This window comes from Rhodococcus sp. SORGH_AS_0301, assembly GCF_030818285.1.
GTDB lineage: Bacteria > Actinomycetota > Actinomycetes > Mycobacteriales > Mycobacteriaceae > Rhodococcoides.
In genome coordinates this window covers 4,234,524-4,290,881 of the sequence record NZ_JAUTAC010000002.1, presented here as the reverse complement: position 1 = coordinate 4,290,881, position 56,358 = coordinate 4,234,524, and the positions used below count along the sequence as shown (strand labels likewise).

Here is a 56,358-nt window from a genome sequence, read left to right as displayed (position 1 = left end):
TGCAACAAGTGTATTCACGGTCTTCACCTCGATCCGTCGAACGCGGGACGTGCTCTCGATAGGCATGACGATGCCAGCGCTACCACGCGGTAGCGCATCGCGAGTGTCGCGATCGGGTCACTGGTTGATAACGGAACGGTCACGGCGGCTGAGGTCGAGTCCGGTGCCCGATGATCGGTGATTCCGGTGCGGTCTAGGGTTTTTGCCATGAGCAGCACCCCCGCAGACGCCACCACCTCCACCAGCGCCGACACGGCCGACGTCAAGCCCCGCAGCCGCGACGTCACCGACGGTCTCGAGAAGACCGCAGCGCGCGGCATGCTGCGCGCGGTCGGCATGGGCGACGCGGACTGGGGCAAGTCCCAGATCGGCGTCGCGTCGTCGTGGAACGAGATCACCCCGTGCAACCTCTCGCTCGATCGCCTGGCGAAGGCGGTCAAGGAGGGTGTGCACACGGGCGGCGGCTATCCCCTCGAGTTCGGCACCATCTCCGTGTCCGACGGCATCTCCATGGGCCACGAGGGCATGCACTTCTCGCTGGTCTCCCGTGAGGTCATCGCCGACTCGGTCGAGACCGTGATCAGCGCCGAGCGCCTCGACGGCTCCGTGCTGCTGGCCGGCTGCGACAAGTCGCTGCCCGGAATGCTCATGGCGGCCGCGCGCCTCGACCTCGCGAGCGTCTTCCTCTACGCGGGCTCCACTCTTCCCGGTTTCGCGACGCTCTCGGACGGCAGCGAGCACCAGGTCACCATCATCGACGCGTTCGAGGCCGTCGGCGCCTGCTCGCGCGGCCTGATGTCGCGTGAGGACGTCGACACCATCGAACGCGCGATCTGCCCCGGCGAGGGCGCCTGTGGCGGTATGTACACCGCCAACACGATGGCCAGCGCGGCCGAGGCCATGGGCATGTCGCTCCCCGGCAGCGCCGCCCCGCCCGCTCCCGACAAGCGTCGCGACGGATTCGCTCGTGCCAGCGGCGAGGCCGTCGTCGAACTGCTGCGTCGCGGCATCACCACGCGCGACATCATGACGAAGGAAGCGTTCGAGAACGCCATCGCCGTCGTCATGGCCTTCGGCGGTTCCACGAACGCCGTGCTGCATCTGCTCGCGATCGCGTACGAGGCAGGTGTCGAACTCACCCTCGACGATTTCGTCCGCGTCGGCGCCAAGGTGCCGCACCTCGCCGACGTGAAGCCGTTCGGCCGCCACGTCATGACCGACGTCGATCGCATCGGCGGCGTTCCCGTCGTCATGAAGGCCTTGCTCGACGCCGGCCTGCTGCACGGCGACTGCCTCACGGTCACCGGCAAGACGGTGGCGGAGAACCTCGCCGACATCGCCCCGCCGGATCCCGACGGTCTGGTGCTGCGCGCGATGAGCGAGCCGATCCACCCGACCGGCGGCATCACGATTCTGAAGGGCTCGCTGGCTCCCGGCGGCGCCGTCGTGAAGTCGGCAGGCTTCGACTCCGACGTCTTCGAGGGCACCGCCCGCGTCTTCGAGCGTGAGCGCGCCGCGATGGACGCTCTCGAGGACGGCACCATCACGTCCGGCGACGTCGTCGTCATCCGGTACGAGGGCCCCAAGGGCGGCCCGGGCATGCGCGAGATGCTGGCGATCACCGGAGCCATCAAGGGCGCGGGCCTCGGCAAGGACGTCCTGCTGATGACCGACGGTCGGTTCTCGGGTGGCACGACGGGCCTGTGTGTCGGGCACATCGCTCCCGAGGCCGTCGACGGCGGACCGATCGCGTTCGTCCGCGACGGCGACCGCATCCGCCTGGACGTCGCGAACGGCACGCTCGACCTGCTGGTCGAGGACGCCGAGCTCGAGTCACGCAAGGCGGAGTGGGCACCGCTTCCGCCTCGCTACACCCGTGGCGTGCTGGCCAAGTACTCCAAGCTCGTGGGGTCCGCGTCGCAGGGCGCCGTCTGCAGCTGAGACCGCGCGGTGACAAGACCGTGACCTGACCGTGACCGTCGGCAGAGTTGGCTGATACCCGGCGGGGGCATTCTTCGAGGATAAGACGCGGCAACGATCGTTGCCGTCGATCGTTTTCGGGAGAGGGCAACCCACGTCATGTCAGTCGTCAAGAGAACCATCGCCGGAGCGTTCACCGTCGCACTCGGTGTCGCCGCATTCCTGCCCGCCACCGCCTCGGCCGCACCGGTCACGGCATGCCAGGCACCGTTCGGTGCGGACGCCGTGCCCGCCGGTGGCCTGTGCTCGGCGACCAGTGACGCCTCCAGCGCCGCTGCCGCCTACGGTGACGCGTCCGCCGACGCCAGCCGCAACGCCCTCGCCCTGGCGCTCGGCCTCAACGGCGGCATCGCCAGCAGCTCGGCCGTCGGTTACGCGGCACCGGCCGCCATCGCGTTCGGACCGGGTTCCGTCGCCGAGGCACTCGGCCTGAACCCGGGTCTGTCCATCGCCATCGCGGCACCGGGCTCGACCGTCACGGTCGACTCCCTCGGTGGCGTCACCTGCGACGGCCCCGGATTCGCCGGCGACCTCACCACGCTGAAGGCGTGCCTGCGCGTCAACTGATCCACAGCTCCACCCAGCCGACACGACGAAGGCCGTGACCCCCTCTCGGGAGTCACGGCCTTCGTCGTGTGGCTGGGGTCCGGCGATCAGCCCGTGACGGTGAACCCGGTACCGACGCCGCCGCCGCGGTTGATGTCGTCGAGCACCGTCTGGATGTTGGTGCCCACCTCGGGACCGATGCACGGGATGCCCAGGTACGCGTTGACCATGCCCACCAACGTGGTGCCGGCGACGACCGGGCCGCCCGAGTCACCCTGCTGGACGCAGATCTGCGTGTAGGTGCGGTCGTTCTGGAAGAGCTCCCCGTAGGTGATGCCGCACGTGTTACCGGTGGTGCGGCCCTCCTTGCACATGATGCCGGGGAAGGTCGCGGGCGCCCCCACGCCCGTGATGGTCACGTTGCCGACGCGGTTGGTCGGTGCGACGCGGCCCCGATCGAACTCGATGACGGCGTAGTCGAGGCCGGGGACCGAGCTCACGATGCGGCCGACGGCGCCCGCGTCGGGCAGGTACTCGGCGCCGATCAGATCACCGGGAACGCCGCAGTGACCTGCGGTGATGCCGACGAGTCGACCGGCGGCGTCGTTGCCGATGGTGGTCAGTGTGCAGTCGAACTTGCCCTTGCCGGTGCTGTCTGCGACGAGCACTCCAGATCCGCCACCGAGCACGGCGACGGGTGCGGCCGACGCGGTTCCGGCGCCGATCCCGCCGGCGAGCGCCAGCGCTGTGGTGGCAATGAGCACGAGTTTCTTGAGCATGTATCCCCTCCGAGGTCACGCACACCGTAGCAATACGCGGGACCCGGAACGCGACGCTTCTACTCGTTCTTCAGTCGATCGAGCGCGCGGCGTGCCTCGTCGAGTTCCCGACTCAGGGCCTCGACCCGCTCGAGCGCGGCAGCCCGAGCCGCCTCGATCTTGTCCTCGACGGCAGCGGAAGCCACATCGTCGCCCAGTTCGCGGATCGCGCGGAGGACCCGGTCTGCCGTCACGTCCGACGGCTTGGCCAGCTTCTTCGCACCGTGCGACACGGTGACGGTCCACTGATCGTCGGGCCCCGACGTCACGGTCACCGACACCGGCGCGGGCTGCGCCTTCGTGCGCCGAGCCGGCCGAACCGCGGGCTTCACCGACGTCTCCGGCGCGAGAGCCGGCGTGGCCACCGACTTCTCGGGTGCTGCTTTCTCGGGCACGGGAGTCTCCGATCGGGGCGTCGCTGCATGTGGGACGACGGGGGGTGGGACCACGGCGGGGCGGGTTGTCGGGCGCGCCGCCGTCGTGCGCGGAGCGACCTTCGTGGCCTTGCGCGCCGGCGCCGGCGCGTCCTTGCTCAGACGCAACTCGTCCGCCTCGTACGGCAGCTGGTCGTCGATGCCCTTGGGGCTCACCGTCACCGTGGTGCCGTCGATCGAGATCACCCGCGCCGAGGCGCCCGCCTCGAGGCCGAGGGACGGCGTCGCCTCCCGCAGGTAGACGGTGACGCGGCGACCGGCCGCGAGCCCCGCCTCGAGAGTCGCGAGGTCCTCGGCGGACAGCGCCTCGCCGGGTCGGGGGGCGCGGCGCCGGGCGGGAGCGCTCATGATCGGGTGCCTCTCGTCGTGAGTGGAGCGGGTCGTGGCTGGGGATCGGCGAGTCCGGGCGTGGGGCAGAACGGACGCGACAGAAGTTTTGCACGACCCACCGACACCGTTCGACGCACCGAGTCCTGCCACCTAGCCTCGATCGGATGAGACTGCCCTTTCCGTCACCGGCGCGAGATCGAGTACGACGCAATCGGCGCATCCCGCTCACCAACCGGCTGCGGCGCTACCGCAGGCACCAGATCGGCGACTGGACCTACGGCAAGCCCATGGTCGGCTGGGCGGACGGCGGCCGGTTGACCATCGGCAAATACTGCTCCTTCGCACACGGGTCCGTGATACTGCTCGGCGGAGAGCACGATGCCGATGCGGTGAGCACCTACCCGTTCACCGAGGTCTTCCCACCGGCGGACCGCACCCGGCGCGCGGAGCCGCGCACCAAGGGGGACGTCAGCATCGGCCACGACGTGTGGGTGGGCCTCGGCGCCATGATCATGTCGGGAGTGACGATCGGGGACGGGGCGGTCATCGCCGCACGGGCGGTCGTCGTGAAGGACGTGCCGCCCTACACCGTGGTGGGCGGTGTCCCCGCGAAGCCGATCCGACGACGCGCGAGCGAGGAGACGGCCCGCGCACTGCAGGGGATCGCGTGGTGGGACTGGCCGCACAGCGACGTTCTCGCCCGTGCCGCAGACCTGCAGAGCGCGGATCTCGACGGGTTCGTCGCCAAGTACGGCGTCTCCTGACCCGCCTTCCGGTTGCGCCACCACCACCGCGGGTAGCCGTGCCCCATGACTACTGACGAGAGAACCGAAGGCACCGCCCGCGTCGCAGAACTGCTGTCCGACGCGAAGCTCTGCATGTTCACCACCCACGGCACCGACGGCCACCTGAAGGCGAGGCCGATGGCTCTGCAGGAGACCGAGTTCGACGGCGATCTGTGGTTCTTCGCGGCGAACGACTCGAGGAAGGTGGCCGACATCCGCTCCGATCCGTCGGTCAACGTCTCGTTCCAGTCGGGCACGTCGTGGGTCTCGCTGTCGGGGCGCGCGAGCGTGGTGCTGGACGACGCGAAGAAGAAGGATCTCTGGAGCCAGGGCGTCGCCGCGTGGTTCGAGAACGGTCCCGAGTCCGACGAGGTCGTCCTCATCCGGGTGGAGTCGGAGGGAGCCGAGTTCTGGTCGGCGCCGGGGTCCAAGGTCTCGACGCTCATCGCGTACGCCAAGTCGCGCATCACGGGCGACAAGCCGGACGTGGGTGACAACGAGAAGGTCGACATGTCGTGACGGAGGCACCACTTCGGTTCCGCGGCCGGGGCGGCTCGTGAAAGTGGCACCGGGGTACCTGTCCCGGGCGTAGCGTTGCGGACCATCACGTGCACGGCCCACCACCGGTGGCGCATCGGAGGGGGAAGGCGAGCGGACATGTCTCAACTGGATTCGACCGAGCATCCGCTGACGGGGAGATCCTCGTCCTCCGACGATCAGGTCTTCCTCATCGACGCGGTCTCCGACGTCGACGTCCACGCGGCCGACGACTGGATCGACCGCCACCACGGTGACGGCCGTCCGGAGTCGGTCGTCATGACGGGCAAGGCCCTCGACGAACTCACCGAGCGGGCCGGTGGCGCCGATCCACTCATCACTCCGTTGCGGGTGAGCTGGACCAAGGCTCCGCGTAAGGGATTCGGTCTCCGGGTGGGCCGGGCACGCCGCGGTGAGCCGCGCATCATCGAGGGTGAGCCCGCCTCGTTGTCGGCGCTGCGTGAGCGGTTCGAGGCGACGGCCGGCCGCTCCCTGTCGTCCTACATCGCGCGGCAGGCCAGCCTCACGCTGGACAAGGCCGAGCGTGAGGTCATCGGCAGCGAGTACAAGGTGCCGCGGTTCGTCGTCGAGGAGATGACGGAGCGCTCGCAGTTCCGCGCCGATCTGGCGGAGTTGGCGGCCTCGGTGGACACCCCGGTGTCGGCGGTCAATGCTCGGGTTCACGAGATCCTCGACGAGATGGTGGCCACCGAGAACAAGGGTGCCGTCGAACTCTGGGGCCAGCTCGGTGCCTTCTTCTCGCGGGCCTACCGCGTCGAGGTGGACACCGAGAAGCTCGCCGAGCTGCGCGATCTGGACAAGTCGTTCCCCCTGGTCTTCCTGCCGAACCACCGCTCCTACCTCGACCCGCTGGTTCTGCGCCCCGCCCTGCTCGAGCAGGGCTTCCCGCTCAATCACGTCATGGGCGGCATCAACGTCGGGTTCTGGCCCATCGGCCCGCTCGCGAAGCGCAGCGGTGTGGTGTTGATCCAGCGCAAGTTCTCCGACGCGGTCTACAAGTGGACCCTGCGCCAGTACATGAGCTTCCTGTTGAGCAAGAAGTTCAACCTCGAGTGGTACATCGAGGGTGGCAGGTCTCGCACCGGCAAGCTCCGGCCTCCGCGCTTCGGCCTGCTCACCTACCTCTTCGACGCGCTCGAGAACAGTACGGCGGCCGACGCGTACCTCGTCCCGACGTCCATCACCTACGACCGGTTGCACGAGGTCGGCGAGATGGCGAAGGAGTCGCACGGTGCGACGAAGCAGACCGAGGGAATCCGGATGGCCATCGGGTACGTCCGCGCCCAGGGCCAGTTACGCGGAACCGTCTACCTGCGGTTCGGGACTCCGATGTCGGCACGGCAGTTCCTCGACGAGTACGACGACAAGCGGGTCGCGGTGCAGCGTGCGGCGCTGGCGGTGTCGCACGCCATCAACGAGTCCACTCCGGTGACGCCGGCGGCGCTGGTGGCGATGGCGATGCTCGGTATCGAGGACCGCGCGCTGAACAAGCGTGAGATGTGGTCGATCATCGAGCCGTTGGCGTCGTACATCCAGCAGCGTGGTCTCCCGACGGCGGGTGGGGTGGATCTGACCGACATCGACGTCATGACGGCCGCTGTGCGCGCGCAGGTCGCGGCCGGTGTGGTGCGGCGCTTCGACGACGGCCCGGAGCCGTTGTTCCTGCTCGCGCAGGACAAGCATCTCGTCGCGTCGTTCTTCCGCAACAACGCCATTCACTTCTTCGTGATGCGGGCGATCGGCGAGTTGGTGGTGTTGCGCACCGAGGACTGCCCCACGGGCGAGGTGGCCGCCGACGATCTGTGGAAGTCCGCGCTGGAACTGCGGGACATGCTGAAGTTCGAGTTCTTCTTCGGCGAGAAGCGTGAGTTCGGGGAGCGCCTCGAAGCCGAGGTCGATCTCATCGATCCGCACTGGCGCACCGGTCTCGATCGACCCGGATACGCGCTGAAGTCGTTGCAGTCGCAGCCTTTTCATCTGGCGCACCGGGTACTGCAGCCGATCTTCGAGGCGTATCAGGTGGTGGCCGACCAGCTGCTCACCCTCACACCGGGTGCGAAGTTCGACAAGGTGTCGTTCCTCGACGACTGCCTGGGCGTCGCGCAGTCGCGGCGACTCCGACAGCAGCTCGAGCACAGCGAGGCCATCTCGAACGAGCTCTTCGACACCGCCCTGCAGTTGGCCGACAATCGTGGTCTCCTGTCCACCGAGGACGACGACATCGCTTCCCGCCGTCAGGAATTCGCTGCGGACATCGCGGCGTGGGGACGTGTGAGCAGACGTATCCGCACGATGGTGCACGTGGCCCTCGACTCCGTCGACGGTGCGGACGCACCCGATCGACCAGACAACGCTTCCGGAGGGCACCGGTGACCAGCACTCACCCAGCACACACGTTCCAGGATCTGCTCGACGAGGTCGCACAGGCTCCGAAGGGTCCGGACGTGGTGGCGTTCTTCGATTTCGACGGCACCGTGATCGACGGTTACTCCGCGACCGCCGTGTTCAAGGAACGTCTTCGCCGCTTCGACGTCGACCTGTTCGAGCTGTGGGAGATCAGCAGCGCCGTCGTGGAGATGCGGGTGCGCGGGACCACCGTCGACAACCTGATGGACAAGGCCGTGCACGCGTTGGCCGGCAAGACGCACGACGAGTTGATGGAGCAGGCGCAGCGGCTCTTCCGCTCCGAGATCGCTTCGCAGATCTTTCCTCAGGTCCGCACCCTCGTCGCCGCGCATCGCCGGGCCGGTCACCGCGTCGTGATGTCGACGTCCGCGACCCCGTACCAGGCTCAGCCCGTGGTCGACGACCTCCGCTTCGACGACCTGATCTGCACCCACCCCGAGATCGGGCCGGACGGCGTCCTCACCGGCCTCCTCGACGGCCGGTCGCTGTGGGGTCCGCGCAAGGCCGAGGGGATCGAGGACTGGGCGACGGCCGAGGGCGTCGACACCTCCGTGTGTTTCGGCTACTCCAACGGCATCGAGGACGTCCCGATGCTCGAGGCCGTCGGTCGTCCCGTCGCGCTCAACCCGGACCCCGAACTCGACCGCACGGCGCGTGACCGCGGCTGGTCCCGTGTCCAGCTGCGCAGGCCCACGCGCGGAGCCGATCTGACGTCCACCGTGCGCAGCGTCGCCGCCCTCGGCTCGGTCCTGGCGAGTGCCGGACTGGGTGCGACCCTGGGCGTGCTCAGCGGCAGCCGCCGAGTGGGCGCCAACGTCACCAACGCCGTCGCACCGGAGGTCGCTCTGGCCCTCACCGGCATCACGGTGAACGTGGTGAACGAGGAGAACGCCTGGAGCCACCGACCGGCGGTGTTCCTGTTCAACCATCAGTCCACGATGGACATGATCGTCGTCGCCCGTGTCCTGCGTCGGGACATCACGGCCGGTCGCGAAGAAGGAACTGAGCCGCGACCCCCGGTTCGCCCCCCTCGGGGCTCTCTTCGACGTGGCCTACGTCGACCGATCGAACAACGCCGCGGCGCGCGAAGCGATGAAGCCGGCCATCGACAAGCTCCACAGCGGCGTGTCGGTGGCCGTGGCCCCGGAGGGCACCCGCATGCCGACGGAGCGGTTGGGGCGCTTCAAGAAGGGCGGGTTCCATCTGGCCATGGCGGCCGGGGTCCCGGTGGTTCCCCTGATCCTCCAGGGAGCGGGCGACGTGATGTGGAAGTCCTCGTTCACCGCGCACTCCGGCACCGTCACCGTCACTGTGGGAGAACCGATCCCGACGACGGACTGGACGGCGGAGACACTGGACGAGCACATCGCGGAGGTCCGGGCGGTCTACGAGCGGACTCTCGACCATGCCTGACCAGGGCCCACCGGACGCCGGCCGGCCCACCTTCCGGCAGAACGAGGTCGAACAGACCCTGCTGGGAGAGGAACCCACGTACACCCGCGATCAGGTCGCGGAGCTGGCGAACGTGGATCTCGAACGCGCGCAACAACTGTGGATCGCCATGGGCTTCCCGGTCAGCCCGGATCCGGACGCCGTCATGTTCACCGATGCCGACATCGAGGCGCTGCGCCTGCTCACGACACTCGTCGACGAGAACGTCGTCGAGAAGTCGATGGAGGTGGCGGTCGCGCGGACGCTGGGGCAGTCGATGTCACGACTGGCCGAGTGGCAGGTGGGCGTCGTCAACTCCTACATCCGCTCGCGCATCGCTGCCGACGCCGCCGATCCGGACGCCATTCGATCGGAGTCCCGGGTCACCGCCGCGGACACGGTGCCCACCATGGAGAAACTGCAGAACTACGTGTGGCGGCGCCATCTCGCCGCGGTGGCCGGGCGCGCACTGTCCGTCGAGTCGAGCGGGGAGACCGACACGGTGCTCGCGGTCGGCTTCGCGGACATGGTCGGCTACACCTCGCTCACCCGTCGACTCGATGTCTCCGAGCTGACCTCGCTGCTCGAGGAGTTCGAGTCGGTGGCCACGACGATCATCGCCCGCGGCCACGGATCGGTGGTGAAGAACGTCGGCGATGAGGTGATGTTCCAGACCACCGACCCCCGGGACGCGGCACGGATCGCCCTGGAGCTGCACGACGCCTTCGCCGACCGGGACGACGTTCCCGCGCTGCGCGTCGGCATCGCCGTGGGTCCGGTGCTCGCCCGCTTCGGCGACCTGTACGGGTCCGTGGTCAACATGGCTGCCCGCCTGACCAGTAACGCGCACCCCGGCACGGTGCTGGTGGACAGCGAGACGGCCGACGCGCTGTCGGGCGAGGACGAGTTCTACCTCAAGTCGCTACGACCCCTGCGGGTGCGCGGTTTCAGCAAGCTACGCACCTACGCGCTGCGTCGCAATCGCGATCACCAGCGGGAAGGATCGCGCGACACCGAGCGTTGACATCAGGTGATGACGGATGCACTGCTCACTCCGACCCGCCTGTGGACACCCCGGCGGGTGATGATCACCAAGTCGGCCGCCGAACTGCCACACACCACCGAGATCGTGCGGCGGTGCGAGGCGGCGGGTGTGTCGGACATCGACGTCCTCCCGGCGGATCGCCTCACGGGGCTGCGCGGCGAGTCCGAGCGGGAGACCTACGCGCGGGCGAAGTCGACGCTCGCGGTCGTGGTCGCTCCGCCCAGTGCGCTTAAGCCGCAACCCATCCCACCCAGCGCCGACTGGCGCATCGACCTGGCGAAGGGCTGCCCGGCGCACTGCCAGTACTGCTACCTCGCCGGCTCGCTGTCGGGCCCACCTGTCACTCGGGTGTACGCCAATCTCGACGACGTCCTGGCCCCGATCGCGACGCATGTCGGCCGCGGCACCATCACCAGCGGCACCGCCGAGCGTGGACACGAGGGCACCACCTTCGAGATGTCCTGCTACACCGACCCTCTCGGCATCGAGCACGTCACCGGGTCACTGGCCGCCGCCATCTCACGGGTCGGCGCCGGCGAGTTCGGACCCGGCGCCTCCCTCCGCTTCACCACCAAGTTCGACGATGTCGCCGAGTTGGTCGGCCTCGACCACGGCGGGCGTACCCGGGTGCGACTGTCGGTCAACGCCCGCGACATCGGGAACCGTTTCGAGGGCGGCACGGCTCGCATGCCCGCGCGCATCGCGGCGCTGCGTGCGCTTGCACAGGCGGGGTACCCGGTGGGCGTGACCATCGCTCCGATCATGCCCGTACCCGGCTGGCGCGAGCAGTACGGCGAGCTCCTCGCCGACATCGCGGCGGCGCTGGCCGACGTCCCGGACGTCGACCTCACCGCCGAGATCATCACGCACCGGTTCACTCCGTCGAGCAAGGACGTGCTGCTGAGCTGGTACCCGGCCACGAAGCTCGAGATGGACGAGGACTCGCGCTCGGCCAAGCGCTCGAAGTTCGGGGGCGTCAAGTACGTCTACCCGAAGGACACCATGGCGGAGATGAAGAGCTGGTTCACCGAGGAACTACGGGACGTCCTGCCCGCGGCGCAGCTCCTGTACTGGACCTGACGTGCCGGAGGGGGACACGGTCCACGCGCTCGCGGCACGTCTGCGGGCGGCGCTGGACGGCCGGGAACTGGCCGAGGGCCGGCTGAACGTCCCCGCACATGCGACGGAGAACCTCGCGGGACGCACGATCCAACGGCACCGGACGCACGGCAAACACCTGCTCACCGATCTCGACGGCGACCTGACGCTCCACACGCATCTGAGGATGACGGGGTCGTGGACCGTCACCGCGCCCGGCCGACGACTGCCCCGTCGCCTCGATCCCGACGTGCGCGTGCGGCTGGCCGTGCGCGACGGGCCCACCGCGTACGGGCTGCTGCTCCCGGTGGTCGAGTTCTCCACCACTCGCGACGTCGACGCGGCGCTGTCGTATCTCGGCCCCGATCCGCTGCACGACGACTTCGACGCCGCGCAGGCGGCGGCGAACATCGCGCGGGACCCGCGCCCGATCGTCGCGGTACTGCTCGATCAGCGCGTCATGGCCGGTCCGGGCAACCTGTGGGCCAACGAACTGTGTTTCCTTCGTGGTCTCGGGCCGTGGGTGCCGGCGTGCGACGTGGATGCCACTCGACTGGTCGCCCTCACTCGCAAGGCGATGCGCCACTCGGTGTCCACCCCGCGGGCCATGCAGGTGACCACCGGAGACACCCGGCCAGGTCGGCAGCACTGGGTGGCGGGTCGCGCGGGCAAGCCGTGCCTGCGATGCGGCACCACCGTCCGCGTGGTCGCCGAGGTGCCGGGAGATCCGGAACGACGGCGGACCTGGTGGTGCCCGCACTGCCAGCCGGGGCCGGAGCGGCCGTGATCCGGTGCAGCCGACCGTGCTGTACCCGGTTCACTGCACCGGATCCGATCCACGGAACTGCCGCGGAGGCGCGCGCGTCCAGTGCGAGATGATCGAGAGACTGCTGGCCGAGCAGGACGGGGTGGTGACCACCGCGCAGGCCCGCACCGCCGGACTCACCCCCGAGGCCATCGAGTGGCGCGTCCACACCGGCCGCTGGCGGCGCACGAGTCGCGGAGTGTTCTTCGCCGTCGACCGACCGTTCACCGACGACGCGCGGATCCGGTGCGCGGTGTGGTCCACGAGTACGGGCGCGCTGTCCGGTCCTGCAGCCGCGTACTGGTATCGCATGCTTCCGCGGGCCCCGGAGACGATCGAGGTGACCGTGCCCCGGACAGGCTCCGGTCGCGGAATCACCGGCGTCCGGGTGCGCCGGCGCGACCTGCCGAGCATCGACGTCGTGATCGTGCGCCGTGTCCTCGTGACGAGGACGCCGCTGACCGTTCTGGAGGCGTCCACGGTGCTGGGCCCCGAGGTCATGGATCGCGCCCTGCAGAAGACGATGACCCTCGACCATCTCCGACGAGCGCACGCTCGCAACCCCGGACGTCGCGGGTACGTGCGAGCGGAGCAGCTCCTGCGCGCCGCCGAGGGCGGTGCCCGGTCCGAGGCCGAACGGCTGTTCCGCAGGATCATGAGATCCGCACACATCACCGGACTGCGGGTGAACCTGCCGTACGCGGGCTACATCCTCGACTTCGCGTTCCCGCACGCCAGGGTCTGCGTGGAGATCGACGGGTGGGCCTTCCACTCGGACAGCGCCGCGTTCCACCGCGACCGGATCCGACAGAACGTCCTCAGCAGGGAGTGGACGGTGTTGCGGTACACGTGGCGGGACCTCGCCGAACGGCCCGACGAGGTGGCTGCCGAGGTGCGACGCTTCGTCACCGGATGATCCGGTGCAGCTACCCGTGCTCTCCACGGTTCACTGCACCAGATCCGGTCCGGACCGGCGGATGTGGCACAGTTGTCAGCCGGGCGCGCCACCGGAGAGAGAGACGAAGATGCAGTATCAGTCGACGCGGGGTCACAACCTGCCCCAGCACTTCTCGGACATCCTCCTCGGCGGCCTGGCCCCCGACGGTGGTCTCTACCTGCCGGCCGAGTACCCGCAGCTGACCGCCGACGAGCTCGAGTCGTTCCGCTCACTGTCCTACGCCGACCTCGCCTTCGCGGTGCTCTCGAAGTTCGCCGACGACATTCCCGCGGAGGACCTCCGCGACATCACGCGCCGGACGTACACCGCCGAGGTCTACTCGAACGGCCGACCCGGCGACGACACGTCACTCATCACCCCGCTACGTCCACTCGGCGAGGAGCAGGGCACCTCGCTCCATCTCCTGGGGCTGTCCAACGGCCCGACGCTGGCATTCAAGGACATGGCGATGCAGTTGTTGGGCAACCTGTTCGAGTACTCCCTCGCGGGCAGCGGCGAGGAGCTCAACATCCTGGGCGCGACATCGGGTGACACCGGCAGCGCCGCCGAGCACGCGATGCGCGGCAAGAAGAACATCCGCGTCGTCATGCTGAGCCCGCACGGCCGGATGAGCAGTTTCCAGCGGGCCCAGATGTTCAGCCTGCAGGACGAGAACATCGTGAACCTCGCGGTCGAGGGGAATTTCGACGACTGCCAGGACATCGTCAAGGCCGTCTCCAAGGACGCCGAGTTCAAGGCGCACCACGCCATCGGCACCGTCAACTCGATCAACTGGGGTCGAGTCGTCGCGCAGGTCGTCTACTACGTGCACGGGTGGCTCCTCGCGACGGACGGGCCGGGCCGGCGCGTGTCGTTCTCGGTGCCGTCCGGCAACTTCGGCAACGTGTGCGCCGGACACATCGCCCGGTGCATGGGCCTGCCGATCGACCAGCTCGTCGTCGCGACCAACGAGAACGACGTCCTCGACGAGTTCTTCCGCACGGGTGTCTACCGTCCCCGCGCGGCCGCCGAGACCCACCACACCTCGAGCCCCAGCATGGACATCTCCAAGGCGTCCAACTTCGAGCGCTTCCTCTACGACCTCGTCGATCAGGACGCGGTCCGGCTCGGTGAGCTGTTCCGCGCGCTCGACACCGACGGCGGCTTCGACTTCTCCGGTACTCCCGAGTTCGATCGCATCCAGGAGTTCGGCTTCGTGTCCGGCCGCAGCACGCACGCGAACCGCGTCGAGACCATCCGCGACGTGGCCGAGCGCTACGGCGTGACCATCGACCCGCACACCGCCGACGGCGTGAGTGTCGCCCGCCGGAACCTGCGCGAGGGCGTGCCCATGATCGTGCTCGAGACCGCGTTGCCGGCCAAGTTCGCGGACATCGTGCGGGAGGCGCTGGGAACCGAACCCGAGCGTCCACCGGCGTTCGAGGGCATCGAGGACCTGCCGCAGCGCTTCGACGTCGTCCCCGCGGACGTCGATCGCGTGAAGGACGTCATCGTGGAGCACACCGGTCGTTAGAGTCGAGCGATGTCGATACGACTCGAGAACGTCGGGATCGCGGTACGCGACCTCGACGAGGCCATCGCGTTCTTCACCGATCTGGGTCTGACACTCCTCGGCCGTGACACGGTCCAGGGCGAGTGGGCCGACACGGCGGTGGGTCTGGACGGCAATCACGCCGACATCGCGATACTGCAGACGCCGGACGGGGCGGGCCGCATCGAGCTGTTCCAGAACCGCCATCCCACCATGATCGAAACGGAACCGACGCTCCCGCATCAGATCGGCATGCATCGCATCGCCTTCGAGGTCGACGACCTCGAGCAGGCTCTGGCAGTGGCCGCTCGGCACGGCTGCCACCCGTTGCGCGGTGTCGCGAACTACGAGGGTGTCTATGCACTGACCTACGTGCGCGGACCCAGCGGCATCATCGTCATGTTCGCTCAGAAGCTCGGGGCCTGATCACCCGGTGCTCTTGATCTCCTGGTGGTAGGTCTGCATGGCGTCGGTGAGAGCTCCGAACACACGGTGCGCCGCAGCGAGATCCGTGTCCGGCAGCGCGGACAGCGACTCGTGGACGTGCTGTCCGAGCGGGCCGAAGAACTGCCGTGCGACGTCCATTCCCGGCTCGTCGTAGCGGAGGATGACCCGCCGTCGGTCCCGCGTGTCGGGTTCGCGGCGGATGTGACCCGACGCGATCATCCGCTCCACCAGATACGTCATGGCGGCGGAGGAGAGTCCGAGGAGAGAGCCGAGCTCGCCGGGCGACACCGGACGTCCACCGACATCGGCGACCATGATGTGCAGCAGGGCTCGGAAGTCGTTCGCGCTGAGGTGGTGTCGAGAGCCGAACACACGGCCGAGCTGATCCGACTCGGCTGTCATGGCGCGCATGTCGGCGGCGATCGTGGATTCGAGATCGCGCCGGGCACCGTCGGCGTCGGTCGCGTCGGACCGCTCCGACCGTTCGTGTGCTGACACAGATTCTCCTTCGAAAACTCGGGTGTCAGCGTACTCGCCGGACCTCCGAGCAATGTCTCAGTTGCTTAACGATCAACTAACTGAGACACTTTTCCGGTGAGCGACAACTCTGTGTGGAACCGCGTGGCCGGCCTCGTCTCGGGGCCTCGGTCCTGGATCGTCGCCCTGCTCGTCGTCCTTGCCGCCGGCGCGCTCATCGGCGGCGTCGGGAGCAACTCCGCCGCCGAGAGTTCACCGACATCGCTCCCCTCGGACGCGGAATCGGCACGGGTCGACGCCCTGCTCGAGGAATTCCCCGACTCCGACCTCTCGCCGGTGATCCTCGTGGTGACGCGCGCCGACGGCGGCTCTCTGTCCGAACAGGACCTCGCCGACGTCGCTGCCGCGAGGATGCGGATGAACGGTGTCGAGCGCGGGGTGGACGCGGGTGCGCCCGACGCCCCGGTCGTTCCCGCACCCGACGGCGAGGCGGCCATCGCCCCCGTCCAGGTGTCGACGTCGGAGTCCGGAACGGGACTGGCCGATCTGGTCACCGAGCTGCGCACCGCTGCCACCGACGGCCTCCCCGACGGGTTGACGGCGCAGGTCACGGGCGGTCCCGCGTTCGCCGCCGACATCGCCGACTCCTTCTCCGGGGCCAATGTCACGCTGCTCGGCGTCACCGCGCTGGTGGTGGCCCTGCTGCTGATCGCCACGTACCGGTCACCGGTTCTCTGGCTCGTGCCGCTCGCCGTCGTGGGCTTCGGTGACCGGGTCGCCTCGACGGTCGGCACCGCCGTGTCCGGGCTCACCGGGCTCTCGTTCGACGGCAGCACCTCGGGCATCACCAGCGTCCTGGTGTTCGGCGCCGGGACCAACTACGCGCTGCTGCTCATCTCCCGGTATCGCGAGGAACTGCGCCGCGAGAGCGACCACCGGGTCGCCCTCCACCATGCCGTGCGACGCGCCGGCCCGGCCATCGTGGCCAGCAACGCGACGGTGGTGCTCGCGCTCCTGACGCTGCTGCTGGGCACTCTGCCGAGTACGCGCAGCCTGGGCGGTCTGGCCGCGGCCGGTCTCGTGGTCGCCGCCGTCTTCGTGCTCTTCGTTCTTCCGCCACTGCTCTCGCTGTTCGGCCGGAAGCTGTTCTGGCCGTTCGTTCCTCGCGTGGGCGATCCCGAGCCGACGGACAAGGGCGTGTTCTTCCGCGTCGCCAACGCCGTCGGTCGTCGACCCGGCCGCGCCGCGGCGGTGTCGCTGGTCGCGCTGGCCGTCTGCATTCTCGGCCTCGTCGGAACGAACGTGGGCCTGTCGCAGACCGAGCAGTTCCGCGTCACAGCCGAATCCGTCACCGGCATCGACACGCTCGCCGAGCACTTCCCGGCGGGGCAGTCAGATCCGACCGTGGTCGTCTCCCGGACCGCGGCGGCCTCGGAGGTCGAGGCAGCGCTGCAGGACACCGACGGCGTGGTGTCGGTGTCCCGAACTGCGGACTCCCGGCCCGGCACCTCCGACACCGGTCTCACCGAGTGGTCCGTCGTGCTCGACGCGGAACCGTCCTCCGACGGCGCGTTCGCCGCGGTCGAGAACCTGCGTGCATCTGTCGCACCGATCACGGGTGCCGACGCTCTGGTGGGCGGCAGCGATGCGCAGGCGCTGGACACGTCCGATGCCGCAGCTCGCGACCGCCTGGTGATCATCCCGGTGATCCTGCTGGTGGTTCTGCTGGTGCTGTTCGTTCTGCTCCGGTCGGCCCTCGCACCCCTGGTGCTCGTGGCCACGACGGTGCTCAGCACGCTGGCGGCTCTGGGCATCGGCAGCTGGGCCAGCGAGAACATCTTCGGCTTCCCCGCCCTCGGCGACAACGTGCCGCTGTTCGGGTTCCTGTTCCTCGTGGCCCTGGGTGTGGACTACACGATCTTCCTCGTCACCCGGGCACGCGAGGAGACACCGTCCTACGGGACGCGGACGGGCATCGTGCGCGCCGTCGCGTCGACGGGCGCGGTCATCACCAGTGCGGGCATCGTGCTCGCCGCGGTGTTCACCGTGCTGGGCGTCCTGCCCCTCATTCTGCTCACGCAGCTCGGGATCGTCGTGGGCCTCGGCATCCTGCTCGACACCTTCGTGGTCCGCACGATCGTGATTCCGGCCCTGTTCACCCTGATCGGTCCCCGCATCTGGTGGCCGACCGAACTCGACCCGCACTCCGAAGACAGTCCGAACGCCACGAAAGAAGGAGTCACCTCATGATCCGCAGCATCATCCGCACGGCAGTCGCCGGAGCGTTGGTCACCGGAGCTCTGCTCGCCGGCGGTAGCGCCGCGTCCGCGCAGCCCCTGTTCGAGCCGCTGCAGCCCATCGCTCAGCTGGACGTCCAGCGCTACGCGGGTGACTGGTGGCAGATCGCGGCCGTCCCGCAGCCGTTCAACCTGAACTGCGCCAAGGACACCCGGGCCAACTACCAGGTGCTCGACCCCAGCAACGTGCGCGTGCAGAATAACTGCACCCGCTGGGACGGCGGAGCCAACGAGATCATCGGCAACGCCCGGGTGAACGATCCGGTCACGCAGGCGCAGCTGCACGTGAGCTTCCCCGGCGTGCCCACCCAGGACAATCCCGAGGGTCCCACCAACTACATCGTCACCTACATCGCCGACGACTACTCGTGGGCGCTGGTGGGCGACCCGTTCCGCACGTCCGGCTTCGTCCTGTCGCGGTCGCCGCAGGTGAGTGCCGATCAGTGGAAGCAGATCCGGAGCGTCGTCGAGAGCCGCGGCTACAACGCCTGCCTGCTGTTGACGTCGCCGACCACTCAGGGCAGCAACGAGATCCGCCCGCTCTGCACCGTCTGACCTCTGCCACCGCTCACCGTTCGGCTCAGCTGGGTCGAACGGTGAGCACCGGCACCGGTGACGTCATCAGCAGACGCTGACTGACGCTGCCCAGCAATGCCTTTCCCACCCGACTGCGCTTCTTGATCCCGATCACGAGTCGCGTCACCTCCGGGTGCGCCTCGATCTCGTCGATCACCGCGATCACCGGGTCGCGGTCCTCGCGCCCCGCCCGGTCGATCACTCGCACCGCCACGTCACCGCCCACGTCGCTCGTGTCGAGCGCGCCGAGGGTCAGGTTCACCGCGATCACGTCGGTCTCGAGCATGCGCGCCTCCGACACCGCCTCCGACAGTGCGTGTCGGCCCTCGTCGCTGTCGGTCACTGCCACCAGTACTGCCATGATGTCTCGCCGTCCTTCTCGAAGTGGGGTGATCGTGTCAGGAGTACTCGCGGCGGAACCGGGCCTCGAGTTCCTCCAGGCTCTGACCGCGGGTCTCCGGCACCTGCGTGATGATGAAGACCAGGGCCAGTATGCCCAGTCCGACGAAGATGAAGAACGTCGGCGCGATGCCGAGCGCGTCGACCACCGGCGGGAAGGCCAGTGCAACGGCAGCATTGGCGATCCACAGCATGAACACGCAGACACCGATGGCGAAGCTGCGGATCTTGAGCGGGAAGATCTCTGCGAGCATCAACCAGACCAGCGGCCCGATCGTGCCCTGCATGCAGAAGACGAAGAGCACGACGAAGACGAGGATGAAGTATGCCTTGGCGGTGCCGTCCGGCAGCAGCAGTGCGGACAGTCCGACCAGGAGATGGAAGAGCGTCGTCAGTGAGAAGCCCGCGATCAGCATCGTTCGGCGATCGATCCGATTCATGATGAGCAGGCCGACCGTGATGCCGAGGACGCTGAAGAGGCCGTTGAGCGTGTTCGCGATGATGGCGGAGCTGCTCGAGAATCCGGCGTCGCCGAGGAGCTGGGTGCCGTAGTACATCACCGAGTTGATGCCCGTGAACTGTTGGAACACACCGAGTCCCACACCGATGTAGATCAACCGTCGGATCCACCGCACCGACAGGTCGGCCGCGCCGCCGGTCTGCGAGAGCTTCTCCTCCTCGGCCAGCGCGTGCACCTCGGCCATCTCGGCCTCCGCACGTTCGGGGGACCGCACCTGCTTCAGCACCGCCAGGGCGTCGTCGTCCCGGCCCTGCGAGACGAGCCAGCGCGGACTCTCGGGCATCCGCAGCATGCCGAAGAACAGTGCGAACGCGGGCAACACGGCGACCAGCAGCATGTAGCGCCAGACGGAGTCGTGCTCGCCCCAGATGTTGAAGATGAGGGCGTTGATCACGAAGGCCGCGAACTGGCCGCTGACGATCATGACCTCGTTGCGCGTCACCAGGGAACCGCGGCGCTCGAACGGTGAGACCTCCGAGAGGTACACCGGCACGGTCGCGGACGCTCCGCCGACCGCGAGGCCGAGGATGAAGCGGAACACCGCCAGCACCTCCCACGACGGGGCGAGAACGCAGCCCAGAGTGCCGAGGACGAAGATGCCGGCCAGCATCAGGATGTTGTGCCGACGGCCGTACTTGTCCGACAGTCGGCCCCCGACCAGTGCGCCGATGGCCGCCCCGAAGATGAGGATGCTGACGACGAAGCCCTCGGTGAAGGCCGTGAGCGACAGGTCCTCCTTCAACGGCTCCAGCGCGCCGTTGATGACGCCCGTGTCGTATCCGAACAGCAGGCCACCGAAGGTCGCCACCACGGCGATGACGCCGAGGCGACGCGAGTGGGGACCGGGTGCGTCCGGCGGTAGTGCACTTCCCGTGGTGCTGACTTGCGAAGACATGACATCCCATCGTCGGCGTGGCGGGTCCGAGCCGCCCAGCGACGCTCGAACTATGTCTGTATGTCTTAACATAGTTTCGGCACCCTGAGAAGTGGATCACATCATTTTCCCCTCGACACCGGTATATCTCTCAGTTGTTCAACTATTCAGAATCTGAGATGATTGGTCCGGCGATCCACGTCGAGAAGGGAGTGCCACCATGTCCGACGAGCCCGAGCGGGACAGCGAGCAACGCGCGGCTCCGGTGTCGTTCGTCCAGTTGTTCTTCGACGCGACGGTCGACACCACGTCGCCGGGACACCTCCCCGACGACGGACCCGACGACGCGGGCACATCGCCCCTGCGCTGATCAGCGATGCGCGAGCCCTGCGTAGAACGCGAGATGAGCGGCCGCGGCGTCGTCCCAACTCGTGCGGGCAGCCAGTGCGCGCCCGGCAGCGGCACGGTCGTCCGACGTCAGAGCGTCCTCGAGTGCGGCAGCCGTCCCCTCCGCGTCGCCGCCGTAGCGCACCGCGTCCCCGAACACCTCGCGGAACACGGGGAGGTCCCGCACTACGACGGGAACCGAGGCGGCGAGAGCCTCCATCGCGGCCAGCCCGAAGCCTTCCTTGGTGGAGAGGAACGCGAATGCCGACGCGCCCGCGACGAGAGACGGGAGCACGTCGTGGTCGACGGTGCCGAGCACCCGCGGTACGGGCCCCTCGTCGCCTGTCGACCGACCGGCCTCCGGCCTGCCCGCCAGTTCCGCGAGTCGGGTGTCGAACTCCGCCCGGTACCCCCGGTAGTCGAACAACGTCTCACCGCCGGCGAACACCAGACCCACGTCCGGACACCGCTCTCGAAGCGCGGCGTGGGCCTCGAGCAGGTCGATGCTCCCCTTGCGCGGCTCGATGCCACCGACCGCGAGGACGTATCGGCCGAGACGGGTGCGCCACTCGTCGCCGCGTGCCGCCGCGAACCGAGCATGGTCGACCCCGTTGGGGATGACCGTCGGCGACAGCCCCCATCCCGCACGCACCTCGTCGGCCACGGCGCGCGAGACACAGATGCGGGCGAGGGGCTCGACGACCGCGCGCTCGTGGCAGGCGGCGAGTTCCGGTGTCGTGAACTCCTCGAGGTGGTGGATCGTGCGGACACAGCGTCCGACGGCGTTCGCGGTGATGCAGTCCTGGGCATGCACGACGTCGGCGTCACCCGGGTCGAATGCACTGCGCATCAGTGCTATCGACCGCAGGATGCGATCGCCCACCGACTCGTCCTCGCGCGCCGGGAACGGAACGAGACGAACCGTCACCGCGGGATCGATCGCACGGTAGAAGCCCTCGTCGCCGCCGCGCGCCAGGGACCACACCGTCACGTCCGCTCCCGCGCGCGCCAGTGCTTCCGCCAGTTCGACGGTGTGGACCACTCCCCCTCGCGGTTTCGTCGAGTAGGTCAGGAGGGCGACACGCACGTGGTCTCCTTCGATGCCTGTGAGTGGTAGGTGTCCGGTCGTCGTTCGTCGAGGTGACGCAGCACCCGACGGGCCCGGTCCACCTCCGCGTCCACGTCGATGTCGCAGCACGCCAGGCCACCCTTGTCTCGCGTCCGGCACAGGACCTCGCCGCCGGGACCGACGATCTTCGCCTGCCCGAGGAAGCGCAGAGATCCCGTCACCCCCGTGTGATTGGACGACAGCAGCACCACCTGATTCTCGGCTGCCCGGGCGGCGTCGTAGAGGTCGAACAGGCGAGACTGTCTGTCGTTGGCCAACTTCGACGCCCTGTCCGTCACACTGGCCGGCCACGCCGACAGCGCCGCGATGATGCGCGCACCGTCCAGAGCCAAGGTGCGCGCCGCCTCGGGGAATGTCTTGTCGTAATCGATCAGCATGCCCATCCTGCCCACCGGCGTGTCGAACGCCGAGAACCGATCTCCCGCCGCATAGGCCAACGACTCCCCCGCCGGTTGGTGCACCTTTCGATGACGACCCAACACACCGTCGCCCGTGAGGCACACGGCGGCGTTGTAACGGACCAGGGCCGCCCTCTCGGTGTAGCCCACGCACACGGTCATCGCACCGGCCGCAGCAGCGATCACCGCGAGCTCGGGTCCGTCCTCGTCGAGCGCCGGCGGCAGCTCCTCGAGATCGGGCCGCGCGAGATCACCGAGGTAACCGCCGAGGCAGGCGTCGGGCAGGACCAACAGGTCGATGCCCCGCTGATGGCCCTGCTCGATGATGCCCACGATCTTCTCGACGGACCGCTCGACGTCACGGCCGAAGTGTCCCGCGAGCGCCGCCGCCCGGATCGGCGCCATCTCGCGGTCAGACCGCCGCGGGCACGCGGGCGCCGACCGCCGGGGACATCTGTTCCGCGAGGTACTCCGCATCCCGTGCCACCGCCGCGAATCGGCCCGAGCCCCAGGTGTTCTGCCATGGCAGACCCAGGAAGTACAGGCCCTCCGCCGCGGTCACACCGCGGGTGTGAGCCGGGTGGCCCTCACCGTCGAACACCCCGACCTTCAGCCAGCGGTAGTCCCGGCGGAAGCCGACGGCCCACACGACGGACGTGACGCCCGCCGCCTCGAGATCGAGCTCGGTGGGTTCCGACTCGGGCCGCCAGACCGGTGTGTAGCGCTCCTCGACGGGAGCGTCGAGTCCCGCCCTGGCGATGTAGGCGTCGATGTCGTTCTTGATGCCCTCCGACACCGCGTCCGCCGCGTCGAGTGACTGTTCGAGGGTCGGCGCGAAACGCAGGACACCGTCCGAACCGACGTCGGTCAACCGCCCGTACAGCCGCATCCCGTCCAGCGCGAAGGCACGCAGGTCGATGTCGCGTCCGCCGTCCCGCCCGGTCACGTAGTGGTTCGTGCTCTCCCGCTTGGAGAGTCCGCCGGCGTGTTCGGAGATCGACACGTCGTACACCCCCATGTCCTGCAGCCACGCGACGCAGTCCCGTCCGCGGTAGAAGCGGGCGACACGAGGCGCGGACCCCGCGACGAGGTGCACCTGCCTTCCCTCGAGGTGCAGATCCTCGGCGATCTGCGCGCCGGACTGCCCGGTACCGACCACCAGGACCCCACCCGGAGGAAGCGCCGCCGCGCTGCGGTACCCCGACGAGTGGATCTGCGTGATCGTCTCCGGCACTCGCTCGGCGAGGCGTGGAATCGACGGGACGTGGTAGCCACCGACGGCCACCACGACCTGATCCGCGGTCATCGACCCGGCGGAGGTCGACACGACGTGGCCGCCGCCGGGTGCCTGCTGCACCGACAGCACCGCGACGTGTTCGCGGACCGGAGCGCCGAACGAGTCGGCGTAGCGACGCACGAAGTCGTACACCAGGTCTCGGGTCATGAATCCGTCGGGATCGTCGCCGTCGTAGGCGTACCCGGGCAGGACGCACTGCCAGTTCGGTGTCACCAGGGTGAAGTTGTCCCACCGCCCGTCCAGCCACTCGTGGGCGATGGTGTCCCGTTCGAGGACGACATGGTCGACACCGCGTCGGGTCAGGTGCCAGCTCATGGACAGCCCCGCCTGGCCCGCGCCGATCACGATCACGGTGTGATGCTCGGTCATCGCGCTCCTCCCAGGTCGAGCACGTGCACGGTGCCGCGGTCGAACGCCGCTGCGGTGGTCTCGATCTCGCGCAGAGTCGCCGCTGCCGAGGTACACGCGAAGCCGTACTTGGCCCGCACCCGGTCACTGGCCTCGGTGAGCGCGAGTCGACTGCGCTGCACGAAGTCGGAGATCTCGTAGCGCGTCCCGACCGTGAGATGGTCACGGACGACGAGTGACGGTGAGTAGCACTGTTGGCGGCACCCGTTGGGCCACTGGACGGTGAAGGTCATCTCAGGCACGGCTCATCACCCGGTCCACCCGAGACATGCTGTCGCCGTCGACGAGGGTCCCGTACACGGACGGACGGCGGTCCCGAAGGTTGTACATGCCACCTCCGCGAGCCGCCGCGATCGCCTTCTGCACATCGAGAGTCGCTGTCGCCAGGCCGGGTTCGACGCCCGTGCCGGCGAGGATCTCCCCTCCCGGACCGACGATCTTGGCGCTGCACACGAAGTCCAGCGACCCGAAGGACCCCGCCTGATTGGACGCGATCCACACGACCTGGTTCTCCAGTGCTCGCGCCTGGTCGTAGATGTCGAAGCGCAGCTTCCATCGATCGTCGGCCATGTTCGGAGCACGACCCGTTCGCGAGGTCGGCCATGCCGACAGCGAGGTGATGATCTCGGCCCCGTCGAGTGCGATCTCCCGCGCCGCCTCGGGGAACGCCTTGTCGTAACAGATCTGCATGCCCATCCGGCCGACCGGGGTGTCGAAGGCGCGGTACTCGGATCCCGCCGAGTAGCAGAGGTTCTCGCCCAGCGGCTGGTGCACCTTGCGGTACGAGCCCAGCACCCCGTCACCGTGCACCGTCACCGCGGCGTTGTACCGCGTGAGACCGTCCGCCTCACAGAAACCGAAGGTCACCACCATGTCCCCGGCCATCGCCGACACTTGCGCGATCTCCGGACCGTCCAGCTCGAGGGCCGGCGGCAGGTTCTGCAGCCGGGTGCGGCGCTTCTCCTCCGACTCGTCTCCGCCTCCCAGACTCGGGAGGTAGCCCCCGAGGCACGCCTCCGGCAGGACCAGCAGCGCGCTGCCGCGTCGCCGTGCTTCCGCGATGGTGCGCTCGATGGTGGCGTACGACTCGTCCATGTCGCGGCCGAAGCGCTCGGACGCCACCGAGAGAGTTACGTCGTTCATGCTGGTCCCAATCCTGTGACTGCGGCGGAGACCGCCGAGGTGGTGGCGCCGTCGGGCCACCGCAAGGTGACTCCCGGCTCCGAGGTGAGGCGGCCGCAGGCGGCCGATGTCGCCGGACCGGCCGGTGGGAGCCGACGTCCGGGGCGGTCCGCGGTGATCATCGCGAACCCGGGGAAGCACGTGATCCATCGGCCGAGGTCGGCACCGCCGGGTCGGGGTATGCGGGCGACGTCGATCTCGGCGCCCGTACCGGATGCCTCGGCCAGCATGCCGACGGTGCCCGCGAGCCCCGCCATGCTGACGTCCTTCGCCGCACGAGGAGCTGCCCGGGCCACGAACGAGCCCATCTCGCGGAGGTCCGACCCGGAGCGTGCGGAGGTCGAATCCCACTGCAGGCCGTGGTAACCGGGTCGCCAGCCGCCCCCGAGGTCGGCAGTGAGACTCAGCTCGTCACCGACCTCACCGCCGCCCGCACGCACCGGCGACGACGTCCGTCCGAGTGCCGTGACCGACAGCGCCGCCGGCACACCCACCTGGGTGTGGCCGCCGAGCACGGGAACCCCCCACGCGTCACTGGCGCGGGCGAGGCCCCGGATCACGCGGGTGAGGAGCGACGTCGTCGGAGCGCCGACGGTGTCCAGCATGCCCACCGGGGTCGCACCCATGGCGGACAGATCGTTCAGATTCACCAGGGCGGCACACCAGCCGGCCCACTCCGGGTCGCGCTCGACCATCGAGGGCACGATGGCGTCGCACGCGGCGATGATGTCGGAGCCGGGCACCGGCACTCCGTCGTCGCCTCGGAAACCACTCGCCCCCAACCCCAGTGGCGCAGTGGCCAGGGGTGCCAGCACATCTGCGAGCACGGCCTTGGTCGACCGGACGAGACGTGCCACCGTGTCGATGGTCCAGCGCATCGTCTCGTGCGGGGCGCCGGCCAGCACGGTGGGGCCGGTCGCGGTCCACCCGAGCGCCGTGAACATCGGGACGTGGCGAGACTGCACGGTGGCGTCGAACCGCACCACCCCGGCCGTCTCCACATGAGCGCAGGCGGCTCGGATCAGAGCGGGTCCCACTGCGCGACTACGCTTCTCCCGCGCGACGACGAGGCGGCTGCCCGACCACCATCCCAGGTCGACGTCCGTGCAGGGAGCCACCCGGACCCCGCCGAGGACGGTGCCGTCGGGGGCGGTCGCGAGAAGGACGACCGCGCGCGGATCGTCGTCGACGCCGTCCCGGTCGGTACCCGAGAACAAGCCCTGCTCGACGACGAACGACTCGCGTCGAAGACGGTGATAGGCGGCGAGATCGGCCGCCGACTCGGCCGGCCGGACGAGGAACGGGGCAGCGCCGACGGTGGGTGCCCCGGTGAGGATCGACAGTTCGGTGCTCATGTCAGCCACCCATCGTCTGCAGGACGCTGCACGCACCACACGCTGCGCACCCGGCCTTCTGGTCGGTCCCCAGCATCTCCGCGTCCACCAGTGCCGCGGCCACCCGAGTGCTCACGTCCGTCAACAGCTCGGCGGACGGCGCCCCGGCCCCGTCGACGTCCACCGCGAGGGTCCCCGGGTGTGGCCGGAACGGGACGACGAAGGGATAGACCCCCATCGCGATCAGCTCGGTGGCGCCGCGAACCACCTCGTCCGGGTCCTCGCCGAGCCCGACCAGCAGATACGTCGACACCTGGTTGCGTCCGAAGACACGCACCCCCTCCGCCCATGCCGCGCGGTACTCGTCGAGCGAGACCGACGCCTTGCCCGGCATCCAGCGGCGCCGCACGTCCTCGTCCAGGGACTCGACGTGGATACCGATGGACCGTGCGCCGGCGTCGTACAACTCGGTGAGGGTCGCGAGATCACCGGGCGGTTCGCACTGCACCTGGATCGGCAGGTCGGGGAGCACGGCGCGCACCGCGCGGACGCAGCGTGCCAGGTGCAACGCCCCGCGATCTCGGCCCGCCGAGGTCCCGGTCGTCATGACCATCTGGGTGATGCCGTCGAGTCGCACCGCCGCCTCGGCCACGGCGGCGAGATCGGCGGGCTTCTTCACCGCCACGGTGGCGCCGCTGCGCAACGACTCCTCGATGGAGCAGAACCGACACCGTTGCGACTCGTCGTAGCGAATGCAGGTCTGGACCACGGTCGTGGCCAGCACCCCCTTGCCGTGGAGCTTGGCGAGCTTCTCGTAGGGCACACCGTCGTCGGTGGTGAGGTCGTAGAAGGCCGGCCGGGCGATGGCGGCGATGTCCAGTCCGATGTCGTCCCCGTCGAACAGCACCCGATCGCCGTCCAGGACGTAGGGGCTCGACGGATTGCGGGGCAGCGCTGCACCGAGTCCGTCGATGCTCACGTGGCCGTCGTCGCTCGGTCCCGCACCCGCGGTGCGGCGCACCGGTGGGGTCCCACGGATGCCGAGCAGGGCCAGATCGACCCGGTGGTTCCTGGTCGAGCGGGAAGGCCGGAGGCCGGTCGGGGTCTGCAGTCGAACGTCGGACATCGCCGTCTCACCTCAGACCATGTACGTGGAGTTGATGATCGCGCCCTTGCGGGCGTAGTGGATCAACGCGTCCTGCACGTCCAGCGGGTGCGCGGGCACGACGCCCTCGATGAGGTCTTCCTCGCGGCCGCCGTGCAGCGCGAGCCCGAATCGGCAACAGAACACGGTGCCGCCCTCCGAGATGAACGTCGCGAGAGCGTCGTTGATGTTCTGCTCGCCGGGGAAACCGGAGTCTCCGGTGGTGGGGAAGCCGCGGGTCGCCAGGCAGTTGATGGCACCGGGACCGTAGAAGTACATCGCCGACTCGTAGCCCTTGCGCAGAGCGCGCGTCGCCTGCAGCACGGCGACGAAGCTCACCGACGACTCGTGGGCGATGCCGTGCACGAGGGTGAAGTACGACTCGCCGTCCTCCGCCTTGTAGTCCGGGAAGATCTTGGTTCCGCCGTAGATGTTGCTGCCCTTGGGGAGTGACGGGTGCGGGATCTCGGCGAGTGAGGCGGACATGTTGTCGAGGATGGTCTGATCGAACGCGGCCACGGGAACCTCCGGAAGATGAGTGAGCGAGTACTCGGGTGCGGAGACGTCCGTCCCGCTGACACCAGTACAGGCCCGCTGGATGTCCGGATGGTCACCCGCGGAACAACGCCCTGTTTCGTCCTGCTCACTCGCGTAACCCCGGCGACACACCGCCGCGTTACCGTCGGAGTGTGGTCGACGCCTCGGGTGCCCGACGCCTCCTCGCACTCGCGCACGTCGCGTCGCGAGTCGAGGCGGGCCCACCCGTGCCGCCGGCGACGAGAGTGACCGTGCACTTCCATCCCGATCGGCTCGTGGCCGGCCGACCGTTGCTCGAGGTGCTGATCGAGGAGAACCTGTACCGATCGCAGTTCGTCACCGGCACGAGCAACGGCGGGTTCGATCCTGCGCCCGGCGGTCGTCGCCACGCATGGGAGTCCCGGATGTTCGGTGGGGCGTACGACCACGGCCCGGCATCGGAGCGCCCGATCTACGGCTCGCTGAATCACCGCCTGGAGCCCGCGGGCGGATCGGTGCGCTTCGGCTCCTCCCACCTGGTGCTCCGCCGAGACGTGCTGCCCCGGACCACCTTCTGCTACCCCGATTCCGTCCACGAGCCGACAGCCTTCGGCACGGGTGAGCGCATGCCACTCGTCGAGACGGCACTCTCCCACCACGACGTCGACGTGCTCGACGACTACATCGAGGCCCATGTCCACGGACCGCTACGACTCGACACCGATGTCGAGGCACTCGTTCTCGACCCGTCGTTCCGCGGGACCGAGCTGGACGCGATCGCCCGCCGGGCACCCGTTCCGGTGCGGTGGCACCACGGGTTCGAGCTGACATCGAGTCGGTTCGATCACTGCGCCGACTACCGCGGACCACACATCGCCGACCTCGCACGGTCCGTGGCGAGAGACGGGCGTCTCACCGCGTACATCGTCGGTCAGGCCGCGAACACCGGTGAGCACGACGATCAGCACGTCAAACAGCTCTGGCACTGCGTCGCGCGCTTCGGACACGACTGGTCCGACCGTCCGGGGGCCGCAACCTCACCTGCCGAGGGACGAATCGGACGGGGATAAACTGGGCTCACCATGCTCACACCCATCACGGTCGCCCTCTACGTGCTGCCACTCGTCGCCGCGGTCTGGGCACTGGTGAAGCTGATCCGCAATCAGGCGCTGCTCCTCGCGAACCGCGGTGACCGCGTGTTCTTCCGGTTCCTCGTCGGCATCGAGCTGCTCGTGCTCGCGCAGGCCGTGGTCGGTTTCGTCGCCCTGGCCTCCACCGACCGCGATGTGCACACCGTCACCTTCGGCGCGTACCTCATCGGTCTCGCGCTGCTGCTGCCGATCGGTGTGTGGTGGTCCCTCGGGGACCGCAGTCGCGGCGGCACCGCCGTCCTGATCGTCGTCACCCTCACCCTCGCGGTGATGGTGCTGCGTCTGAACCAGATCTGGGCCGGCCATGCCTGACACCGCACGCACGGACCTGCAGACGGCCACCCGGTCCGGCATCGGGCGCGTTCTCATCGCCCTCTACGCCCTGTTCTCCGTCGCGGCCGCGTCGCGCTCGGCGGTGCAGATCGGGACCCGGTTCGACGACGCACCGGTCGCGTACCTGCTGTCCGCGTTCGCCGCCCTGGTCTACATCGTCGGCACCGTGTGTCTTGCACGAGCCTCCGTGGTGTCGCGCCGCATCGCGACCATCTCCTGCGTCGTCGAGATAGTCGGTGTGCTCGCCGTCTCGATCGCCAGTTACGCCGTGCCGCAGGAGTTCCCGGAGCCCACGGTGTGGTCGCACTTCGGATCGGGCTACCTGTTCATCCCGGTGATCCTGCCGATCGCGGCGCTGTGGTGGCTGCGCCGGACGGACACCGGTAGGGCGGGGAAGGGCTGATTCGTCCACGCTGCGGCCACACGAACGAGCCTCCTCGCAGCGGGTACGGAATCACGCGTGACGTCTGGCCACCCGATCCGCACGCACGGTGGCGGCCACCAGGATCACAGCTTGCACCGCGAGACCTGCGGCGGGAACCGAAACCACCGCGGGCCCGATGTCGGCCTCGGTGATCGACGCGATCAGCCAGAGCGTGCTCGTCAGAACGACGACCACGACAGCGATGACACCGACGGCGAGAAAGTGCGCCGCGGCAGCTCGATGACCGGCTCGCCAGGCATCGCGGGACGCCGTCGTCGCCTTCGTGCGCAATCCCACGGCCGAATTCACGCCCACGTTCGTGCCCGCGCGTCCGCATCACAAGCGACAGGGACCCGAGGAGAACCACCCCGACGAGAAGTGACAGCACCGGAGCAGGTTCCACGAACTACCCCAGCTTCGCCAGGTTGGTCACACTCGTGCGCACGTCCGACTCCAGCACCTTCGCGACGACCCCGCCGATCGGGCCGGACAGCAACCCGCCGCGGAAGTTCGCGTCGAGGGTGAACTCCGATCCGGCGCCCTTCGGCGCGACGGACATCTTCAGATCGATCTTGATGCCGCCCTTGCCTTTGCCGAGCAGCGCGATCTCGTAGGGCTTGTCGTACTCGGTGATCGTCCAGGTGATCACGTTGCGGAAACCCTTGACCTTGATCAGCGAATCGATGGTGACGCCTTCCTTCAACGTGTCCGGCACGGGACTGCGCCATCCACCGAAGATGGTCATCCACTCCTGGAAGCTGGACAGATCGGACGCCCTGGCCCACGCCTCGTCCGGTGTCATCGTCGAATCCACCGTCACGTTCACTCCGGCCACGCGGCCCTCGCTTCCTGCCTCGTCGGTCCCGCGCGCGGGTCCTGCCACCGAGCGTGGCACCGCCCTCGAACATACCCAGCTCGCGAAGCACGCAATCTATCCTGAACCCATGGCATCGCTGGAGGTCGCGGGGCGACAGATCGCCCTGACCAACGTCGACAAGGTGCTGTGGCCGGAGACGGGCACCACCAAGGGCGAGGTGATCGACTACTACGTCGACATCGCGCCCGCGATGCTCCCCCACCTTCTCGGACGCCCGGTCACGCGGAAGCGATGGCCGAACGGGGTCCAGGCAGGCTCGTTCTTCGAGAAGAACCTCGCCGCGTCGGCCCCGGACTGGCTCGATCGACGACGTCTGCACCACTCCGACCGCGTCGTGGTCTACCCCGTCTTCCACACCGCCGCCGATCTCGCGTGGCTGGGACAGCAGGCTGCGCTGGAAGCCCATGTGCCGCAATGGACTTTCGACGGCGACGAGCAGGGCAAAGCCACCCGCATCGTCTTCGATCTCGATCCGGGCGAGGGCGTCGACCTCGACACCTGCGCGACCGTGGCCTGTGAGGTACGGGCGATGATCACCGACATCGGGCTCACCGCCCACCCCCTCACCAGTGGTAGCAAAGGCATACACCTGTACGTCCCGCTGGAGAAGCCGGTCTCGTCGTCCGGTGCCTCGACCGTCGCGAAACGCGTTGCGACGCTTCTCGAGGAGAAGATGCCCGATCTGGTCACCGCATCGATGTCGAAGGCTCTGCGGCCCGGGAAGATCTTCCTGGACTGGAGTCAGAACAACGGCAAGAAGACCACCATCGCGCCGTACTCGCTGCGCGGACGCGACCGCCCGACCGTCGCGGCTCCGCGGACGTGGGACGAGCTCTCCGGCGGCGGTCTCGCCCAACTGAGCTTCGAGGAGGTGCTCGCTCGCTTCCACCGGGACGGCGATCTGCTCGCCGGCCTCGATCCGGAGCCGGAGGCGTCGACGATCACCGACAGCCTCGGTCCGTACCGCGGCAAGCGGACTGCCTCGCGCACACCGGAACCCGTCCCGACGACATCGACGACTCGGGAATCCGCGGACCCGATCTTCGTCATCCAGGAACACCACGCACGTCGACTCCACTACGACTTCCGACTCGAGCGCGACGGCGTGCTGGTCTCGTGGGCGGTCCCGAAGAATCTGCCGACGGACGAGAAGAAGAACCATCTCGCCGTGCACACCGAGGACCATCCGATGGACTACGCATCCTTCGAGGGGACCATCCCGCAGGGCGAGTACGGCGGCGGCGAGGTCAGCGTCTGGGATCACGGCACCTTCACCACCGAGAAGTGGCGGGACGACGAGGTCATCGTCGAACTCGCGGGTGAGCGCGTCGCGGGCCGGTACGCACTGATCCGGACCGACGGGGACCAGTGGCTCGTGCACCGGATGACATCGCGCCCCCAGCCGACACGCACGGAGTTGCCCCAGCACCTGCGGCCGATGCTGGCGTCCGCCGGAACGCTGTCCGGACTCGAAACCGACGAGTGGTCGTTCGAGGGGAAATGGGACGGCGTCCGCATCGTCGCGACCCTCGACCACGGGGACGTCGTGCTCGAGAGTCGAACCGGACAGGACCTCACGCGCCGCTACGCGGGGATCACGGCGCTCGCCGCGGATCTGTCCGACCATGCGGTCGTACTGGACGGCGAGGCCGTGGTCTACCGCGCGGACGGAGTCACCAGCTTCCAGGCACTGCAGGACGCGCATCCCGACGACGTGCAGTTCATCTGCTTCGACATCCTCCACCTCGACGGCACGGATCTGACGGGCAAGAAGTTCACCGACCGGCGCAAGATCCTCGAGCTGCTCCTGACCGGCCTCGAGACGGCGACCGTCTCGCCGCTCCTGCCCGGCACAGCGGCGGGAGCACTGTCCGAGAGCGAACGCCGCGGGTGGGAGGGCATCGTCGCGAAGCGGCGGGACTCGACCTACGAGGTGGGCCGACGCAGCACCTCGTGGATCAAGGTGAAGAACTGGCGGACGCAGGAGGTGGTCATCGGCGGATGGCGCGCCGGCAAGGGTTCCCGCACCGGGAGCATCGGGTCGCTCCTGCTCGGCATCCCGTCGGAGAACGGACTGCACTACGTCGGGCGCGTCGGCACCGGGTTCACCGAGCGCCAGCGCGCGGACCTGCTGACACTGCTGCGCCCGAGCGTCGTCGACGAGTCACCGTTCGACGACCCTCTTCCCACCGCCGACCGCCGCGATGCGACGTGGGTGGCCCCCACCGTCGTCGGCGAGGTGCGGTTCTTCGAGTGGACGGACGGCGGCTCGTTGCGCCATCCGAGCTGGCGGGGCCTGCGTGAGGACAAGACCGTCGAGGACGTTCACCGCGAGGACTGAGCGCTCCCACTCGAGTGGGCAAAGTTTGGACCTTACACAAGAACCACCGAATACGGTTGTCGCCGTCGTGTCGCTTGCTTACGGTTCGATCACGGGGCCGGGGCGCCGTTTCCCGAGTGGAACCGAGCGCTCGGGCAGTGTTCAATGTGGCTGTCGTTCGATAACCGCACAGTCGGTTCGTAGGAGTGTTCCAGTGAGATCCATTCGTCGCCTCGTGCTCGCCGTGGTCACCGCAGCCGTCGTCGCTGCCGCCCTTCCGGGGACCGCAGCCGCAGACGCCCAGTACCCGACCCCCAGTGCCGACCCGTTCTACTCCGCGCCGGGCGACATCTCCGGGCTCGCACCGGGCACGATCCTCGCCAGCCGTCCGATGCCCAACCCGCCCAACTTCATCGGCGTGTCGACGTGGCAACTGGCGTTCCGCAGCACCGGCAGCGAGGGCAACCCCATCGTCGGTGTCACCACCGTCTTCGTCCCGCTGGGGAAGGCGCCCGACGGCCCGCTGCTCTCCTACCAGCAGATCGTCAATGCTCTCGGCCTGAAGTGCGCGCCCTCGCAGGCGTTGTGGTCGACCGACCCGAACGTCGTCATCCGCGACGCCGCCGCCTTGAACGCGGTGTTCACCCGCGGCTGGTCGGTCTCGATGCCGGACCACCTCGGCCCCAACAGTGCCTACGGTGCCGCCAAGCTGGGCGGTCAGATCACGCTGGACGGCATCCGCGCTGCCAAGAACTTCGATCCGCTGCAGCTGCGCAACAGCCCCGTCGGCATGGGCGGCTACTCCGGCGGCGGCATGGCCACCGCCTGGGCAGCCGCGTTGGCACCCTCGTACGCACCCGAGTTGAACATCGTGGGCAGCGCCCAGGGTGGCGTTCCGATGAACCTGTTGAAGATGGCCTACATGCTCGGCGAGAACACACCGCACCCCGTGTTCGGGCTGGCACTGGCCGCGGCGATCGGTCTCGGTCGCGAGTACCCGGACCGGATGCCCGTGTCGCAGAACCTGACTCCCCAGGGCACGTCGATGATGAATCAGATCGCCGACTCCTGCACCAACGACATCCTGGCCGTGGGCGCCAACCACAGCGCCGCGGAGATCACCGCGAACAAGTCGGTGTTCGCGGATCCGCAGGGCCGTGCCGTCGTGGAAGAGAACAGTGTCGAGCTCTACCCCGGCGTTCCGCGCGCACCGATCTTCGAGTGGCACAGCCCGACCGACGGGCTCATCCCCGTCGACGCCATCGACAGCACCACCGCCCGGTACTGCAGCGCCGGCGCTCGAGTGCAGACGCTGCTCACCCCGACACCCGACCACCTCAGTGGCGCGTTGCTCGGGCTGCCGTCCGCACTGCAGTGGCTGAACGATCGCTTCGCCGGCCTGCCTGCACCCAGCACCTGCTGATCGGAGGGTCAGGCGCGGACCGGTTCGTCGAACTGCGTGCGGTAGAGCTCGGAGTAACGACCCGAGTTCGCCAGCAGTTCGGTGTGCGTACCGCGCTCGACGACGCGGCCGTTCTCGATGACCAGGATGAGATCGGCCGCCCGGATGGTGGAGAGCCGGTGCGCGATGACGATGGACGTCCGTCCCTCCAGTGCCTCGGCGAGTGCCTCCTGCACCGCGGCCTCGGAAGTGGAGTCCAGTGACGCGGTGGCCTCGTCCAACACGACGACGGTGGGACGCGCCAGCAGCAGGCGGGCGATGGTGACGCGTTGACGCTCACCACCGGAGAAGCGATAGCCGCGCTCGCCGACCACGGTGTCCAGGCCGTCCGGCAGCGACAGCACCAACTCCTCGAGACGCGCACGCCGCAGCGCGGACCAGATCTCCTCCTCCGTCGCATCCGGGTGCGCCAGGGTGAGATTGGACCGCAACGTCTCGTGGAACAGGTGGCCGTCCTGCGTCACCATGCCGACGGTGCGCCGGATCGATTCGGCCGTCAGATCCCGCACGTCGACGTCGCCGATGCGCACGGCACCGGAATCCACGTCGTACAGCCGCGAGACGAGCTGCGCGATGGTCGACTTTCCTGCACCGGACGAGCCGACCAGGGCCACCATGTGTCCGGGCTCGGCGCGGAAGGACACCCCGTGGAGCACCTCCTCGCCGCCGCGAGCATCCAGGACGGACACGTCCTCCAGAGACGCCAGTGACACCTTGTCGGCCGATGGATAGGCGAAGCGGACGTCGTCGAACTCGACGGTGACCGGGCCCTCCGGAACCGCCCGGGCGTCGGGCTTGTCGGTGATGAGCGGATCGAGGTCGAGGATCTCGAAGACCCGCTCGAAGCTCACCACGGCGCTCATGATGTCGACGCGGGCGCTCGCCAGTGCGGTGAGCGGCGCGTACAGCCTGGTCAGAAGCAGCGCGAGAGTCACGACCGACCCTGCGTCGAGCTGCCCCCGCAGCGCGTAGAAGCCACCGAGGCCGTAGACGAGCGCGAGTGCCAGCGCGGACACGAGGGTCAGCGCCGTCACGAAGACGGTCTGGACCATGGCCGACCGCACGCCGATGTCGCGGACGCGGCCCGCCCGCAGCGCGAACTCGGCCGACTCGTGGTCCGGGCGTCCGAACAGCTTGATCAGTGTCGCGCCGGGAGCGGAGAAACGCTCCGTCATCTGCGTCGACATGGCCGCGTTGTGCGCGGCGGCCTCACGCTGCAGGCGGGCGAGCCGAGTGCCCATCCTGCGGGCCGGGAGCACGAAGATCGGCAACAGCAACAGTGCCAGCAGGGTGATCTGCCAGGAGATCCCGAGCATGACGACGAGGGTGAGCAGCAACGTCACGAGGTTGCTGACGACACCCGACAGCGTGCCGCTGAAGGCGCGCTGCGCCCCGATGACGTCGTTGTTCAGCCGCGAGACCAGGGCACCGGTGCGCGTGCGTGTGAAGAAGGCGATGGGCATCTTCTGCACGTGGTCGAACACGCGAGTACGGAGGTCGAGGATGAGGTTCTCGCCGATCCGCGCCGAGAGCCACCGGTTCACCAGCCCCGTACCGGCATCGAGCAACGCCACGACCGCGATGATGACGGCCAGTACGAGGACCGTCCCGTACGCGCTGCCCTGCACGATCGCGTCCACGACACGGCCGGCCAGCACGGGCGTCGCGACGGCCAGGACCGCCGCGACGACGCTGAGGATCAGGAACCCGACGAGCAGGGAGCGCAGGGGCCGCGCGAACACCATGATCCGCCGCACGGTCACCCGGGAGAACGGTCGGTGATCGTCGCCGTTGGTGTGCATCGATCGGTACATCTGGTTCCACGCGGTCATTTCCATACTCATGTGGAACCTCCTGTTACTCGTCACGATCTCTGCACACCCACGGCGCGGCCCGTTCACCTGCACTGAGGGCAACCCCCGCGCTGCCCCGCTCATTCCGTGGTCAGGCCGCGGCGACCTGCTCCCGCGCAGGTTCGAGGGCTTGGGCGACGATATCGGCGACGTCCGACATGGGCCGGACGTCGACGGCAGCCCGTACCTCGGCCGGCACGTCGTCGAGATCGGGCTCGTTCCGCGCGGGAACGAACACGGTGGTGAGTCCGGCGCGCTGAGCGGCGAGCAACTTCTGCTTCACCCCACCGATCGGGAGTACCCGACCGTTCAGGGAGACCTCGCCCGTCATGCCGACGTCGGACCGCACGGGTCGCCCCGTCGCCATCGACACCAGCGCGGTGACCATCGTGACGCCCGCGGACGGGCCGTCCTTCGGTACGGCGCCGGCCGGCACGTGGATGTGGATCGCCTTGTCCAACGCCGTGGGGTCCACCCCGAGTTCCGCCGCGTGCGACCGCACGTAGGAGAGCGCGATCTGCGCCGACTCCTTCATGACATCGCCGAGCTGACCGGTGAGGGTGAGGCCGGCGGTGTCACCCGTCGAGCTCGCCTCGATGAACAGGACGTCGCCGCCCAGACCGGTCACGGCCAGGCCCGTCGCGACACCGGGGACCTCGGTGCGTTCGTGTGCCTCGGGGGTGAAGCGGGGCCGTCCGAGGTAGGTGACCAGATCGGGCTCGTCCACGGTGATGGGCCGCTCGTCTTGCGCCAGCACGGTCGCCACCTTGCGCAACGCCTTCGCCAGCAGTCGCTCGAACTGACGGACACCGGGCTCACGGGTGTAGTCGGCGGCGATCGTGCGGAGTGCAGCGTCCGTGACGGTCACCTCGGCATCGGTCAGTGCAGCGCGGTCGACCTGCCGCGGGAGCAGGTGGTTCCGTGCGATGACGACCTTGTCGTCCTCGGTGTAGCCGTCGATGGTCACCAGTTCCATACGGTCCAGCAGCGCTGTCGGAATCTGGTCGATCACGTTGGCGGTCGCCAGGAACACCACGTCCGACAGGTCGAGATCGAGGTCCAGGTAATGGTCACGGAACGTGTGATTCTGAGCCGGATCGAGGACCTCGAGCAGCGCCGCCGCGGGGTCACCGCGGAAGTCCGATCCGATCTTGTCGATCTCGTCCAGCAGGACGACGGGATTCATCGAGCCTGCCTCGGCGATCGCACGCACGATCCGGCCCGGCAGGGCTCCGACGTACGTACGCCGGTGTCCGCGAATCTCGGCCTCGTCGCGCACGCCACCGAGGGCGACGCGAACGAACTTGCGGCCCAAAGCCTTCGCCACCGACTCGCCCAGCGAGGTCTTGCCGACGCCGGGAGGACCGGCCAGCACCATGACGGCACCGGATCCACGTCCGCCCACCACCGTCAGACCGCGTGAAGCGCGCCTCGACCGGACGGCCAGGTACTCGGTGATGCGGTCCTTCACGTCGTCGAGTCCGTGGTGGTCGGCATCGAGAACGGCGCGCGCTGCCACGATGTCCGTGCTGTCGTCGGTCGTCACCGTCCACGGCAATTCCAGGACCGTGTCCAACCACGTTCGGATCCAACCACTCTCGGGACTCTGATCGCTCGAGCGCTCCAGCCGGCCCACCTCGCGCAGCGCCGCCTCACGAACCGAGTCGGGCAGGTCTGCGGATTCGACGCGTCCGCGGTAGTCGTCGGCACCGTCGGGTTCGCCCTCGCCCAGCTCCTTGCGGATGGCGGCGAGTTGCTGGCGCAGCAGGAATTCCTTCTGCGTCTTCTCCATGCCGTCGCGGACGTCGCCGGCGATCTTGTCCGTCACCTCTACCTCGGCGAGGTGGTCGGTGGTCCACTCGGTCAGCACCGTCAATCGTGCTGCCACGTCCGGGGTCTCGAGCAACTGCCGCTTCTGGACATCGGTGAGCCACGACGCGTAGCCGGCGGTGTCAGCCAGCGCGGACGGGTCCGAGAGCTTGTTCACCGAGTCGATGACCTGCCATGCCTCGCGGCGCTGCAACATGGCCAGAACGAGCTTCTTGTACTCCGCGGCGAGAGTCCGTACGGCGTCCGTCGGCTCCGGCTCGGACACCGGCTCGGCCTCCACCCAGAGGGCCGCGCCGGGGCCGCTCACGCCGGACCCGATGTGCGCACGCTTCTCCGCCTTCAGCACCGCAGCCGGCTCACCGGTCGCGAGACGGCCGACCTGCACGATCGTCGCCACGACACCGTAGGCGGGGTAGCGGTCGTCCAGTCGTGGGGCGATCAGCAGAGTGCCGTCGGCGCTGGTCCGCGCGGCGTCGACCGCAGCGCGGGCAGCGTCGTCCAGTTCGACCGGCACGACCATGCCGGGCAGGACGACGGGGTCGGTCAGGAACAGAACGGGCAAGCGAGTCGATTCGCTCATGGGGTCCTCCAAAGTTCAGCGTGATCAGCTCAACTTGGCGGTGGGCCCCGGTGTTCCCGCAGATGAGGGCGTTCGCTGGAGGCGGACATGGCGGGCTCGAGAGTGGTTCCCGCAGGCATTCCATGCTCCCGCAGCGGCTGCAACCACTACCGCGAGGCGGAACACCCGCGGGAACGGTCAGCCGGCGGCGCTCACTCGCTCAGCGTCACGTCCACGCCGGTGACGGTCTTGAGGAACGGGCAGATCGACCGTGCCTGCTCGAGCACGTCGCCCGGGTTGTCGACGCCCGGCAGTGTCACGCCGAGGCGGTAGGCCGCGTCGTAGCCCGCGCCGTCCGCGGAGGACAGCGTCACCTGTCCCTCCACCGACGCGCCGTCGAGGGATCCCCCCGCGGTACCGACGGCGATGCGCAGCGACTCGAGCAGGCAGGAGCTCAGCGCAGCGGCCATCAACTGTTCGGGGTTGGTCGCCCCACCCGGACCCCCGAGGTCGGAGGGCTCGTGGACATCGAGGGAGAGCACGTCGTCGCTCGAGGAGATCGATCCGTCGGTGGCGGTGACAGTGGCGGTGTACAGGTCTTGACTCATGCCTGCCGGGTGTCCGCGAACCGCTGTCCGCAAACCACCGAGGTCAAGAGTGCTCGGCGAGGAAGCCGAGCACCTCGTCCTCGAACTTCCGCGGCTCGTCGAGAAACAGTGCGTGACTGCTGTTCTCGAACACGACGGTGCGCGCGCCGGGAATCGTGTCACCCACGTACTGTGCCGCTTCCCACGGAAACGCCTTGTCGTGCTTGCCCACCATGACCAGCGACGGCAGCTCGAGTGCCGGCAGCAGATCACGCCAGTCGTGATGGGTGTGGTCCGCCATCACCGCGTTGCGCGCCTCCGAGGAGATCTTCGTCATCTCCGCGAGGAGGACCTCGACACGCTCTGCGGGGAGGTCGGTGGCGGTGATCTCGTCGAGCTGTTCGCGGTCGAAGTTCTCGCGGTCGTACGTCACACGGCCCTGCACCGTGGCCAGCGACGCGTCGTCGAAGATGCTGGTGTGCGCCAGGGTCCACTCGGGCGTCCGGTACTGCCGCGGAGTCTGCGCGACGTAGATCGCCTGCGCCAGCAGGTCGGTGCCGAACAGCTCCTGGTAACTCCAGATCACGGGACAACCCAGTGACCACCCCAGGACTGTGACGTCCGTCAGCTCCAGCCCCACGAGCAGATCGCGGAGGTCCTTGGCCAACCTCGACACCCGGTAGCCGTGGCCCGGATCCTCCGAGTCACCGTGAGCGCGCAGATCGACGGTGATCACGCGGGCGTACTCGGCGAGCCGATCGACACTGCCGTCGAAGAAGCGGCCGCTGAATCCCCACCCGTGCAGCATCACGAGCGGCCGTCCCGTTCCCTGGTCGGTGTAGTGCAGGACTGTGCCGTCGCTGACGGTCCACGTACTCATCCTGCTGAGATACCCCACCGGACACCTGCGGTAACGGTGCGATCACGCACTCACGCCGAAGGTGCCGTCCGGCGCTACAGTGCGAGACACCAGCCGAGTCGCCCGTCAGGAGAGACCAGTGAGCGGTCCCACGCCCGAGTACGGCCAGCAGCCCGAGTACGGCGGGCAACCGCCGTACGGCCAGCAGCCTCAGTACGGTCAGCAGCCTCAGTACGGTCAGCAGCCCGGTTCGGGCGGGCAGTACCCACCACCCGGCGGCTACGACGGCGGCTACGGCCAGCCCCCGGTCAGCCCGAAGAACGGCGTGGGAATCGCGGCGCTGATTCTCGGCATCCTGTCGATCCTGGCCTTCTGGACCTTCGGATTCGGCATCTTCCTGGGCATCATCGCCGTGGTGCTCGGCGTGCTCGGCCGCGGCCGAGTCAAGCGTCGCGAAGCCACGAACGGCGGCGTCGCCACGACGGGGCTGGTGCTGGGTGTCCTCGGCATCATCGGTGGCGCGGTGTTCGTCGCCCTGACCGTGTGGGTGTTCAACGAGGTGGGAGTCGGCGACCTCGCGACCTGCCTCAGCGACGCCGGTGGCGACGCGACACGGGTCGAGCAGTGCCAGCAGCAGTTCACCGACAATCTGGAGAACCAGTTCTCGGTGACCTTGACGCCCGCTCCGACGCCGTGACAGGTGCGGAAGGGTTGACCGCGCGGTGGATCGGGCACACCGGTGCTCATGAGTGATTCCGTGAACGAGCCCGTCGACACCGCATCCATCGACCCGCGCGAGGAGTCCAAGGGCACGGGTGCGGACACTGCACAGAGTCCGGACGAGCGCGACGAGGCCGTGCGCGAGTTCGACAACCATGCCGAGGCCGAGCCGGCGCCGACCCTCGATCGGAGTGAAGCCGCCGTGGACGAGGGCAAGGATCTGCCCGCCCCGAGTCCGCGCGACGTGACCGCCGGCGACAAGGACGACAAGCAGACCGCTCGCCAGGAATGAGCCTCTGCTCTAGAAGAGCGTGACGGGTTCCTGTGCGCCCACCGGCTCGCACGGCGTCAGCGAACCGTCTCGGATCGCCCGCGCAGCGATTCCTGCCAGCTCGTCCGCCATCTCGTTGAACTGGTTGCCCACGTGTCCGCGGACCCAGCGGAACCGCACCGGACCCTCGCGCTCGGTGATGGCACGGTCGATCGCGCGGACCAGTTCCAGATTGCGCACCGGCCCACCCGTGGACGTGCGCCAGCCCTTGCGCTTCCATCCGGCGAGCCACTCCGACGCACACTTGATGGCGTACTGACTGTCCGACTCGATGAGCATCGGCTCCGGACCCGGATGCGCGGCCACGGCCTCGTACAACGCCCTGAGCTCGGCGATCTGATTCGTGCCGGACGCTTCTCCGCCGGAGGCGGACGGGCCGGTGTGGTCGACCCAGGCCCAGCCGATGGCCCCGCCGGGGTTCTTCAGGCACGAACCGTCGGTACTCACGATGATCACCCTCGAGACAGTACGGCCGAGGACCGACAATTCCGCGGTCCCGCGCCGAGCGCACACCCTGTCCACGGCTCGGCCTACTCTCGAACGTGAACCATCAGCCCAGACTTCGATCTGGACCGACACAGGGAGACGCCACGTGACCTCGCCGACCGACGATCGATCCGCCACCGAGATCCCGGAGAACTTCCGCGCCCTGGTCGCCCGGCAGACCGACGACGGTGTGGATCTGACGTCCGAGACGGTCGACCTGTCGTTCCTGCCCGAGGGCGAGGTGGTCGTCCGCGTCGAGTACTCGGGCGCCAACTACAAGGACGCCCTGGCCGTCACCCCGAAGGGCGGAGTGGTGCGGGAGTACCCCATCGTCCCCGGCATCGACCTCGCCGGTGTGGTGGTCTCCTCGACGTCCGACGGGGTGTCGGTCGGTGACCGCGTCGTGGCACACGGCTACGAGATCGGCACCGGACGTCACGGCGGCTACGCCGAGTACGCGCGCGTTCCGGCCGAGTGGGTCGTGCCACTCGCGGACGGACTGTCGACGGCCGACGCCGCCACCATCGGCACCGCGGGCTTCACCGCCGCACTCAGCGTGCAGGCCCTGCTGGCGCGTGGCCTCACCCCGTCCGACGGTCCGGTACTGGTCACCGGAGCGAGCGGTGGGGTCGGCAGTGTCAGCGTGGACCTGTTGTCGCAGGCCGGGTTCGAGGTGGTCGCCTCCACCGGCAAGGAGTCGGCACACGACCTGCTGACCACACTCGGCGCGTCCTCGATCATCGGCCGCCTCCCCGAGGACCCCGACGCGGCGCCGCGTCCCCTCGGGAAGGCGCAGTGGGCCGCCGCGGTCGACTGTGTCGGCGGCAAGACCCTCGCGCACGTACTCAGCACCACGAGGTACGGCGGCGCGGTCGCCGCCAGCGGGCTCACCGGGGGAGCAGGGCTCTCGACCACGGTGTTGCCCTTCATCCTCCGGGGAGTGGCCCTGCTGGGCATCGACTCGGTGCAGTTGCCCATCGAGGCCCGACGCACCCTGTGGAACGACCTGGCGGGTTCCCTGCGCCCGAGTCGGCTCGCCGAGGTCACCACCGAGGTGACTCTCGACGAGGTGGCGGGAGTGCTCGACTCCCTGCGCGACGGGGCCACCATCGGTCGCACCCTCGTCCGTGTCGGCTAGCTCGTTTCCCGTGCTCGACCCCGGACACACTTCCCGCGGCGGCGCGGTGGAGATCACGCTCACCTCGGATCGCCCACTCGCCCTGCGGTATTCGTTGTCGCCACACCGCCGCGGAGCGGGCGATCCGGCCCATCGGGTGGAGGCCGACGGATCCATCTGGCGCACCTCACGGTTTCGCACGGGGCCGGTGACGTATCACCTGCGCCAGGTGGACCGGTTCGAGGTGACCTGCGAGGCCTGGGGCGCCGGCTCCGCGGAGTTCCTCGACTCTCTTCCGGGGCTCGTGGGCATGGAGGACGACGCCGACGGATTCGCGCCCGAGCATCGCATCCTCGCGGAGGCGCATCGTCGATTTCCCCACCTGCGTATCGGCCGCACCGGGCAGGTCATGGAGGCGCTGGTCCCGGCCGTTCTGGAGCAGAAGGTGCACGGGGTCGCTGCCTTCGCGGCATGGCGCTACCTGCTCTCGAAGTTCGGCGAGCCGGCACCGGGACCGGCGCCCGCGGGGATGCGGGTACCGCCGCCCGCCGAGGTCTGGCGGCGGGTGCCGTCCTGGGAGTTCCACCGGGCGAACGTGGATCCGAAGCGCTCCAAGACGATCGTGCGGAGCGCCGCCCTGGCCGACAAGCTCGAACCGATCGTGTCCATGACGAGGGAGGATGCCGAGCGCCGGTTGCGCCACGTTCCCGGAATCGGCGTGTGGACCGCGGCCGAGGTGATGCAACGGGCGCTGGGAGATGCGGACGCTCTGTCCGTCGGCGACTACCACCTGGCGTCGGTGATCGGATGGACGTTGACGGGGGCACCGATGACGGACGACGAGATGCTCGAGTACCTGGCGCCGATCCGGCCGCACCGCTATCGCGCGGTACGTCTGCTCGAGGTCAGCGGAACGGCCCTGCGCCCGAAGTTCGGTCCACGCACCGTGGTCACCGACCACCGCCATCACTGACGGACGCTGGAAGGTGTGTGCACACAGGCACCCGTGAGCGCACACCATCTCCCGCACGCAAGAGCGGGTGTTCGGTTCACGCAGGCTGTGTCCACGCGGCTGCGGGAACAACCGGAGTACAGTTTAAGTTGAAGCTTCAAGCTAGCGACAACGCCTCGATCCGAAGGGACCTCTCATGGCCATCTCCCGTCTGAACCACGCCGTGCTCTACGTGCGCGACGCCCAGCGCAGCGCACGCTTCTACTCGGACGTGCTCGGTTTCCGCGTCGTCATGTCCATGGGCGATCGCGCCGTGTTCGTGCAGGCGCCGGACAGCACGAACGACCACGACCTCGGCCTGTTCTCCGTCGGCGACGGAGCGGGCGCGTCCCCGGCCGGCCGCAGCACCGTCGGGCTCTACCACCTGGCCTGGGAGGTGCAGACGCTGTCCGATCTCGTCGACCTGCGGGAGAAGCTGGCCACCGCGGGCGCACTGGTCGGCGCATCCGATCACTCGACGTCCAAGAGTCTCTACGGCCAGGATCCCGACGGCATCGAGTTCGAGATCGCCTGGCTCGTTCCCGCGGACCGCATCGACGACGCCGTCCTCCACGGTCGTTCCAGCATCGCTCCGCTGGACCTCGACGCGGAGATCGCTCGATACGGCGCCGACACCACGGGCGGCATCGGCGTCAGCACGGCGGCGCTGTCCTGACGGACGCCTCTCACCCGGTGCAGGGCGGAAATAGCGACGGCTCACAGGTGTTGCACCGAACATGACTCGTATCGGAACCTCGGACCTGGACGTCTTCCCGCTCGCACTCGGTGCCAACACCTTCGGATGGACGAGCGACGAGCCGGACTCGCACCGCATCATCGAGGCCTTCCTCGGAGCCGGTGGTTCGCTGATCGACACCGCGGACTCGTACTCCGCCTTCGCCCCCGGCAACTCGGGCGGCGAGTCGGAGACGGTGATCGGGAACTGGTTCACCTCGACGGGCCGGCGCGACGACGTCGTCCTGGCCACCAAGGTGAGCCAGCACCCCCAGTTCAAGGGTCTGGCCGCGGGCACGGTCGCTGCTGCGGCCGACGCGTCGTTGCAGCGCCTGCAGACCGATCGCATCGACCTCTACTACGCACACTTCGATGACGCGGACACCCCGCTCGAGGAGACGGTGGCCGCCTTCGACGCACTCGTGAAGGCCGGCAAGGTGCGGTATGTCGGCATCTCCAACTACACGGCGGAGCGCGCGCGGCAGTGGATCGACATCGCACAGCGCGAGGGGTTCGACGCACCCGTGGCGCTGCAGCCGCACTACAACCTGGTGCATCGCCGCAGCTACGAGCCGGAGCTGATGGAGGTCGCCGAGAAGAATCTGTTGGGCGTCTTCCCGTACTTCGCGCTCGCCTCGGGCTTCCTGACGGGCAAGTACCGCACGCGCGAGGACATCGAGGGCACACCCCGTGCAGCGATGACGTCCGGCTACTTCAGTGACGCCGGCCTCGAGGTCGTCGGTGCGCTCGACGACATCGCGGACGCTCACGGCTCCGCGATCCCCACCGTGGCACTGGCGTGGCTGCTCTCCCGCAACGGCATCGTGGCACCCATCGCCAGCGCGAGCCGTCTCGAACAGCTCGCGTCCCTGACGGACGCCTCGACGTTGTCGCTGACCGCCGACGAGCTCGACCGTCTGACCGCATTGTCGGACAAGGTCGGCGAGTAGCGTCGTCTCGGTGGTCACGCCGAGACGAGAGCGCAACCCCGAGGGCCGGCCGCAGAACGGCCGGCCCCGCGACGGGCTCGGACGTCCCCTGCCCCGCGGAGCCGTGGGCGTCGAGCGCATTCCGGACGACGTCCAGCTCCCGCCGGTCGAGTCCCTGGTCCGTGCCCAGCAACTCCTCGACGACGGCATGCCCTTCCACGCGCACGAGATCCTCGAAGGCACGTGGAAGATCAGTACGCCAGGGGAACGTGCACTGTGGCAGGGTCTGGCCCAGCTCGCCGTCGGTCTCACCCACCTGCTGCGGGGGAATCGCGTGGGAGCCACCTCGCTGTTGACGCAGGGACGTGATCGCATCGGGACGTACGCCGACGCGCCCCACGACATCGACATCGCGGGCCTGATGCGGTGGGCCGACCTTCTGGTGGCTGCGCTGGACCGCGGGGAGTCCCCGCTTCCGACAGTCCCGCACCTCACGCATCGCCGACAGTTCACCTGACCGTCACACGGATCGGGAACACATCGCGGCCGCACGGTGCTGCACCCCGGGTGACGACAGACTCCCGCACCACCTCGGCGACTCCCGGCACGGCAGTCGGTACGTCCGACCAGCCGGCCGCACCCTCCAGGCTTCGCACCATCCTGGTTCTCGGCGCCCTCGTCGCGCTGGGGCCGCTCACGATCGACGTCTACCTCCCGGCGCTGCCCGCGATCACCGAGGACCTCGGGTCCACGGATGCCGCGGTGCAGTTCACCCTCACCGGCACCCTCATCGGACTGGCCGTGGGACAGCTGGTGATCGGGCCGCTCTCGGACTCCCTGGGACGTCGACGGCCCCTCATCGCCGGAACGATGATCCACATCGTCGCGTCGCTCCTGTGCATGATCGCTCCGACCGTCGGCGTCCTGGGTGTGACCCGAGCCCTGCAGGGCTTCGGTGCCGCCGCCGCCATGGTCATCGCGATCGCCATCGTCCGCGACCTGTTCGACGGCAGGGCCGCCGCCACCGTGATGTCGCGTCTGGTCCTGGTCATGGGCGTCGCGCCGATCGTGGCACCCAGCCTCGGCAGCCTCGTCCTCATCCACGGGTCGTGGCGCGGCGTGTTCGCCGGGCTCGCGGTCGTGGGTGCCGCCCTCATGCTCGTGGCGATGTTCCTGCTGAAGGAGACGCTCCCCGAAGAGCGTCGTCGACCCAACGAGTTCCTGCCCGTCCTGCGCACCTACGGATCGTTGCTCGGCGACCGACGGTTCGTGGTTCTCGTTCTCGTGGCCGGCCTCGGAATGTCCGCGCTGTTCGCCTACATCTCCGGCAGCTCGTTCGTGCTGCAGGACGGCTACGGACTCGGCGAGCAGCAGTTCGCCCTGGTGTTCGGCATCGGCGCCGTCGCACTGATCAGCGCGTCGCAACTCAACGTCCTGGCGCTGCAGCGCTTCACCCCGCAGCGGATCGTCACCGTGGCACTGGTCGCGATGGCAGCGTCCGGCGCCGCCCTCATCGTCACCACGACCACCGGATTCGGCGGCATCGTCGGATTCATGGTGCCCGTGCTGTTCGTGCTGGCGTCGGCAGGTTTCGTCATGCCCAACTCCCCGGCGCTCGCCCTGTCACGCCACGGTGAGGCCGCCGGCACCGCCGCCGCTCTGCTGGGTGCCGCGCAGTTCGGCATCGGTGCGCTCATCGCGCCTCTGGTGGGCGTCCTCGGCAACGACGGCCCGGCCATGGCCATCGCGATGACCGGTGGCGCGACCATCGCGCTGCTCGCTCTCGCGAGCGTCCGGTCCGAGAAGCCGGTACCCGCCGACGCGGTCTGACTCAGAGCGAGCGGAGGTACGCGACGTCGTCCTTCATGCCGTCGGCGGGCGTCTCCAGCATCACCGGAGCGTCCGCCGCGGCGGCGACGGCGGCCAGCACCTCGGCCTCGATCTCGCCGCTCTCGAGATTGGCGTGACGGTCGCGAGCCGAATCGAACTCGTCGCGAGAGTTGTTCAGGTGCACCAGGTCGATGCGTCCGGTGATCGCCTTGACGCGCTCCACGGCGTCCACGAGGTCCTCGCCGCCGGCCCAGGCGTGGCACGTGTCGAGGCAGAACCCTGCTCCGAACTCCCCGACGGCGTCCCAGAGGCGAGCGATGGCGTCGAAGCGCCGCGCCATCGCGAAGTCGCCGCCGGCGGTGTTCTCGATCCAGATCGGAACCGCGAATCCACCGGACTCGGCCTGCCGTTCGAACAGCTTGCGCCAGTTGGCCACTCCCTCGGCGGGATCCTCCCCGTCGCGAACGTGTCCACCGTGGACCACCAACCCGAGGGCACCGATCTCTGCGGCCACGTCGGCCTGCTGCGCGACGGCCTTGCGGGACGGGATGCGGATGCGGTTGTTCAGGCTCGCGACGTTGATGACGTAGGACGAGTGGACGACGATGTCGACCGCACTGTCCCGGACCGCCTCCAACCCCGAACCGACAACGGGCTTGTTCCACTTCTGCGGGTCCGTGAGAAACAGTTGCACCAGGTCGACGTCGAGATCCTCGGCCTCGCCGAGCGGGTTCTCCGAGTTGCGGACGTGTGCACCGATACGCATGTCCCGACCTTACTCGAGCGGACCCAGCTCCTCGTCGAGTACTCGCTGCACCACCCGCATCGCTGCGAGCGCCGCCGGCGCGCCGCAGTAGCCACTGGCGTGGACCACGGACTCCACGATCTCCTCGCGGGTCAGACCGTTGGTGAGTGCGCCCCGGATGTGCCCGCCGAGCTCCTGCTCGGCCCGGAGGGCGATCAGCATGCCGATGTTCAGCAGGCTCCGACTCCGTCGGTCGAGGCCCGGCCTGTTCCACACGGCGTCCCACACGTGCTCGGTGACGTGGCGTTGCAACGCTTCCGAGTCGGTGCCCGTGCTGTTCTCGAGGGCGGCCGCGACGAAGGTATCGCCCATCACCTCGCGGCGGACCGCGAGACCGTCCCGATAGGCATCACTCACTGCAGCGTCACCACGACTTTGCCTGTGGCGGTCCGGTTCTCGAGAGATGCGATGGCCTCGCCGGCCTTGTCGAGCGGGTACACCACCGGCTCCGGCGCCACCAGCGCGCCCGAGGCGAACAGCGGCTCGAGCTCGGCCCACTGCGTCGTCGTGTAGCCGGGCCGGCTCATCCACCACGCACCCCATCCGGCGCCGACGACCTCGACGTTGCTCAGCAGCAGTCGGTTGACCTTGACCGTCGGGATGTCGCCACCGGTGAAGCCGATGACCACGAGTCGACCCGCCGGCGCCAGCGATCGGATGCTGTCGGTGAAGCGATCCCCGCCGACGGGGTCGATGACGATGTCGACTCCCCGGCCACCGGTGAGTTCCTTGACCGTGTCCTTCCAGCCCTCGCCGTTCGGGCCCTGCAGCATCACCACATCGGTGGCGCCCGCGGCGCGAGCGACCTCGGCCTTGGCCTCGCTGCTCACCACAGCGATGGTGCGTGACGCTCCCAGTACCGGAGCGAGTCGCAACGTCGATGTCCCGATGCCGCCACCGGCGCCGTGGACCAGGACGGTCTCGCCCTCGGCCAGACGTCCGCGCTCGCGGAGGGCGAAGTGCACCGTCAGATCGTTGAACAGCAGTCCCGCACCGGCCTCGAACGAGACGGCGTCGGGCAGCGCGAAGACGAGGTCGGGGGTCGCCACCGCCACCTCGGCCATACCGCCGCCGAATCCGGTCAGCGCCGCCACTCGGTCACCGGGCGCGAATCCCGAGCCCTCGGGCGCGGACCGCACGACACCGGCGACCTCGCTTCCGGGCACGAACGGCAGGTCCGGCTTGTACTGGTAGAGCCCACGACTGAGCAGTGCGTCGGGGAAGGCCACGCCGGCCGCACGCACGTCGATCACCACGCCGTCGCCGGTGGGCTCGTCGAGATCGGTGAGGGTGAGGGCTTCGGGGCCTTCGAGGGTGGTCACCTGCACTGCGCGCACGGACTGTCCTTTCGCCGGTCGACGGTCGAGGGGTGGTGCGAGTCGACTCGGGCCTCAGGTTACAAAGAACCCGCCGTCGCCGGTGCGCTGGGTCACACAGCAGTACGAGCGGCGCCCACTGCAGAGTTCACGGCCTTCACCGTGCGCACGACGTCGCCCGCGGGAACCGGCCGCGCGATGTGGAAGCCCTGCACCGCGTCGCATCCGAGTCCGCGCAGCACGTCGAGGGTGTGTTCGTCCTCGACGCCCTCGGCCACGATGTGCAGACCCATGCTGTGCGCGAGAGCGATGGTGGATCGGACGATCGCGAGGTTGGCGGAGTCCGACGCGAGCGAGGTGACGAAGGACCGGTCCATCTTCAGCTGCTGCACCGGAAGCGACGCCAGGTACGTCAAGGAGCTGTACCCCGTGCCGAAGTCGTCGATGGAGAGTGAGACTCCCTGCGCGCGAAGCGCTTCGAGCGTGTCGATCGATCGTTCGGGATCGGTCATCGCGGACGACTCGGTGACCTCGAAGACGACGGCGTGCCCGGGAAGGCCGTGGTCGTCCAGAGCCGTTCGCACTCGGGACGCCAGGGAGGAGTCCACGAGATCCCGGACGGAGAGATTGACGGCCACGTCGATGTCCAGTCCCGCCAGCCGCCAGCGTCGGCACGCGGCCATCGCCGTGTCGATGACGAACGAGGTGACGGCCGGGAGCATGCCGGTCTGCTCCGCACTCGGCAGGAACGCGGCCGGCAGCAGCAGCCCCTCGCGCGGATGTCGCCACCGCAGAAGGGCTTCCATTCCCGACACGGCTCCGGTGCGCAGGTCGAGGCGGGGCTGGAAGAACACCTCGAGCTCACCTCCCGTGATGGCGTCCTCCAACTCGCCCATCCTCCGGAGCTGATCGATCCTGTCGATGTCCATCGTGTGGTCGTAGACGGCCAGTCGCGGTTGCCGGGACTTCGCGGCCACCACGGCGGCGTACGCCCGCTGCACCAGCTCCTCGGATCGTGGGTGCGGCGTGTCGGTCGACAGTGCCACGGCCACACTGCTTTCCAGCGTCAGCTTCATGTCCCGCACCTCGAGCGGGGCCCCGACCGCGCGTTGCGCCGCGATCGCGACCGCCACGGCGTCGTGCCTGTCGACGGGGCCCGGCAGGACGAGGGCGAACTCGTCACCCCCGAGACGTCCCACCGTCGCCGACGAGTCCACCGTGTCGACGAGGCGGCGACCGATCTCGGTGAGCACCTGATCTCCCACCGCGTAGCCGAAGGTCTGGTTGATGTCGGAGAACCGGTTGAGATCCACCAGCACCAGGGCCACTCCGTCGCGGCCCTCCGGACCGAGGATCTCGTGCAGCCGACGCCCGAGCCGGCCGCGGTTCGCCAGTCCCGTGACGGAATCGGTGTCGGCCGCAAGGCGCAGTGCCCGCGACTGTCGTTGCAGCAGTGTCAGGAACGAGGTCATCCGCACGGCGCCGAGGACGACGATGATCGAGGCGGCGATCACCACCGCGGGCCCCCAGCGAGTGACCGGAGTGCCGCGCATCAGTTCGATGCTCATGACGACCGGCGTCATCGCCACGGCCGAGGTCAGCAGGGTCAGTCGAGCCATCCCCGTCTGCGCACGACTGATGGTGCTGACACGCGGACGCTCGTCGTGTCGCAACGCCGCCGCACCGAAGAGCACGTAGGACGCGAGCCAGCAGACGTTGAGGATCGTGCTCTCGGCGGGACCGTCCGCGACCACCACGTACGAGGTGTAGTCGGCGACCACCATCAGTGCCGTGGCCGCACCCAGCAGCCAGTGGGTGGTGGAGCCCGCGCGTCGCTTCAACACGACGAAGACGAGCAGTACCAGCAGGAAGACGTCGATCTCGGTGTAGAAGATGCCGAGCCACGTTCCGGCGTCGGGCACGCGCTCGCCTCGGGGACCGGACACCACGACCCAGGACGCGAGACCCACCCCCGCGGTCATGATCGCGGCTTCGAGTCCGTCCGCCGGACTCAGCATCGGGGTCCCCGAACTGCGGACCGACAGCAGGGCCACGACGATGAGGAGGTATCCCAGGACGTAGGCGGCGTCCGCCACCGACGGGAGAGGTACGACGCCGCCCGAGTTCTCCATCACCGCGATCGCGATGTCGCCGACGACCCAGAACGACAGCGCCGTCGCGACGATCCACCACGAATGGGTGCTCACCTTGCGGTGTGCGCGGATGCCGACAGGAATGGACGCCACCGCACCCACGGCGATGACGCAGTACAGCACGCTGGACACCACGCCGGGCGGAAGCGTCGCGTACACGGCGATCGCGAGCGCACCGACCACGAGAAAACGGGTCGGCGAGGACATCGAGACCATGCTGCCTCTCTCGTGACCCCGACCGACATGGACGGAATGAATGTACCGCCGCAGACGGGCGCGCATCGCGGAAATCCCGCGAAGAGAGCGCGGTCACCAAGTGAATGGTCACTAACCGAATACGGTAAACTGGCTGCTCGCGACCGACGACAGGTGGGAGGCCCGGGTGGTGAACCGTATTGCGGCGGGCTCCGCGTCCACCGAACGTTCACGGATGAAGGCCGAGCGCCGCAGCGCACTGGTCGACGCCGCCGCCGTCCTCGTCGCGGAGCGCGGGTACCACGGTCTACGACTCGAGGACCTCGGCGCCGCGGTGGGGATCAGCGGCCCCGCCGTGTATCGCCACTTTCCGAACAAGGAAGCCGTCCTCGTCGAACTGCTGGTGGGAATCTCCGAGTACCTCCACGCCGGTGGGGAAGAGGTCCTGGCGCGACGGTCGGCACCGCTGCCGACGCTGCACGAACTGGTCGCGTTCCACCTCGACTTCGCCATGACCTCGCCGCGCCTCATCGAGATCCAGTTCCGCGATCTCGCGAACCTGCCGACCGACGCCCAGCGTTCGGTGCGCTCGCTGCAGCGCCGCTACGTCGAGATCTGGGTCCGCACCCTGCGGGAACTGGACTCGGACTGCTCCGAGGACGACGCTCGTGTCCAGGCTCACGCGGCGTTCGGTCTGCTCAACTCCACTCCGCAGTCGATGGGCCGCGTGCCCGCGTCGCTGCTCCGACACCGTTTGTCCACCATGGCTCTGACCGCTCTGGGGATCGACCCCGCCGCATCCACCATCACATCTGCCCCCACCAGTGAGGAAACAGCATGACCGCACCTTCCGGCACCACGTCCGTCATCGTGGCCGGTGCCCGCACTCCCATCGGCCGTCTGCTCGGATCGCTGTCGACCCTCTCCGGCTCGGACCTCGGCGGCGTCGCCATCGCCGGCGCCCTCGAGAAGGCCGGGATCAGCGGTGACCAGGTCCAGTACGTCATCATGGGCCAGGTCCTCACGGCCGGCGCAGGCCAGATTCCCGCACGCCAGGCCGCCCACGCCGGCGGCATCCCCCTCAGCGTTCCTGCCCTGACCATCAACAAGGTGTGTCTGTCCGGTGTCGACGCCATCGCCCTCGCCGACCAGATGATCCGCGCCGGAGAGTTCGACATCGTCGTCGCCGGCGGCCAGGAATCGATGTCCCTCGCCCCGCACATGCTCGAGAAGAGCCGCAGCGGATTCAAGTACGGCGACGTCACCATGAAGGACCACATGGCCTACGACGGCCTGTACGACATCTTCACCGACCAGGCCATGGGCGCCCTCACCGAGGACCGCAACGCCGACACCCGTTTCGTCACCCGCGAGGAGCAGGACGCCTTCGCCGCCGCGTCGCACCAGCGCGCCGCCGCAGCCTGGAAGAACGGCGTCTTCGACGACGAGGTCGTTCCCGTCAGCATCCCGCAGCGCAAGGGTGATCCCGTCGTCGTCACCAGCGACGAGGGCATCCGCGCCGACACCACCAGCGAGAGCCTCGCCAAGCTCCGCCCGTCGTTCGACAAGAACGGCACCATCACCGCCGGCTCCGCGTCCCAGATCTCCGACGGCGCCGCTGCCGTCGTCGTCATGAGCCGCGCCAAGGCCGAGGAACTGGGACTGACGTGGCTCGCCGAGATCGGCGCCCACGGCGTCGTCGCCGGACCCGACTCCTCGCTGCAGTCCCAGCCCGCCAACGCCATCACTACCGCCTGCGCCAAGGAGGGCATCGCCCCGACCGACCTCGACCTCGTCGAGATCAACGAGGCGTTCGCCGCCGTCGGCATCGTCTCCACCCGCGAACTGGGCATCGACCCCGAGAAGGTCAACGTCAACGGCGGCGCCATCGCCATCGGTCACCCCCTCGGCGCGTCCGGCGCCCGCATCGCCCTGCACCTCGCACTGGAGCTGCAGCGACGCGGCGGCGGAGTCGGCGCCGCAGCACTGTGCGGCGGCGGCGGACAGGGCGACGCCCTCATCCTGCGGGTTCCCGCAGCCGAGTAGCCGGTTCCACACCCCCTCCCACCGCGCGCGGCCCGTGCCGCGGCGGGGAGGGGTGTGCGGGGCTCCGGCTCGAGCGGCGCACACTTTCCAGCCACACACACCCCGAGCGGCCTGCTGCAAGGGGTGTCGACACACCGAAAGCGTGCAGGTCGGCGCTAGTCGGCCTGCGCCCTCAGGTACCGCCCGAAGTGGGGGACGGTGAAGCCGATCGACCCGCGCTCGGCGGAGTAGATCAGTCCCTTCTTGATCAACCCGTCGCGTGCGGGGGACAGCGACGCCGGTTTCCGGCCGAGTTCCACGGCGATCTTCGACGTGGAGACGGGACCGTCGTCGCCGGACAGGTCGGCCATCGCTCGCATGTACTCGCGTTCGGCGGGAGTTGCTCTCTCGTAACGGGATCCGAAGAACCCGACGGCCAGCTCGTCCTCGGCCGTCGGTGCTGCGACCCGCACGTCGTGGACCGTGATCGGGCTGTCCGCGGCCAGATCCCACGTCGCCTTGCCGTACGCCTGAACGAAGTAGGGGTACCCGTCCGCGGCCTCGTACAGCGCGTCGAGTGCCTCGCTCGTGTACTCGACGTCCTCCCGCTCGGCCGGTGCGATGAGGGCGCGGTCCGCCGAAGCGCGGTCCAGGCGGTCGATGCGGTGGTAGCTGAACAGTCGCTCGGAGTAGCTCTTCGACGCGGACAGCACCGCAGGCAGGTGGGGAAGACCGGCGCCGACGACGATCAGCGGAGCCGCGTCCTGGCTCAGTTCGTGGCACGCGCCGCAGATCGCGGAGATGTCCTCCGCCGCGAGATCCTGCATCTCGTCGATGAAGATGGCGATACCGACGCCGACGTCCCGAGCCAGCGACGCGGCGTCGAGCAGCAGTTCGACCAGGTCGATCTCGATGTCACCGGTGTCCGCGCGCCCCTTGAGAGCGGGCGCGTCGATGCCGGGCTGCCACTTGTCCCGCATGCCCTTGTCTGCGGACGCACGAAGAGCGAAGGACTTCAGCACACCGAGGAACTGGTCCACGCGTTCGGGATCGCGATGCGCCACCGCGATCTCCCGCACTGCCATGTGCAGCGCCGACGACAGCGGTCGCCGCAGGTCCTGGTCGGGGCGGGCCTCGATCTTCCCGGTTCCCCACTTCCGCGAGATCGCCGCCGATCGCAGGTGGTTCAGCAGCACCGTCTTGCCGACGCCGCGCAACCCGGTGAGCACGACACTGCGTTCGGGCCGACCGCGCGCGATGCGCTCGAGCACCACGTCGAACGCGTCGAGTTGCTTGGACCTGCCGGCGAGCTCGGGTGGCCGCTGGCCGGCGCCGGGTGCGTACGGATTGCGAACGGGGTCCATGGCGTGACGGTAGCAACGTCGGTAGCGTTCTCTGCCCTTCTCTAGCGCGTGTTCTAGAACCGAACAGAGAGCAATCGAGAACCGGACCCTTGCCTGTGACGCCGCGACGCAGCTACTCTGGGGCCATGTCGCGCATTCTCGTAGTTCACCGCAGCGGGGTCTGATCTCGGACCGACCCCCCGCTGCGGGTCGAACGAGCGCCCGTCGGTCCTTCCTCTCACCGGAAAGACCCCAGCGACATGAGCACCAGCGCACATTCCCTCACCGAACACTTCTCACACAGTTCCGCTGCCATTCACGCCTCGTCGGCTCTGCCGCACGGGTTGCGCGCGGAGGCTGACGGCATGTCCTTCGCGGAGTTCGTCCACACCTACTCGCCCACCTCGGGCCCCATCCGGCTCGGTTCCGCAGAGTGCGCGCCGAAGGGCGCGGGCAGGTTCGAGTTCACGGCCACCCTCGCCATCGGCGACACCATCCGCAGTTCGTCGATCGTCTGCCACGGGCCCGCCGAGGCCATGACGTCGATGCTCTACGACGTCGGCGTCAACCTCGAGATCTTGTCGTTCCACCAGCAGATCACCGAGACGGGATACGTCACCTACATCCGCGGACAGCAGGATCACCGCACCGCGTGGGCCATGGGGACGGGCTCGGATCCGACAGAGTCGACCGCCAAAGCCCTTGTCGCTGCGGCTAATCGGATGCAGAACCAGTAGTCGGCGATAACACGGCTCTCACGAGCCCGGCGCAGTCGATCTGATGGCGGCCAGCATCGCGGACTGATACCGACGGATGGTTGCTCGGTCGTCGTCCGACAACTCGGAGAGTTGCGTGGCCGCCCTGAGGATCAGCGGGCCGAAGAATTCTGTGCCCAGTCGCTGCGCCTTGTCGGTGACCCTCAGGGCCACCTTGCGGCGGTCACCGACGACCGACTGCCGTTCGACGTGGCCGGCGAGTTCGAGCCTGTCGACGAGTGCCGTCGCGGTCGCCGAGGTG

General features: G+C 68.7%; 58 protein-coding genes and 1 pseudogene (1 of these 59 cut by a window edge). 32 read left to right on the top strand and 27 right to left on the bottom strand.

What is annotated here, in order from left to right:
• The first annotated feature begins 207 nt into the window (after positions 1-207).
• Together ilvD and QE397_RS20945 are read left to right on the top strand one after the other, a co-directional pair.
• Positions 208-1,941, top strand: a complete 1,734-nt coding sequence (gene ilvD, locus QE397_RS20950) for a dihydroxy-acid dehydratase (protein WP_027506114.1) — start codon at positions 208-210, stop codon at positions 1,939-1,941.
• Between the two features lie 138 nt (positions 1,942-2,079).
• A complete protein-coding gene (locus tag QE397_RS20945; RefSeq protein WP_037185983.1) occupies positions 2,080-2,547 on the top strand; it encodes a DUF6764 family protein in 468 nt (155 codons plus the stop codon).
• Positions 2,548-2,633: 86 nt separating this feature from the next.
• Here QE397_RS20945 and QE397_RS20940 read toward each other — a convergent pair whose 3' ends face one another.
• Positions 2,634-3,305 (bottom strand): S1 family peptidase, encoded by a 672-nt coding sequence (locus QE397_RS20940; protein ID WP_307097109.1) that lies wholly within the window; start codon positions 3,303-3,305, stop codon positions 2,634-2,636.
• 59 nt (positions 3,306-3,364) lie between these two features.
• Positions 3,365-4,126, bottom strand: coding sequence for a DUF6319 family protein (locus tag QE397_RS20935; RefSeq protein WP_307097107.1), 762 nt, complete (start codon positions 4,124-4,126; stop codon positions 3,365-3,367).
• A 146-nt stretch (positions 4,127-4,272) separates the two neighbouring features.
• On the opposite strand from QE397_RS20935, the gene QE397_RS20930 reads away from it, so the two are divergent.
• The 4 genes and pseudogenes from QE397_RS20930 to QE397_RS20915 form a co-directional block, all read left to right on the top strand.
• Positions 4,273-4,872, top strand: coding sequence for a CatB-related O-acetyltransferase (locus tag QE397_RS20930; RefSeq protein ID WP_222649917.1), 600 nt, complete (start codon positions 4,273-4,275; stop codon positions 4,870-4,872).
• Between the two features lie 45 nt (positions 4,873-4,917).
• Entirely contained in the window at positions 4,918-5,412 is a 495-nt protein-coding gene (locus QE397_RS20925; protein ID WP_027506110.1) for a pyridoxamine 5'-phosphate oxidase family protein, read from the top strand.
• A 138-nt stretch (positions 5,413-5,550) separates the two neighbouring features.
• The gene (locus tag QE397_RS20920) at positions 5,551-7,824 is read left to right on the top strand and encodes a glycerol-3-phosphate 1-O-acyltransferase (protein ID WP_307097104.1); all 2,274 of its coding nucleotides are present in this window, start codon (positions 5,551-5,553) and stop codon (positions 7,822-7,824) included.
• Positions 7,713-8,435 (top strand): annotated as a pseudogene (locus QE397_RS20915) (HAD family hydrolase); the annotation flags it as partial. The gene QE397_RS20920 and the pseudogene QE397_RS20915, both read left to right, overlap by 112 nt.
• Here the strand turns inward: QE397_RS20915 and QE397_RS20910 are convergent.
• On the bottom strand, positions 8,420-8,782 hold the full coding sequence (locus QE397_RS20910; RefSeq protein WP_307097102.1) for a hypothetical protein: 363 nt from the start codon (positions 8,780-8,782) through the stop codon (positions 8,420-8,422). The pseudogene QE397_RS20915 and the gene QE397_RS20910 sit on opposite strands and share 16 nt — an antisense overlap.
• Positions 8,783-8,817: 35 nt before the next feature.
• Here QE397_RS20910 and QE397_RS20905 point away from each other — a divergent pair, with 35 nt between their 5' ends.
• The 7 genes from QE397_RS20905 to QE397_RS20875 all read left to right on the top strand — a co-directional run bounded on the left by QE397_RS20905 (position 8,818) and on the right by QE397_RS20875 (position 15,151).
• Entirely contained in the window at positions 8,818-9,270 is a 453-nt protein-coding gene (locus tag QE397_RS20905; protein ID WP_307097099.1) for a 1-acyl-sn-glycerol-3-phosphate acyltransferase, read from the top strand.
• Positions 9,263-10,312, top strand: a complete 1,050-nt coding sequence (locus QE397_RS20900) for an adenylate/guanylate cyclase domain-containing protein (RefSeq protein ID WP_051613418.1) — start codon at positions 9,263-9,265, stop codon at positions 10,310-10,312. Before QE397_RS20905 ends, QE397_RS20900 begins: the two co-directional genes overlap by 8 nt.
• A gap of 9 nt (positions 10,313-10,321) precedes the next feature.
• A complete protein-coding gene (locus QE397_RS20895) occupies positions 10,322-11,413 on the top strand; it encodes a spore photoproduct lyase family protein (protein WP_307097097.1) in 1,092 nt (363 codons plus the stop codon).
• A gap of 1 nt (position 11,414) precedes the next feature.
• Positions 11,415-12,218 (top strand): DNA-formamidopyrimidine glycosylase family protein, encoded by an 804-nt coding sequence (locus tag QE397_RS20890; protein ID WP_222632264.1) that lies wholly within the window; start codon positions 11,415-11,417, stop codon positions 12,216-12,218.
• Between the two features lie 88 nt (positions 12,219-12,306).
• A complete protein-coding gene (locus tag QE397_RS20885) occupies positions 12,307-13,152 on the top strand; it encodes a type IV toxin-antitoxin system AbiEi family antitoxin domain-containing protein (protein WP_307097094.1) in 846 nt (281 codons plus the stop codon).
• A gap of 109 nt (positions 13,153-13,261) precedes the next feature.
• Positions 13,262-14,707 carry a threonine synthase gene (gene thrC / locus QE397_RS20880; protein ID WP_307097092.1) on the top strand — a complete coding sequence of 482 codons (1,446 nt, stop codon included), beginning with the start codon at positions 13,262-13,264 and terminating at the stop codon, positions 14,705-14,707.
• Positions 14,708-14,716: 9 nt separating this feature from the next.
• On the top strand, positions 14,717-15,151 hold the full coding sequence (locus tag QE397_RS20875; protein WP_307097089.1) for a VOC family protein: 435 nt from the start codon (positions 14,717-14,719) through the stop codon (positions 15,149-15,151).
• Here the strand turns inward: QE397_RS20875 and QE397_RS20870 are convergent, their stop codons facing one another.
• A complete protein-coding gene (locus QE397_RS20870; RefSeq protein ID WP_051613432.1) occupies positions 15,152-15,583 on the bottom strand; it encodes a MarR family winged helix-turn-helix transcriptional regulator in 432 nt (143 codons plus the stop codon).
• A 183-nt stretch (positions 15,584-15,766) separates the two neighbouring features.
• Between QE397_RS20870 and QE397_RS20865 the strand changes: the two genes are divergently transcribed.
• Entirely contained in the window at positions 15,767-17,899 is a 2,133-nt protein-coding gene (locus QE397_RS20865) for an MMPL family transporter (RefSeq protein WP_307097086.1), read from the top strand.
• Positions 17,896-18,501: a lipocalin family protein gene (locus QE397_RS20860; RefSeq protein ID WP_027506100.1), complete on the top strand. Its 606-nt coding sequence runs from the start codon at positions 17,896-17,898 to the stop codon at positions 18,499-18,501. The genes QE397_RS20865 and QE397_RS20860 overlap by 4 nt, the downstream gene beginning before the upstream one ends.
• Positions 18,502-18,526: 25 nt before the next feature.
• On the opposite strand, the gene QE397_RS20855 is transcribed toward QE397_RS20860, so the two are convergent.
• Positions 18,527-18,883, bottom strand: a complete 357-nt coding sequence (locus tag QE397_RS20855; protein ID WP_027506099.1) for a universal stress protein — start codon at positions 18,881-18,883, stop codon at positions 18,527-18,529.
• Positions 18,884-18,920: 37 nt separating this feature from the next.
• Positions 18,921-20,336: a sugar porter family MFS transporter gene (locus tag QE397_RS20850; RefSeq protein ID WP_056441079.1), complete on the bottom strand. Its 1,416-nt coding sequence runs from the start codon at positions 20,334-20,336 to the stop codon at positions 18,921-18,923.
• 199 nt (positions 20,337-20,535) lie between these two features.
• Between QE397_RS20850 and QE397_RS20845 the strand changes: the two genes are divergently transcribed.
• Positions 20,536-20,685, top strand: coding sequence for a hypothetical protein (locus tag QE397_RS20845; RefSeq protein WP_307097084.1), 150 nt, complete (start codon positions 20,536-20,538; stop codon positions 20,683-20,685).
• On the opposite strand, the gene QE397_RS20840 is transcribed toward QE397_RS20845, so the two are convergent.
• From QE397_RS20840 to QE397_RS20805, 8 genes are read right to left on the bottom strand one after another with little or no spacing between them, the layout of a single operon-like run.
• Positions 20,686-21,789: an MSMEG_0565 family glycosyltransferase gene (locus QE397_RS20840; protein ID WP_027506097.1), complete on the bottom strand. Its 1,104-nt coding sequence runs from the start codon at positions 21,787-21,789 to the stop codon at positions 20,686-20,688.
• Complete coding sequence (locus tag QE397_RS20835; RefSeq protein ID WP_056441078.1) at positions 21,771-22,634, bottom strand: carbon-nitrogen hydrolase family protein; 864 nt, start codon at positions 22,632-22,634, stop codon at positions 21,771-21,773. The genes QE397_RS20840 and QE397_RS20835 overlap by 19 nt, the downstream gene beginning before the upstream one ends.
• A 7-nt stretch (positions 22,635-22,641) precedes the next feature.
• Positions 22,642-23,895 (bottom strand): MSMEG_0569 family flavin-dependent oxidoreductase, encoded by a 1,254-nt coding sequence (locus tag QE397_RS20830; protein ID WP_307097081.1) that lies wholly within the window; start codon positions 23,893-23,895, stop codon positions 22,642-22,644.
• Complete coding sequence (locus tag QE397_RS20825) at positions 23,892-24,176, bottom strand: MSMEG_0570 family nitrogen starvation response protein (protein ID WP_307097080.1); 285 nt, start codon at positions 24,174-24,176, stop codon at positions 23,892-23,894. The genes QE397_RS20830 and QE397_RS20825 overlap by 4 nt, the downstream gene beginning before the upstream one ends.
• On the bottom strand, positions 24,169-25,077 hold the full coding sequence (locus QE397_RS20820) for a carbon-nitrogen hydrolase family protein (protein ID WP_307097078.1): 909 nt from the start codon (positions 25,075-25,077) through the stop codon (positions 24,169-24,171). The genes QE397_RS20825 and QE397_RS20820 overlap by 8 nt, the downstream gene beginning before the upstream one ends.
• Complete coding sequence (locus QE397_RS20815) at positions 25,074-26,471, bottom strand: MSMEG_0567/sll0787 family protein (protein WP_307097076.1); 1,398 nt, start codon at positions 26,469-26,471, stop codon at positions 25,074-25,076. Before QE397_RS20815 ends, QE397_RS20820 begins: the two co-directional genes overlap by 4 nt.
• A gap of 1 nt (position 26,472) precedes the next feature.
• Positions 26,473-27,576 (bottom strand): MSMEG_0568 family radical SAM protein, encoded by a 1,104-nt coding sequence (locus tag QE397_RS20810; RefSeq protein WP_307097073.1) that lies wholly within the window; start codon positions 27,574-27,576, stop codon positions 26,473-26,475.
• A 12-nt stretch (positions 27,577-27,588) separates the two neighbouring features.
• Positions 27,589-28,113 carry an MSMEG_0572/Sll0783 family nitrogen starvation response protein gene (locus QE397_RS20805; protein WP_027506093.1) on the bottom strand — a complete coding sequence of 175 codons (525 nt, stop codon included), beginning with the start codon at positions 28,111-28,113 and terminating at the stop codon, positions 27,589-27,591.
• A 170-nt stretch (positions 28,114-28,283) separates the two neighbouring features.
• Between QE397_RS20805 and QE397_RS20800 the strand changes: the two genes are divergently transcribed.
• The 3 genes from QE397_RS20800 to QE397_RS20790 are packed head-to-tail and all read left to right on the top strand — an operon-like array spanning position 28,284 to position 29,997.
• Positions 28,284-29,180, top strand: a complete 897-nt coding sequence (locus QE397_RS20800; protein ID WP_056441063.1) for a DUF3626 domain-containing protein — start codon at positions 28,284-28,286, stop codon at positions 29,178-29,180.
• A 12-nt stretch (positions 29,181-29,192) separates the two neighbouring features.
• Positions 29,193-29,573 carry a hypothetical protein gene (locus QE397_RS20795; protein WP_307097070.1) on the top strand — a complete coding sequence of 127 codons (381 nt, stop codon included), beginning with the start codon at positions 29,193-29,195 and terminating at the stop codon, positions 29,571-29,573.
• Positions 29,566-29,997, top strand: a complete 432-nt coding sequence (locus QE397_RS20790; RefSeq protein ID WP_027506090.1) for a hypothetical protein — start codon at positions 29,566-29,568, stop codon at positions 29,995-29,997. The genes QE397_RS20795 and QE397_RS20790 overlap by 8 nt, the downstream gene beginning before the upstream one ends.
• 51 nt (positions 29,998-30,048) lie before the next feature.
• Here the strand turns inward: QE397_RS20790 and QE397_RS20785 are convergent, their stop codons facing one another.
• A complete protein-coding gene (locus QE397_RS20785) occupies positions 30,049-30,327 on the bottom strand; it encodes an SdpI family protein (protein WP_307097067.1) in 279 nt (92 codons plus the stop codon).
• Positions 30,328-30,424: 97 nt separating this feature from the next.
• Positions 30,425-30,853, bottom strand: a complete 429-nt coding sequence (locus tag QE397_RS20780) for an SRPBCC family protein (RefSeq protein WP_056442173.1) — start codon at positions 30,851-30,853, stop codon at positions 30,425-30,427.
• 109 nt (positions 30,854-30,962) lie between these two features.
• Here QE397_RS20780 and QE397_RS20775 point away from each other — a divergent pair, with 109 nt between their 5' ends.
• A complete protein-coding gene (locus tag QE397_RS20775; RefSeq protein ID WP_307097064.1) occupies positions 30,963-33,236 on the top strand; it encodes an ATP-dependent DNA ligase in 2,274 nt (757 codons plus the stop codon).
• Positions 33,237-33,429: 193 nt separating this feature from the next.
• On the top strand, positions 33,430-34,638 hold the full coding sequence (locus QE397_RS20770) for a lipase family protein (protein ID WP_307097062.1): 1,209 nt from the start codon (positions 33,430-33,432) through the stop codon (positions 34,636-34,638).
• 8 nt (positions 34,639-34,646) lie between these two features.
• On the opposite strand, the gene QE397_RS20765 is transcribed toward QE397_RS20770, so the two are convergent.
• The 4 genes from QE397_RS20765 to QE397_RS20750 all read right to left on the bottom strand — a co-directional run bounded on the left by QE397_RS20765 (position 34,647) and on the right by QE397_RS20750 (position 40,386).
• The gene (locus QE397_RS20765; RefSeq protein ID WP_056441049.1) at positions 34,647-36,521 is read right to left on the bottom strand and encodes an ABC transporter ATP-binding protein; all 1,875 of its coding nucleotides are present in this window, start codon (positions 36,519-36,521) and stop codon (positions 34,647-34,649) included.
• 100 nt (positions 36,522-36,621) lie between these two features.
• Complete coding sequence (gene lon / locus QE397_RS20760; RefSeq protein ID WP_222646397.1) at positions 36,622-38,940, bottom strand: endopeptidase La; 2,319 nt, start codon at positions 38,938-38,940, stop codon at positions 36,622-36,624.
• A 191-nt stretch (positions 38,941-39,131) separates the two neighbouring features.
• Positions 39,132-39,527 carry an OsmC family protein gene (locus QE397_RS20755; RefSeq protein ID WP_027506084.1) on the bottom strand — a complete coding sequence of 132 codons (396 nt, stop codon included), beginning with the start codon at positions 39,525-39,527 and terminating at the stop codon, positions 39,132-39,134.
• 43 nt (positions 39,528-39,570) lie between these two features.
• Positions 39,571-40,386: an alpha/beta fold hydrolase gene (locus QE397_RS20750; RefSeq protein ID WP_307097057.1), complete on the bottom strand. Its 816-nt coding sequence runs from the start codon at positions 40,384-40,386 to the stop codon at positions 39,571-39,573.
• Positions 40,387-40,504: 118 nt separating this feature from the next.
• Between QE397_RS20750 and QE397_RS20745 the strand changes: the two genes are divergently transcribed.
• Positions 40,505-41,062, top strand: a complete 558-nt coding sequence (locus QE397_RS20745) for a DUF4190 domain-containing protein (protein WP_307097055.1) — start codon at positions 40,505-40,507, stop codon at positions 41,060-41,062.
• Positions 41,063-41,110: 48 nt separating this feature from the next.
• Positions 41,111-41,377: a hypothetical protein gene (locus tag QE397_RS20740; protein ID WP_056695702.1), complete on the top strand. Its 267-nt coding sequence runs from the start codon at positions 41,111-41,113 to the stop codon at positions 41,375-41,377.
• A gap of 9 nt (positions 41,378-41,386) precedes the next feature.
• On the opposite strand, the gene QE397_RS20735 is transcribed toward QE397_RS20740, so the two are convergent.
• Positions 41,387-41,872 carry a ribonuclease H gene (locus QE397_RS20735; RefSeq protein WP_027506082.1) on the bottom strand — a complete coding sequence of 162 codons (486 nt, stop codon included), beginning with the start codon at positions 41,870-41,872 and terminating at the stop codon, positions 41,387-41,389.
• Between the two features lie 136 nt (positions 41,873-42,008).
• Between QE397_RS20735 and QE397_RS20730 the strand changes: the two genes are divergently transcribed.
• The 6 genes from QE397_RS20730 to QE397_RS20705 all read left to right on the top strand — a co-directional run bounded on the left by QE397_RS20730 (position 42,009) and on the right by QE397_RS20705 (position 47,504).
• On the top strand, positions 42,009-43,040 hold the full coding sequence (locus QE397_RS20730) for an oxidoreductase (protein ID WP_285186610.1): 1,032 nt from the start codon (positions 42,009-42,011) through the stop codon (positions 43,038-43,040).
• Positions 43,030-43,992 carry a DNA-3-methyladenine glycosylase gene (locus QE397_RS20725; RefSeq protein WP_373425267.1) on the top strand — a complete coding sequence of 321 codons (963 nt, stop codon included), beginning with the start codon at positions 43,030-43,032 and terminating at the stop codon, positions 43,990-43,992. Before QE397_RS20730 ends, QE397_RS20725 begins: the two co-directional genes overlap by 11 nt.
• Before the next feature lie 175 nt (positions 43,993-44,167).
• A complete protein-coding gene (locus QE397_RS20720) occupies positions 44,168-44,686 on the top strand; it encodes a VOC family protein (protein ID WP_027506079.1) in 519 nt (172 codons plus the stop codon).
• Between the two features lie 61 nt (positions 44,687-44,747).
• On the top strand, positions 44,748-45,695 hold the full coding sequence (locus QE397_RS20715) for an aldo/keto reductase (protein WP_307097050.1): 948 nt from the start codon (positions 44,748-44,750) through the stop codon (positions 45,693-45,695).
• A 10-nt stretch (positions 45,696-45,705) separates the two neighbouring features.
• Positions 45,706-46,191: a DUF309 domain-containing protein gene (locus QE397_RS20710; protein ID WP_307097048.1), complete on the top strand. Its 486-nt coding sequence runs from the start codon at positions 45,706-45,708 to the stop codon at positions 46,189-46,191.
• 50 nt (positions 46,192-46,241) lie between these two features.
• Complete coding sequence (locus QE397_RS20705) at positions 46,242-47,504, top strand: multidrug effflux MFS transporter (protein ID WP_307097045.1); 1,263 nt, start codon at positions 46,242-46,244, stop codon at positions 47,502-47,504.
• A 1-nt stretch (position 47,505) separates the two neighbouring features.
• Here the strand turns inward: QE397_RS20705 and QE397_RS20700 are convergent, their stop codons facing one another.
• The 4 genes from QE397_RS20700 to QE397_RS20685 form a co-directional block, all read right to left on the bottom strand.
• Complete coding sequence (locus QE397_RS20700; RefSeq protein ID WP_027506076.1) at positions 47,506-48,270, bottom strand: deoxyribonuclease IV; 765 nt, start codon at positions 48,268-48,270, stop codon at positions 47,506-47,508.
• Between the two features lie 9 nt (positions 48,271-48,279).
• Positions 48,280-48,621, bottom strand: coding sequence for a carboxymuconolactone decarboxylase family protein (locus QE397_RS20695; RefSeq protein ID WP_051613431.1), 342 nt, complete (start codon positions 48,619-48,621; stop codon positions 48,280-48,282).
• 41 nt (positions 48,622-48,662) lie between these two features.
• The gene (locus QE397_RS20690; protein WP_027506074.1) at positions 48,663-49,646 is read right to left on the bottom strand and encodes an NADPH:quinone oxidoreductase family protein; all 984 of its coding nucleotides are present in this window, start codon (positions 49,644-49,646) and stop codon (positions 48,663-48,665) included.
• A gap of 92 nt (positions 49,647-49,738) precedes the next feature.
• Entirely contained in the window at positions 49,739-51,985 is a 2,247-nt protein-coding gene (locus QE397_RS20685) for a bifunctional diguanylate cyclase/phosphodiesterase (protein ID WP_307097041.1), read from the bottom strand.
• A gap of 223 nt (positions 51,986-52,208) precedes the next feature.
• Here QE397_RS20685 and QE397_RS20680 point away from each other — a divergent pair, with 223 nt between their 5' ends.
• Both QE397_RS20680 and QE397_RS20675 read left to right on the top strand, forming a co-directional pair.
• Positions 52,209-52,814: a TetR/AcrR family transcriptional regulator gene (locus QE397_RS20680; RefSeq protein WP_051613430.1), complete on the top strand. Its 606-nt coding sequence runs from the start codon at positions 52,209-52,211 to the stop codon at positions 52,812-52,814.
• On the top strand, positions 52,811-54,019 hold the full coding sequence (locus QE397_RS20675) for an acetyl-CoA C-acetyltransferase (RefSeq protein WP_027506072.1): 1,209 nt from the start codon (positions 52,811-52,813) through the stop codon (positions 54,017-54,019). The genes QE397_RS20680 and QE397_RS20675 overlap by 4 nt, the downstream gene beginning before the upstream one ends.
• Before the next feature lie 155 nt (positions 54,020-54,174).
• On the opposite strand, the gene QE397_RS20670 is transcribed toward QE397_RS20675, so the two are convergent.
• Positions 54,175-55,362 carry an AAA family ATPase gene (locus QE397_RS20670; RefSeq protein ID WP_027506071.1) on the bottom strand — a complete coding sequence of 396 codons (1,188 nt, stop codon included), beginning with the start codon at positions 55,360-55,362 and terminating at the stop codon, positions 54,175-54,177.
• 239 nt (positions 55,363-55,601) lie between these two features.
• Here QE397_RS20670 and QE397_RS20665 point away from each other — a divergent pair, with 239 nt between their 5' ends.
• Complete coding sequence (locus QE397_RS20665) at positions 55,602-56,078, top strand: alpha-isopropylmalate synthase regulatory domain-containing protein (RefSeq protein ID WP_307097037.1); 477 nt, start codon at positions 55,602-55,604, stop codon at positions 56,076-56,078.
• Positions 56,079-56,096: 18 nt separating this feature from the next.
• Here the strand turns inward: QE397_RS20665 and QE397_RS20660 are convergent, their stop codons facing one another.
• A protein-coding gene (locus QE397_RS20660; protein WP_307097036.1) for a MarR family winged helix-turn-helix transcriptional regulator crosses the window boundary here: on the bottom strand, positions 56,097-56,358 show its 3' portion. The gene runs 218 nt beyond the window's last position; only the last 262 of its 480 coding nucleotides appear in the window; its start codon lies beyond the right edge, outside the window; the stop codon is at positions 56,097-56,099.

Bases quoted from the DNA above. Each gene is read 5' to 3' on its own strand.
- QE397_RS20810 (WP_307097073.1), bottom strand. From the start codon at position 27,576: ATGTCCGACGTTCGACTGCAGACCCCGACCGGCCTCCGGCCTTCCCGC.
- QE397_RS20855 (WP_027506099.1), bottom strand. From the start codon at position 18,883: ATGGCAGTACTGGTGGCAGTGACCGACAGCGACGAGGGCCGACACGCA.
- QE397_RS20875 (WP_307097089.1), top strand. From the start codon at position 14,717: ATGTCGATACGACTCGAGAACGTCGGGATCGCGGTACGCGACCTCGAC.
- QE397_RS20845 (WP_307097084.1), top strand. From the start codon at position 20,536: ATGTCCGACGAGCCCGAGCGGGACAGCGAGCAACGCGCGGCTCCGGTG.
- QE397_RS20670 (WP_027506071.1), bottom strand. From the start codon at position 55,362: ATGGACCCCGTTCGCAATCCGTACGCACCCGGCGCCGGCCAGCGGCCA.
- QE397_RS20830 (WP_307097081.1), bottom strand. From the start codon at position 23,895: ATGACCGAGCATCACACCGTGATCGTGATCGGCGCGGGCCAGGCGGGG.
- QE397_RS20795 (WP_307097070.1), top strand. From the start codon at position 29,193: ATGCTCACACCCATCACGGTCGCCCTCTACGTGCTGCCACTCGTCGCC.
- QE397_RS20700 (WP_027506076.1), bottom strand. From the start codon at position 48,270: ATGCGTATCGGTGCACACGTCCGCAACTCGGAGAACCCGCTCGGCGAG.
- QE397_RS20685 (WP_307097041.1), bottom strand. From the start codon at position 51,985: ATGTCCTCGCCGACCCGTTTTCTCGTGGTCGGTGCGCTCGCGATCGCC.
- QE397_RS20755 (WP_027506084.1), bottom strand. From the start codon at position 39,527: ATGAGTCAAGACCTGTACACCGCCACTGTCACCGCCACCGACGGATCG.
- QE397_RS20930 (WP_222649917.1), top strand. From the start codon at position 4,273: ATGAGACTGCCCTTTCCGTCACCGGCGCGAGATCGAGTACGACGCAAT.
- QE397_RS20885 (WP_307097094.1), top strand. From the start codon at position 12,307: ATGATCGAGAGACTGCTGGCCGAGCAGGACGGGGTGGTGACCACCGCG.
- QE397_RS20665 (WP_307097037.1), top strand. From the start codon at position 55,602: ATGAGCACCAGCGCACATTCCCTCACCGAACACTTCTCACACAGTTCC.
- QE397_RS20940 (WP_307097109.1), bottom strand. From the start codon at position 3,305: ATGCTCAAGAAACTCGTGCTCATTGCCACCACAGCGCTGGCGCTCGCC.
- QE397_RS20895 (WP_307097097.1), top strand. From the start codon at position 10,322: ATGACGGATGCACTGCTCACTCCGACCCGCCTGTGGACACCCCGGCGG.
- QE397_RS20925 (WP_027506110.1), top strand. From the start codon at position 4,918: ATGACTACTGACGAGAGAACCGAAGGCACCGCCCGCGTCGCAGAACTG.
- QE397_RS20680 (WP_051613430.1), top strand. From the start codon at position 52,209: ATGAAGGCCGAGCGCCGCAGCGCACTGGTCGACGCCGCCGCCGTCCTC.
- QE397_RS20815 (WP_307097076.1), bottom strand. From the start codon at position 26,471: ATGAGCACCGAACTGTCGATCCTCACCGGGGCACCCACCGTCGGCGCT.
- QE397_RS20935 (WP_307097107.1), bottom strand. From the start codon at position 4,126: ATGAGCGCTCCCGCCCGGCGCCGCGCCCCCCGACCCGGCGAGGCGCTG.
- QE397_RS20920 (WP_307097104.1), top strand. From the start codon at position 5,551: ATGTCTCAACTGGATTCGACCGAGCATCCGCTGACGGGGAGATCCTCG.
- QE397_RS20945 (WP_037185983.1), top strand. From the start codon at position 2,080: ATGTCAGTCGTCAAGAGAACCATCGCCGGAGCGTTCACCGTCGCACTC.
- QE397_RS20750 (WP_307097057.1), bottom strand. From the start codon at position 40,386: ATGAGTACGTGGACCGTCAGCGACGGCACAGTCCTGCACTACACCGAC.
- QE397_RS20740 (WP_056695702.1), top strand. From the start codon at position 41,111: ATGAGTGATTCCGTGAACGAGCCCGTCGACACCGCATCCATCGACCCG.
- QE397_RS20835 (WP_056441078.1), bottom strand. From the start codon at position 22,634: ATGGCGCCGATCCGGGCGGCGGCGCTCGCGGGACACTTCGGCCGTGAC.
- QE397_RS20775 (WP_307097064.1), top strand. From the start codon at position 30,963: ATGGCATCGCTGGAGGTCGCGGGGCGACAGATCGCCCTGACCAACGTC.
- thrC (WP_307097092.1), top strand. From the start codon at position 13,262: ATGCAGTATCAGTCGACGCGGGGTCACAACCTGCCCCAGCACTTCTCG.
- QE397_RS20860 (WP_027506100.1), top strand. From the start codon at position 17,896: ATGATCCGCAGCATCATCCGCACGGCAGTCGCCGGAGCGTTGGTCACC.
- QE397_RS20675 (WP_027506072.1), top strand. From the start codon at position 52,811: ATGACCGCACCTTCCGGCACCACGTCCGTCATCGTGGCCGGTGCCCGC.
- QE397_RS20715 (WP_307097050.1), top strand. From the start codon at position 44,748: ATGACTCGTATCGGAACCTCGGACCTGGACGTCTTCCCGCTCGCACTC.
- QE397_RS20870 (WP_051613432.1), bottom strand. From the start codon at position 15,583: ATGCGCGCCATGACAGCCGAGTCGGATCAGCTCGGCCGTGTGTTCGGC.
- QE397_RS20720 (WP_027506079.1), top strand. From the start codon at position 44,168: ATGGCCATCTCCCGTCTGAACCACGCCGTGCTCTACGTGCGCGACGCC.
- QE397_RS20695 (WP_051613431.1), bottom strand. From the start codon at position 48,621: ATGGGCGATACCTTCGTCGCGGCCGCCCTCGAGAACAGCACGGGCACC.
- QE397_RS20820 (WP_307097078.1), bottom strand. From the start codon at position 25,077: ATGAACGACGTAACTCTCTCGGTGGCGTCCGAGCGCTTCGGCCGCGAC.
- ilvD (WP_027506114.1), top strand. From the start codon at position 208: ATGAGCAGCACCCCCGCAGACGCCACCACCTCCACCAGCGCCGACACG.
- QE397_RS20765 (WP_056441049.1), bottom strand. From the start codon at position 36,521: ATGAGTATGGAAATGACCGCGTGGAACCAGATGTACCGATCGATGCAC.
- lon (WP_222646397.1), bottom strand. From the start codon at position 38,940: ATGAGCGAATCGACTCGCTTGCCCGTTCTGTTCCTGACCGACCCCGTC.
- QE397_RS20790 (WP_027506090.1), top strand. From the start codon at position 29,566: ATGCCTGACACCGCACGCACGGACCTGCAGACGGCCACCCGGTCCGGC.
- QE397_RS20850 (WP_056441079.1), bottom strand. From the start codon at position 20,336: ATGTCTTCGCAAGTCAGCACCACGGGAAGTGCACTACCGCCGGACGCA.
- QE397_RS20900 (WP_051613418.1), top strand. From the start codon at position 9,263: ATGCCTGACCAGGGCCCACCGGACGCCGGCCGGCCCACCTTCCGGCAG.